This window comes from Paenibacillus glycanilyticus NBRC 16618 (assembly GCF_004000805.1).
Lineage (GTDB): Bacteria > Bacillota > Bacilli > Paenibacillales > Paenibacillaceae > Pristimantibacillus > Pristimantibacillus glycanilyticus.
Map to the genome: position 1 here is coordinate 57672 of NZ_BILY01000002.1, position 57671 is coordinate 115342.

A 57671-nucleotide genomic window follows, 5' to 3' on the forward strand; every position below is an offset into this window, starting at 1 on the left:
ATACCAGAATAATCGGCAGACTCGCAACAATCGTCATCGTCGCACGAATCGAGGTTGGCGTAACCGCTGTCACGCCGCTTTGTCCGGCTGCAAACTGATCGCCCGCATTGGTTGACGATGCCGCCGTATTGGAGGTTTGCAATATTTTCATCAACTCGTACTGCAGAGTGCTCAGGTTAAGATGCGAAGAGTTGTACAAAAATACGTCAAACCAGGAATTCCATTGATACACCGCTACGAAGAGCGATACGGTCGCAAGAGCAGGCACGGTCAGCGGCAGCACAATTCGCATAAAAGTAATGAATTCGCCCGCGCCGTCGATTTTTGCCGATTCCATAATGCCGTCCGGCAAGCCTTCGATAAAGGAACGGATTACGATCATATTAAAGACGCCGATGATGCCGGGGATAATATAAACCCAGAACGAGTTGATCATATGAAGCTCTTTGATCAGCAGGTACCCCGGAATGAGACCGCCGCTGAAATACATCGTGAAAATTGCGACCATCGTTACGAATTTGCGCAAAACAAACTCCTGGCGGCTGATCGTATAAGCCAGCATGGCCGTACAGAAGACGGAAGTTATCGTGCCAAGAATCGTACGCAAGGCGGAGATCAGCGTAGCGTGATAGATGGATGCTTCATTAAAGATGTAATTGTAGTTATCCCAGGTCCACGTGCGGGGCCAAGCATAAATACCGCCGCGGATCGAGTCATTCGCATCGTTGAAGGACAACGCGAACATATTAAGGAAAGGATATAGCGTAACCGTCACGACGAGCAACATAAAAACTATATTACTTATATCAAAAATCTTATCCGGTAAAGAGCTGTACCTGGCTTTGGCCGAACTCTCTTTCATGTCGATAGCCTCCTTGCTTCGTCCAACTTTCGGGTCAATCTAGAACAGTCTGCTCTCGCCAAGCCGCTTCGCAATCGAGTTGGCCGACAAGAGGAAGATAAAGCTAACGACCGTTTTGAACATGCCGGCTGCGGTAGCCAAGGAATAGTTGCCCATGTTCATGCCGTATTTCAACACAAATATATCAAGGTTCTCGGAATAGTCCACGGTCATGCCGTTGCCCAGCAAATATTGCGGCTCAAATCCCGATTCCAAAATATTTCCAAGATTCATGATCAACAGGATAACGATAACCGACTTCAAGCCCGGTAAAGTAATATGCAGAATCCGCTGGAATCGGTTCGCCCCGTCAATCTCGGCAGCTTCGTATTGGGAAGGATCAATGGTTGTAATGGCCGCCAAATAGATAATGGTGTTCCAGCCGACGTTTTTCCAAACTTCCGATGCGCCAAGGATGCCCCAGAAGTAATTCCCTTTACCCAGCCATAAGATAGGATGATCAATCAGATGCATTTTCGTTAACAAGATATTAACAATGCCTTCAGGCGCAAGCGCCGAAGAAATAATATTGGCCGCAACGACCCAGGAAATAAAATGCGGTAAGTAGCTGATCGTCTGTACGACCCGCTTAAACATAACTTGGCGAAGCTCGTTTAATAAAATCGCCAATACAATGGCGGTAACAAAACCTAATACGAGATTGATGGAGCTCATGACAATCGTATTTCTTAACACGCGATAGAAGGAGTCATCGCTGAACAGGAAGCGGAAATTTTTCCAGCCTACCCATTCCTGATCGAACAAATCCTTTGCCGGTCTGAACTTTTGAAAGGAGATGGTCCAGCCCCAGAGCGGTACGTACTTAAACAGGAACAGCCATAATACAAACGGCATCGACATAAATACGAGCACTTTTTGCTGCATTAACTTTTTGAAAAACAGTTGAAGCCGTGATTCGCTTGATTTTGGACTCCTGACAACAGACGGTGTAACTTCTTGTATGTTCTCCACTTGCTCTTCCCCTCTCTAGCATCCTGCATGAATCCAATAGATCGGAAGGCCGGAATCAGCTTTCCGGCCTTCCGTCTACTTTTATTTGCTTACCACTTGCCCGCGATACGGTCTTGAACCACTTTCGTCACGAAGGTTTCGTAGCCTTTCACGTCAAGCTTGCCCATTTGGCCCACATAGTCGTTCCAGATCGAGTCGAATTCGCTTGGCTTGGCAAGAACAAGCTTCGGAACGTATTTCTTTTGCAGGTCGCTGGCTTTTTGCTGGAAGATCTGCTCAGGCGTGCCTTGGCCTTTGTTGATACTCCATGCCGGGTACCAAGCACGCTCGTCAGGCTTCGAGAAATATTCGGAGAAGGTCTTCGCTCCGTAGGCGTCCAGCAGCGCTTTGTCGCCGTCCGTGTAACCCGCGTAAGCGACTTCAGGCTGGTTGCTTACGGCATACGAGTTGCCGTCCGCCAGCACGGAGTTGTTGCCGTAACGCGGCCAGCTGTATTCGAAGTACTGCCATCCGATGGAGCGTTTCTTCTCAGGGTCATTGCGATCAGCGATTTGCTGCGCGTCCATCACGTAACGGCCGTTAGCGTCCACGGTGTAGTTCTGATCTTTAACGCCCCATTGAACGAGAACTTGGTTCTCTTCCTTAAGCAGGTTGTCGAAGTACTTAATGATGCGGACCGGATCTTTTGCTTTTACCGAGATGCCGATACCGCGGTTGTTAACGAAGCTAGGCGGATCCACGTATTGGTCTTTCGTATTCTCGTCGAATACGATTGGCAGCGGAGCGTAACGCTTCTCGTCGATGCCGGCTTTCATCAGGTTGTTTGTCGCGTCGCCAACCTGCCATGCGTAGTTGAAGTAGCCAAGCACGCGGCCGGAAGTCAGCTTAGCCAGGAATTGGTCTTTGTTCGCCGTAAAGGTCTCCGGATCGAACAAGCCTTTCGCGTTTACTTCGTTCAGCTTTTGCAGCCATTTTTTCTCGATATCCGTAGCAGCGTAAGTTTTAGCCTCATGCGTGTTCATGTCGACGATAACGTCGCCGTCATTCGGGTAACCCGCAAGATGCATCGAAGGGTTGGTGATCGAGAAGAAGCTGTCGGCAGGGCCTGCAAGGGATGCAAAACCGATCGTGTCCTTGCCGTCTACTTGCGGATGCTTCTCTTGGTATTGCTTGATTAGATCAAAGTATTGGTCAAGCGTCTTGATCTTTGGATATCCCGCTTCCTTCAGAACGGAGCGTTGAATCCAGAATGCGCCTTGGCTGATCCCCGGATCGCCGATGTAACCTTGGTTCGCGCCAAACGGCAGGAAGTACATTTTGCCGTCTGCTTGTCTGAATTTATCGAAATAAGGACCGTATACGCGCTTGATGTTGGGACCGTATTTGTCGATCAGATCATCAAGAGGAATAAATGCGCCGGCGTCGAGCAGCTTGTCGATTTCGCCTTCCGGAACGATAACGTCCGGATAGTCGCCGCTTGCGATCATAACGCCGGATTTCGTTTGCGGGTCGCCAACGAGGAATTCCATTTTCCAATCTACACCGGTCTGGTTTTGCAGCTCTTTGCCGATAACGGTGTCGCTCGCAAGAGTGTCCTTCTGGCTGGTGAAGCTGTAGTACGAGAAAGTGACGGGCGTTTTGTCATCTGCTCCGGGAGAAGCGGAGTTGGAAGCTGCGTTGCCGTTATCGTTATTGCCGCCGCAAGCGGTTGCCGTAACAGCTAACATGGCAGCAGCCAGGCTGACAGTTAAAAGCTTTTTGTTAACCATTTCTGTTTAGACCCCTTTCGTCATTTCAACGTGTTTGTTGTAAGCACTTTCATCATAAAACGAATCCGAAAGCTTGATTACCCCTCAAACTTTAGTTCGTACTTTGAAAAGCATAGTTCAACTTTTTTTGTCGTTTATTGCCCATTCATGTCAAGAGGAAGACGCAGCTCAACGGTTGTTCCATGAGCTTCTTCGCTGACAATGTCGAATTCAAAGGAGTCTTTATAGCAGAGCTTCAGCCGGGTATAGACGTTTTTCATGCCGACATTGTCACCGATGGAATCATCCAGTCGCAGGTAACTAAGCAGCTCCGACAGCTTGGCTTCGGACATGCCAATCCCGTTATCGGACAGCCTGAATATCAGCTTGTTTCCGGCAATTCCGATATGAATCTGAATAAGGCCGATTCCCGGCGAGTTTTCAATGCCGTGTATGCTGGCGTTCTCGACAAACGGCAGGAAGGTCATCTTCGGAATCATCTGGTCGTATACGGTATCTTCGACGGTAATCTGGTATTGCAGTTTATCTCCAAACCTGTATTTTTGAATTTCAAGGAAGCATTCCGTCAGCTCAATCTCTTCCCGGATCGACACCCAGCTGCGTTTCCAGGAAATCGACTTTCGAAAAATCTTTGCCATATAGTGAATGGTCTTCGCAGTCTCGTTCTCCCCCTTCATCAGGCTTCGCATCCGAATCGTCTCGAGCGAATTAAACAGGAAGTGCGGATTGATCTGGCTGTGAAGGGCATGAAGCTGTGCCTGCCGCTGGCGGATCTCCAGATCCTTCTTCTGAATATCGGCCTGGTAGACATCGGTAATGAGGTTGTCGATCCGCTCGGTCATCCGGTTGAATTCTCCGGTCAATTGGCCGATCTCATCGCGCGCATCGTCAAGCGGGATCGTCTCGAAATGCTGATTTTTCACCTTTTTCATATGCTTTACAATCTTGACGAGACGTTTGTTTATGGATCTGGAGAGGGCCGCGATAATCAAAGAAGGCAGAACAAAGTTAATAAGCGCCAAATAGATGACAAAGGAACCGGATTTCCGCACGTCATGCAGAAAGCTCCCTTCGTTAATGACGCCATGCAGGGACCAGTCGTTCAAATAATTGTTGTTCGTATACACCTTGTCAAAGGAGAGAGAGTTTTTCGGCATCGGAAGCGCTTCGCTCTTCTGAGCCTTCGAGTGCCAGTCTACGCTGGAATCGTTGGAATAGAGGACGTCACCTTCCGGGTTCAAGAAGTAAATGCTGCCCTCAAAGCCGGATAACGCAAACAACTGCTTGACCGTTGCCATATTCAGATCAATCTTGATCAGATTGTTATAGCCGTTGCCTTTGACATAGTTCAGTCTCTGAACAAGGCTAAACGTGTCTCCATCCTGTATAAACAACGGATAAGATACATTCGTCTTTATAAAATCCCGGTACCAGTCGGCTTCCTTCTCCGTTTCGCTAAGGGGCATAATAGGTCCGGAGGACAACACGGTTGGATTATCGGTATAAATAACGGTAGCGCTGGTTGTTTTGTAAGCCTGCTCGGATTTGTTGAAGACGCTTCGGATATTGTTAAAGGCTTCAACGTATTCGATTTGAGAATCGTACTTTTTGTCCAGCAGCTGATACAGCATCGGATCGATATAATACAGATAGGAAATACCCGCGGCTTCATCGATGACAGCACGAAGCTCGCCCTGAAGCTTCTCCAGGGCGATGTCGGCGTCATGCGATTTTTGGTTTTTAATATTGTTGGTAGTCACGTTATAGAACACGATATTGGTCAATACGATCGGGATAAATACGCAAAAGACGTACATCAGCAAAAGCTTGTCCCGCAATTTAAGATGATTCCAATGAAATCTGCCCATCAAATCTCCACCCGTTTATTTTTTGCCCAGCAGCTTGTTGCGGTAGTCGGTCGGGGTCACTTTCTCCAGCTTCTCAAATTGGGTCACAAAATAATCGGCATTCTGAAAGCCCACTTTTTCCGCAATCTCGTACATCCGGAAATCGGTCTGGCGAAGCAGCTTTTTGGCTTCTCCGATCCGGATCTGCAGGAGAAAATCATTGAAATAGGTCCCATAGGTTTTGCGGAACAGCTGACCCAAATAAACGGAGTTCATATAAAATTTGCCCGCAATGCTCTTAAGGCTAATATTCTCGGTATAGTTCGCCTCGATGTATTTCTTGATGCGTTCAATCCCGCCCTTGGACTGCTCGTTCCGAAGCTCGGCCAAATAAGCGGCAGCCTCGCGGAGAAAATCCGTGAAGAGTCCCTTCAAGTCCTGCAGACGGCTATGGCTGCCCTGCCAGTCCATAATGAGCGGGAGCTTGTTAAGTCCCTTCTCGTCTCCTTCCATCTTCCGAATAATATTAATAATTCCGATCACAAACCGGGTAATCGTATTGGCAACCGCATTGGGAGCAAACCGCTTCTCGACGAATTGGCGGAATAACAGCTCGATATCCTGCTCATACAACTCCACGTTATTCTCCTCCAGTCTCTCGAGCAGTCTGCCGTACAGCTCCGAATCAACGTCGAAATAATACAGCGGGGTCCCCTGTACCTGATTCGCGTAAATAACGGAGCTGCCTTGCTCGGCGTATTTATAGGACATGGCTTCATTCGCCGAACGGTAGGAAGCGTACATTTCTTGCAGCCGTTCCACGGTCTTGCCGATATACAAGGTGGCCGGCCTGCCCGAAGTCTTCGTAACGGCTGCATGCAAGCTGTTATATGCGGAATCAAGACGTGTTTCCGGCGATAAAAACGACCTCTGGTCAATAAGCAGACCAAATAAACCGTTCGCCTGCTCATAGACCGGAATTTTGCTGCTTGGAGCAGCGCTCACCAATTGCGCGACGGCGGCCAGCTCCTTGGCCTGCCATTCGGTCCCATTGGATTGCGCGCTGGCATGAAGCTCAACCAGCACATAATCGAAGCTTGAGAACTCCGGCATTTGCAGCGCCGCGCATAAAGCCGCGTTATCGGCCTCCGAGAACTGGCCTTGAACCAGCGTTTCCACAATAGAGTCCGTGACCAGACTGTCGCTTGCGATCGTGGCCAGCTTTTTTAATCCCAACGTTCCGGAAAGCGCCTTCAACGTTGTCTCCAGTTCTTCCTCATCGATAGGCTTTAATATATAGTCATGAACTCCATAACGGAGAGCGCGCTGCGCATATTGGAAATCGTGATACCCGCTGACGATAATAAAGGTTGGGCTATATGCGCCTTCCTCGGTAACCTTTTGAATCAGCCCCAGTCCGTCCAGCACCGGCATCCGGATATCCGCGATAACAAGATCAGGCTTAAACTGCTGTATTTTCTCTAAAGCTTCCTGTCCGTTACCCGCTTCGTCGCAGATCTCATAGCCAAGCGATTCCCAGTCTATTAAATTTTTTAATCCTTTGCGCACAAAAATCTCATCATCCACCAATAACACTTTGTACATAGGCAAGGCCCCCTGACAGCTGAATCTTTAAACCGATACTTAATGACATTAATAATTATAAAAGCAATCCAATGATAAAACATCCTGCTCTGATTACCTGTTTTTCTCCTATTATTAGGACTTTTGAACAGTTAACTTTTTTTCTGTAAGCGATTTCAAATTATGGTTTATTACGTCCCGTCAAGCTTATAAAGAAAATTATAAAGCGGTTGTACGGTGTCCAATACCAAGAAACTATAGAACTTTCTTTGCGAATTAAAGAGAATCGAATTGGTTTAAAAAGAAAACAGCCAGCTATGACGGCTGAATTTCAGCCGTTCATAACTAGCTGTTTAATGAGAATGCCTTTAACCCTCGTTCTTCGTTACGAGTTCGACCAGCGTGCGAACCATTACCCCGGTTGCTCCTTTTGGCTCCAGCCCGCGGCTCTTATCGAGGAATGCCGTACCGGCAATGTCCAGATGAACCCAAGGAAGATCCTCCGCGAAAGCCCCGATAAACAAACCGCCTGTCGTTGCGCCGGCATACCGTCCGCCGCTGTTCTTCAGATCGGCTGCATCGCTTCGCAGCTGTCTCTTATACTCCGGATAAGCCGGAAGCTGCCAGATCCGTTCGCCGCTGCGCCCCGCAGCTTCGAGCACCTGTTGCATCAGCGGTTCGTTATTGGTAATGGCGCCTGTCGCTTCCGTGCCTAACGCGACCATCACCGCTCCGGTTAGCGTCGCTACGTCAACCAGCTGCGTTGCGCCTCTGCGGATCGCCGTTGTCAGGCCGTCCCCAAGAACAAGACGTCCTTCCGCATCGGTATTGACGATTTCAACCGTTAAGCCATTCATCATTTTAATGACATCGCCCGGTTTAAAGGCTTGGGCAGACGGCATATTTTCCGCTGTCGGTATAACCGCAATAACGTTTATGTCCGGCTTAAGCTCGCCAATAACGCGCATGGCGCCAAGCACCGCTGCCGCGCCGCCCATATCGGAGATCATTTCCTCCATGCCCGGCCCTTTCTTGAGCGAAATGCCGCCGGTATCAAAGGTAATTCCCTTGCCGATTAATCCCCATGCTTCTTCCTTGTCGGGAGCTCCTTTATAATGAATAACAATCATTCTTGGCGCATGGACGCTGCCCTGGCCTACCGCCAGCAAACCGCCCATTCCCTGCTCGATCGCTGCCCACTCATCCAGCACTTCGATATCCAGATCCCATTCGCGGGCAAGCTCTTCCGCATGAGCGGCAAGCGACTCCGGTACCAGCTGATTACCCGGAAGATTAGTCAAATCGCGCGCAACCTTCACGCCTTCCGCGTACAGCTGGCCGACCATCATGCCCTCATTCCACGTTTCCGCCATATCCACCGGTACCGCCGCACCCGCAGCGGGAACAAAGGATACATGGGAAAGCGCATACCGCTGCTTGGCTTGACGCAGTTCCGGAAGGCGGTCGTGCACCGCAAGCGTCAGCCCTTCAACCAAAGCCTGCGCGGCTTGCTGCACAGTGTAGTCTGCAGACGTCATAATCGCCTCAGGCAGGCGGATTTGCGCGGTTTGCGCTTTGATTTTCTTTAGGGCATTCGCGGCTGCTGCAGCCGCAAGACGAAGGCCGTGTACGCCGGTCTTATCGTCATAGCCCGCAAAAATAACATGGGAAGCCGAATGAAGCCCAAGCGTCGACAATGTCTCGGTTTGTTCCGGCTCCGCCTTGAATAATCCTTTGGCATACAGTCCGCGAACCGCCTCGTCGATTTGCGGCTGCACCCACTCCGCCATGCTGCCGGCCTTAAGCTCGGCACTGCTAATCAGTCTCACGATCGCATCCGCAGAACCTGCCGTTGCCGCCGGTTCATATGTAAAATGTGTACGCATTAAATAATTCCTCTCTTTCAATGACAAAATCGGGGACCGCATCCTAATAAGCGATCTATCCCCGATTCTAATCGTTTATTCAGCTAATGGCAAATAGATAACAAATGAAGTACCGCTGCCCTCGGTACTGTCCACCCGGATCGAGCCTCCATGATTCCGGATTATCCGGTAACTGACGGACAAGCCAAGACCGGTTCCCGCTTCCTTCGTCGTAAAGAAGGGATCGAACAAGCGGGCAAGCGTCGCTTTGTCCATGCCTTTACCGTTGTCTTTCAACGTAATCTCCGCAAATTGGCCATCGGATCTCACCACAAGATCAATCCGGCCTCTGCGTGCTTCCTGCAATGATTCAATGGCGTCGATGGAATTCTTGACGATATTCAGAATGACCTGCTTGATCTGCTTCACATCGATGGAGACCATCAAATCATCTTCATTCTCATAGGTTTCCAATTGGATGTCGCAGTTGCGCATCAACGCTTCGCTTTCCGTAAGCAGAATCACTTCCTGCACAAGCCGGTTGATCGATACCGACTTCTTCATTGGCGCGGAAGGCTTGGATGAATTCAGGAATTCGAAAATAATATCGTTCGCCCGGTCGATCTCCGTAAGAATAATCCGGGCGTATTCTTCCTTCCCAAGCTGCATGAGATAGGGCCGCAACAATTGAATAAACCCGCGAATGGACGTGAGCGGGTTACGGATCTCATGAGCAATCGCAGCCGCAATCCGGCCCAGCATCGCCAGCTTGTCATTTTGCAGGGCAGTCTGCTCGATTTGCTTATACTCGGAAACATCCTTTACGCTGATCAAAAAGTCGCCGTTCATCTGATCGCCGTAAGTAAAGGACACAAGCAAATGCTTGCCGTCCTTGTCCTGGAACTCGTAGTACACATTCCGCTTCAGAATCATTTCCTTATGTAAGCGGAGGATAACGCGTTTGGTAGAACGCTTCAGCAGCGGATGCAGCAGAATCTCCCGCAAATTGCAGCCGACTAATGTTTTACGTGGAATATCCAGAAGCTTAGCCATCCGAACGTTGATAAATGACAAAATCCGTCGCTGTCAAATAACGCAATGCCGCTGTCCATATGCTGGAGGACATTCTCATACTTATGTTTAACCATCTCGAAGGAGCGGTTGGAAAGAAAAAGCCTCTCGCGCATATCCGAAAACTTCTGTTCGACCGTCTCGGCCGGTACTTCATTCATTCTGTGGGCAACCATCACTTCTATAAGAAACATGAACGATTGATTATAAAGCTTTAACGCTTCTTCGGATTCCACATTGGCGGCCAAATACTGGATACTTTCCTCGTGAACAGCAATAATCTCCTCAGGGTTGAACCCCTTAATGTCTTTACCGAGTTCTGATGCTTTGTAGAGGGACTGCTCCTCGCCGCCACGAATATATTCGGCAAGCGCCGGGAAATAGCGCTTTCTAATGGAATGCATCATCAACCCTCCCCGGCCACAACGATTTACAACATTTAACAACCTTACATATCTCTATTATCATAGGATTTATTGCCAATAGCTGTCAATCGGAGACTTTGTCGAAAAATGGGCCTGTTTTCCAGCGAAAAACCGACTTTTTTCCCGTGCCCAACGTCCTATGATTCGAGTTTTTATTTATCCCGATCGTTGTGGTCCTCCCGGTCCTTGTCTTTCTTATTGTCTTTGTGGTTATTCTTGCGGCCATTTCCCTGGTCATCGTCATTCTCGTTATCATCGTTTTGCCAATTCCACTTCTCCAGCTTACTCGAGCCGTTCACCGCATTATTGTTTTTTTTATCGTCATTTTTGTCGTCATCGCCGTCTTTACCCGAATTTCCATGGTTAGACCAATTCCCGTTCTGCCATTTCTCCTTATCCGGGCCAGATGGCTTGTTTGGAGATACCGGCTTCGCGGGACGGGAAGGTTTATTCGAGTTGTTTTCTTTGGACCAAGACGGTTTTTCGGCATGAGACGGTCTCGTCGGATGCTTCAGCGGAGTCTCGGTTGGCTTAATAGGCGCCGTCTTATTGATGGTTGCGCCCACGCCTTGCGAGGATTGGGATTTATCCGCAGCCGGTGTAGCCGTTGCTTGCGATTTGTTTTGCTTTTCCTTGACGGCAAGCTCTTTCAGCTTCTCTTTGCTGGCGCCCTTTTCCACGATTTTCTTCACGCCGCCCGCTGCCTTTGTCGCTTCGGCAAGGGATTGTGCCTTGATTTGCTCAAGCTCAATATTGTAGCCTTCATCCTTGGCTATGAGATAAACGGCCATCTTACCCGAAGAAATGCCATTCTGGGATGCTTCCTCGCGTACTTCCGTAGGAACGGAGAGCACCGTTACGTTAGGCTCCTTAGCCGCGTTAATCTGCTTAATCGTCTCTTGAACCTTCTGATCGACAGCGTCGGTCACCGTCTTTTCCAGCTCTTTTCCGGAGCTTTTATCCTCCAGCATATAGCTTGTAATGACAATATCCTTATCCGGTTTATCCAAATAATGCTCTGCCGCAACCGTGCTCATAATGGAGGCGGCAACCTCTTCGATAGACTTGCCCTTATAGCTGATTTTGCTTACGATCGCTTGTCCGTCACGATTAAGTCCGCTAAGCTCCTGCACGCGCTGCTGTTTGTCCACGCCCAGCTCAATGCTTGGATTTATGTCAAGGCTCACATATGCAACGACGGGATGAGCTTCTGCCGTAGTCAAATAGAAGAAGGGGATAAAGAAAAGCAGGATAGCTGCCGCTGCCCCGGAATACCAGTAGACTCTCTTAGGGTTACGTCTTGGCATGGCGTCCGTCTCCGCCGGAATCGCTGCTTCCTCCCCGATTCGCATATGGGCTTGACGCGGGATTGAAATGAATTGGCCATCCGCCGTCATGACGACTGCCTTCTTGTTTTCTATGGAGAGAACAATCCCTCGTTTCATAATCCCGCCTCCTTCCCTGGCATTGGTACTGAAATGTTTAAGTAATCGGATAAATACGGATATGTACCGTTTAAAATAAGCGAGATGGCAATAATATATTTTCGGTTGCGTTCTACCGTTTTCCTCGATACGCCGCATAGCTCCGTCAGCTCTTTGACCGGAAGCTTGCCCGTTACATACAGCTGGGCAAACAGCTCCCGCTGACTCGCAAGCGTCTGCGCGATACCCTGCAGAAGCAGGCGGGAATCGGCATGCTTCGGCGAGCTGTCGGCGAGTTCCATGAAGGAAATCTGGAACTGCTGCAGTTCCTTCGTATATTCCTCTATTTCAAGCCGCCGGTCATCACCGTCTTGCTTCAGCTGGTAAGCATGCATAGCCATTTTGGTATCAATCGGGTTGTAAGTCTGTTCCTCTTCATCCTGCTGATCAAAGGCCGTATACGGCACCGTCTTGAGATGACGCTGCTCTTTGCGCACATAGTCAATAAGCCTGCGGCGCATGACCGTCTCTGCAAAGCTAAGGAAAGACCTGCCCGACTCCGGGGAAAACTGCGTGATCGCTTCATTAAATGCCGTTAAGGCTATGCTAAACTCATCATCGCGCGTGGGATCGACGAACCGCTTACAGAATCCGCTCGTCACCTTCGCTACATACGGCTTGTAATCGGAAATAAACTTTTCCCTCAATTGGTCATCGCCGTCATGAATTCGTTTAATAATCTGTTCGGGAGCTAATCTTTCGTCATTAGCAGCTTCAGCGGCTGATTTCCGCAAAAACCGTTTAAACATGAAGAGTATCCTCCTCTCTATATAAGTTTCGATACCTTGCTTTTGTTTTCAGGGGGTTCTGTCTTAGCAAATGTTAGAAATATGAGAATAAATATGAGAAATCTATGGTAAAGCCGTTATTATGCTTAGAAAAAAAAGCCCCCGACCCGGAGGCTTAACTTTGGTCGTGCAATAAAGTTAAACAGAAGTTCGTCGCTGCCGTAGTTTATTTCGTCTTCCGCTTAACATCCCAAGACGTGTCTTAAGCTCGTTTTCCCATGCCTCGTCGCCAATCTGCTTCGCAAAGGTGAGCAGATCAAGCGAAATATCGATTTGACTCAATACAACCTCCATGGGATCCTCATTCTCGTGATTAACGCAATTCTCATAAAGCGCTTTGCCTTCCTGCTCCACGTAATCCTGGAAGTCAACTTCGGCGGCTCCGTCCCCATGGGCATACTCAGCCAATATTTCATATTCATTCTCAATCAAATAATGTATCTCTACGCGATGGCATACAGGACAGAAAAGAATCGGTACATTATGAATGTGAGTTCGCATATGCTTCAATGTGCCTTTCGTTCCGATCATACTTGCTCCACAACAAAAGCTCATCGGGCGACAACCTCCTAAAAGAATTTCGCGGTTTCGGCGACAATTCTGCTTCGTAAGGATCAGCTAAGAATTTTCGCGGTTTCGGCGACAATTCTTATTTCGTAGGAATTAACTTAACCAGCGCATGCTTACTTCTCAAACTTATTCGCTTCTTCCTGCCGAAATTCCTGCTTTACAAGCATAATCCGGCTTCTTTCTACATGCAAACCAGGATTTACCTCCGCGCGGCCAAAAAACAAAAAAAGCCCGTACCACATTGTGGTACGGGCTTTTTCCAGCTTAGAAGAACTTATTTCGCAACCAGATGTTGTTGACCTGGTTTCCAGTTCATTGGGCACAGACCGCCGGATTGCAGAGCTTGCAATACGCGGAGCGTTTCGTCAACGCTGCGGCCTACGTCGTTATGGTTAACGACTTGGTATTTCACTTCGCCTTCAGGATCGATGATGTACAGGCCGCGCAATGCAACGCCTTCTTCTTCGATCAGGACGCCGTAGTCACGAGCAACGCTCTTAGTGATGTCGGCAGCCAGCGGGAAGTTCAACTCGCCAAGGCCATTGTCGTTAACTGGAGTGTTGATCCAAGCACGGTGGCTGTGCTTGCTGTCAACGGAAACGCCAAGAACTTCTGTATTCAGAGCTTTGAATTGCTCGAAAGCAAGACTCAAAGCTGTAATTTCAGTTGGGCATACAAATGTGAAGTCGAGTGGGTAGAAGAACAATACCAGCCATTTACCTTTGTAATCAGCAAGGGATGCTGTTCCGAAATCTTTACCGTCACCTGTTGCCGTATCCATTTTGAAATCTGGAGCCGGACGGCCAACCAAACGCTCTGCCATAATACAATTCCTCCTTAACCTATCCAACAATTTTTATAGTTAATGTCACTATTAAGCCGTGACTTACTTATAGAATAGTAACACTAGCCTAGAATAAAGTCAATATTGGAATCAATATTTATTTATAATTATTATAAATAAGGAATTGCTTATTTTTTCATTGCAGCAACGATCAGATCGCCCATTGCTGTTGTACCGATTGCGGAGCTCTTGTCCACGGCAATGTCGCCCGTACGGTGACCGGCGTCAAGAACGTTTTTAACCGCATCTTCAATGACTTGAGCTGCTTCATGATAGCCAAATGTCAGGCGGAACATAAGCGCAACGGAAAGAATCGTCGCAATCGGGTTCGAGATGCCTTGACCGGCAATGTCAGGAGCGGAGCCGTGTACCGGCTCGTACAGGCCAAAGCTGCCTTCGCCAAGGGAAGCGGAGGAGAGCATGCCGATCGAACCTGTCAGCATAGCAGCTTCGTCGCTCAAGATGTCGCCGAACATGTTTTCCGTTACGATAACGTCGAAGCTGGACGGACGGCGGAGCAATTGCATCGCGCAGTTGTCTACGAGAACATGCTCGAGTTCAACTTCCGGATATTCGGGAGCAATCCGGTTAACCACTTCGCGCCACAGACGGGAAGTTTCCAGAACGTTTGCTTTGTCTACGGAAGCTAGACGCTTGCTGCGTGTCATTGCGATGTCAAAGGCTTGGCGAACGATACGCTCAACTTCTTGCACATTGTATACGCAAGTATCCACGGCTTCTTCGCCGTTTGCGCCTTCGCGGCGGAATTTCTCGCCGAAGTAGATGCCGCCAGTCAGCTCGCGGACTACGATCAGGTCAGTGCCTTCGAGAACTTCAGGCTTCAGCGTCGATGCTTCTTTCAGACAGTCGAATACGTTAGCTGGACGGATGTTCGAGAACAAGCCCAGTGCTTTACGGATGCCGAGCAGACCTGTTTCCGGACGAAGCTCTTTCGAGTTGTTGTCCCATTTCGGACCGCCAACAGCGCCGAGCAATACAGCGTCAGCCTTTTTGCAAATATCAAGCGTTTCTTGAGGCAGCGGAGTGCCTTTCTCGTCGATTGCGATACCGCCGAACAGACCATGCTCGAATTCGAATTGGTAACCGAAAAGTTCTTCGGTTTTTTTCATAACTTTAAGCGCCTCGCCAACTACCTCTGGGCCGATACCGTCGCCGGCGATGACAGCGATTTTTTTTACTTCTGACATAATTAAACACTCCTCGTATTCGCTCTATTAAGCTATTCTCATACTGTTATCATTTGTACCACATTTCTAGCATGAAAACCAAGATATAAAATCTATCATCTTTATAGGTGCTGCTTATAAAGGCAGTTAACCTGCTTTACCCTTCAATAAGTTTGAGATGAAAATGGCGGGTTCGCGGCCCGTCAAACTCGCAGAAATAAATGCCCTGCCACGTGCCAAGCACCAGTTTGCCGCCGTTAATGATAACCGTCTGGCTTGTCCCGGTCGTCAGCGCCTTCAGATGGGAGGCCGTATTCCCTTCCGCATGGCGGTATTTCGGGTGCTCCCAGGGATATACCTCGTTCAGCCTCATCAGGATATCATGCTTCACATCCGGATCGGCATTCTCCTGAATCGTAATCCCGGCCGTCGTATGCGGACAATACACAATAGCAAGTCCATTCTGGATACCTTCGCGGGCAACAATAGAGGCCACCTTGCGCGTAATGTCGATCATTTCGTCTCTTCTTGATGTCTGCAGCGTCTCGGTAATCATTTATTCCGCTCCTTTCATCGCAAAAGCCAAACGGAGAAAGTCTGAATAGACCTTTTCGGTTTGGCTTTTGTCGGTACTATGGCTTCTTAGATCAAGCTCATCTTGTCGCGGCGTCCCGGGGACTTGCGCTTCTCGATAAGTCGGTTAAGAGCGTCGATATAAGCGCGTGCGCTTGCTTCAAGGATGTCCGTGCTGAGACCGCGGCCTTGGGCGGAAATATCGTCCTGCTTCAGCACCACGTGCACCTCGCCTTGCGCATCCTTGCCTTGCGATACGGACTTGATGGAGTAATCCTCAAGCTCAACCGCTTCAGCCGTTACTTTATCAATCGCGTTGTAGATCGCGTCTACGGAGCCGTTGCCGATAGCGACTTCTTCGCGAGTCTCGCTCTCCGCTGTACGGATGCGAACCGAAGCGCTAGGCGTCGATTGGTTGCCGTAGCTGACTTGAATCGCTTCAAGCGTATAAACCTCCGGCGTATCGACCAGCTTCTCTTCCAAGAAGGCACGAATATCTTCATCCGTAACATGCTTCTTGCGGTCAGCCAAATCCTTGAACTTCGCGAAAGCAACGTTAACCGCTTCTTCGTCCAGCTCGTAGCCGAGGTCGATCAGCTTCTCGCGGAACGCATGGCGTCCGGAGTGCTTGCCAAGAACAAGCTTCGAATCACGAAGACCGATCGTTTCCGGGGAAATAATCTCGTAAGTCGTTTTCTCCTTCAGCATGCCGTCCTGGTGAATGCCGGACTCGTGAGCAAACGCGTTGGCGCCAACAATCGCTTTGTTGCCAGGGATGACCATACCGGTCAGCTTGCTGACAAGGCGGCTTGTTCTCGCGATTTCCTGCAGGTTCAGACCCGTTTTTGCGCCAAAATAATCGAAACGCGTCTCGAGCGCCAGAGCCACTTCCTCAAGTGCCGTGTTACCCGCACGTTCGCCGATACCGTTGATCGTACCTTCGATCTGGTCGGCACCGTTCAGGATAGCCGCAAGAGCGTTAGCCGTTGCCATGCCGAGATCGTCATGACAGTGAGCGCTGAGCTGGATTTTTTCGATGTTTGGCACATTTTCCTTCACCGTCTTGAAGATATTGCCGTATTCAAGCGGATTCAAATAACCAACCGTATCCGGAAGATTCACGACGGAAGCTCCCGCGCGAATCGCCATATCCGTCATTTGGCACACGAAATCCAATTCGGTACGTCCTGCATCCTCAAGCGAGAATTCGATTTTGCTGAAATACTTCTTCGCGTAAGTGATCGCACGTTCAGCCGTTTCCAGCACCTGCTCCTTCTCCATCCGAAGCTTATGCTTGCGGTGGATTGGGCTTGTTGCAAGGAAAACGTGAATGGATGGATCCTGCGCGCCTTTCAGCGCTTCACGTACCGCGTCGATATCCTGTTCGCGGGAGCGTGACAAGCCAATAATCGTAGCATTCTTAACTGCGCTCGCAACCGCGTTTACCGCCGCGAGGTCTCCAGGGGAAGCCGCAGGGAAGCCTGCTTCAATCCGGTCAACGCCAAGCTTCTCAAGCTGAAGCGCGATCTCAACCTTTTCCTTCGTGTTCAGGTTAACACCGGGAGATTGCTCTCCATCGCGAAGCGTCGTGTCAAAAATATAAATTTTTCGCATTTGTGCCTTACACCTCCGGGAACAGAATCATCCCGGCCGCACAGAGCGCGTGACAGGCAGGTTGACCCTAACCTACGCGCACTCCGGCGAACCGGGATAATTTATCTGCGGGTTATGATTTTATTACTTCTTGATCCAGTGCATCAGTTCGCGCAGCTGTTTACCAGTTTGCTCGATTGGATGAGCAGCCTCGTTGCGGCGAGTAGCTGTCAGCATAGCACGGTTCGATTGGTTTTCAAGGATGAAGTCGCGTGCGAAGCGGCCGGATTGGATGTCTTCCAGAACGCGTTTCATTTCTTTTTTCGTTTCTTCCGTAACGATACGAGGACCAGTTACATAGTCGCCGTATTCAGCCGTGTTGGAGATCGAGTCGCGCATTGTAGCCAGACCGCCTTCATACATCAGGTCAACGATCAGCTTCAGCTCGTGCAAGCACTCGAAGTAAGCCATTTCCGGAGCGTAGCCAGCTTCAACCAGAGTTTCGAAGCCTGCTTTAACGAGCGCGGAAGCGCCGCCGCACAATACGGCTTGCTCACCGAACAAGTCTGTTTCTGTTTCTTCTTTGAAGGAAGTTTCGATAACGCCTGCACGGGTACAGCCGATACCTTTTGCGTAAGCAAGACCAATTGCTTTCGCGTTGCCGGAAGCATCTTGGTGGATTGCGATCAGACCAGGAACGCCGAAGCCCTCTTGGTATGTACGGCGAACCATATGACCAGGGGATTTAGGAGCTACCAGGAATACGTCTGTATCTTTGCTTGGCACGATTTGGCCGTAGTGAATGTTGAAGCCGTGGGAGAACATCAGAGCCGCGCCTTTTTTCAGGTTTGGTTCGATTTCTTCCGCGTATACTTTCGCTTGGGTTTCGTCAGGGAGCAAAATTTGAACAACGTCAGCAACTTTAGTCGCTTCAGCTACAGTCAATACTTCGAAACCGTCTTTTGCTGCAACGTCTGCGGATTTACCCGGACGAAGGCCGATAACGACTTTCAGGCCGCTGTCGCGAAGGTTTTGCGCTTGCGCGTGGCCTTGGCTGCCGTAACCGATAACTGCGATTGTCTTACCTTGAAGTACGCCTTGATCCGCGTCTTTTTCATAATACAATGTAACTGCCATTTTAATGATTGCCTCCTTTAATTTAACCCTTTTGAACGGGTGTTTAAGCAGAGAATGGACCCTATAAATTCTCCCCTTAAACCCCCGTTCAAAACGGGACATTGCTCATTTTTTTGTAAAACCTGCTATTAACGCACGTTACCGCGGTTAAGCGCTGTTACGCCAGTACGGGAAAGCTCGCGGATGCCATAAGGCTTCAGCAGCTCTACCATGGCATCGATTTTTTCGGTATCGCCAATAACTTGTACGATAAGCGAATGAGTGCCGATATCCACTACCGCTGCGCGGAAAGTGTCTACTACGCCCAGAATTTCGGGACGGGCCGAAGGCTCCGCGCTTACTTTGATAAGCGCAAGCTCGCGGGAAACCATCGGATTGGAGCTCAAATCGATAACTTTGATGACATCAATCAGCTTGTACAGCTGTTTTGTGATTTGCTCGAGCGTATGGTCATCGCCTGTTGTGACGATAACCATACGGGACAAGCCCTGCTCTTCGCTTGCGCCTACGGTAATGCTCTCAATATTGAAGCCGCGGCGTCCGAACAAGCCGGATACGCGCTGCAGAACGCCGGGCTGATCGTTGACAATAACTGCGATCGTGTGCTTTTTCATTCTGCATCCCCCATGATCATCTGATCGATCGTGCTACCCTGCGCTACCATCGGGTATACATTCTCGTCTCTGCGAACAACAAACTCGACAACTGCAGGGCCCGGATGGCGAAGCGCCTCTTCCCATACAGCTTTCGCCTCTTCCTTGTTCGAAGCGCGGAAGCCTTTCACGCCGTAAGCTTCTGCCAGCTTAACGAAGTCGGGGCTGCCTGCCAGATCGATATGGCTGAAACGGTTCTCGTGGATCAGCTCCTGCCATTGACGAACCATGCCCAGCACCTGGTTGTTCAGGATAACAACCTTAACCGGAATGTTGTTGATGGCACAAATCGCAAGCTCTTGCGCGCACATTTGCATGCCGCCGTCACCGTTGATCGATACAACGGTACGATCCGGATTCGCCATTTGGGCGCCAATCGCGGACGGGAAGCCGAAGCCCATTGTGCCGAGACCGCCGGAGGTTACCCACGAGCGTGGTTTGTTGAATTTATAGTATTGCGCAGCCCACATCTGATGCTGGCCTACGTCCGTTGTTACGATAGCGTCGCCGCCCGTTGTTTCGTGGATCAGCTCCACAACCCATTGCGGCTTCAGTTCAACATCCGAATCCTTGTAGCTGAACGGATATTGCGCTTTCGATTCTTGAATCTGCTGGCGCCAAGCATCTGCCTTGTCCGCCCGTTTCGCAAGCTGGTTAACCTGCTGCAGAACCGTTTTTACGTCGCCTACGATTGGAATATCGGTCGGAACGTTCTTGCCGATCTCCGCCGGATCGATATCGATGTGAACGATTTTCGCGAGTGGCGCGAAGCCCGCGAGCTTGCCCGTTACGCGGTCATCGAAGCGAGCCCCGATATTAATGAGGAGATCCGCAGCTTGAATCGATTTGTTCGCCGTGTACGTACCATGCATACCCGGCATGCCGAGCCACAGATCATTGCCGCTTGGGAAGCCCCCGAGACCAAGCAAAGTTGTCGTGATCGGAATATCGGTTTTCGTTACGAACTCCAGCAGCTCTTCATGCGCTCCGGAGTACACTACGCCGCCGCCTGCAAGAATGAGCGGACGCTCGGACGCTTCGATCGCTTTGATCAATTTGTCGACTTGCAGCTTGTTAGGCGAGATCGTTGGGTTATAACCGCGGATGTTCACTTCCGTTACCGGTTTGAACAACGTTTTTGCCGCCGATACATCCTTCGGAATATCGATCAGTACCGGACCTTTACGGCCAGTGTTCGCGATATGGAAGGCTTCATGGATGATGCGCGGAAGATCCTCAACGTCGCGGACCATGTAGCTGTGCTTCGTGATTGGCATTGTAATGCCCGTAATGTCCGCTTCTTGGAATGCGTCCGTGCCGATCAGGGACGAAATAACATTACCCGTAATGACAACGAGCGGTACAGAGTCCATATAGGCTGTCGCAATCCCCGTTACGAGGTTGGTTGCGCCCGGACCGGATGTTGCGATACATACGCCGACATTGCCGCTTGCGCGCGCATAACCGTCCGCTGCGTGAATCGCGCCTTGTTCATGTCTTGTGAGAACGTGGTTGAAATCGGAGAACCCGTGCATCGCATCGTAAATGTACAATACGGCGCCGCCCGGATAACCAAACACGCAATCGACGCCTTCCAGCACCAAACTGCGGAGTAATATTTCAGAACCGGAAATTACTTCAGGCTTTCTCATCCGTTCCATAACTTCTTCTTTTGACTTCAGCGTTGCACTTTGCGTGACCATTAGTCATCCTCCTCTCGAAAACAACAAAAAAACCTTTCGTTCCTCCAGCTTCATATAGCGAAGCCTGAGGGACGAAAGGTTATATCTTCCGTGGTACCACCCAAATTCGTTATACATCTTGCGATGTACAACCTCCATAGGTAATGAACGTGTGCGCACAAAACGCCCATACCTTTGACACAATAACGCGTGTCTTGCGATTTTCCCTAATAGCCAACATTGACAGTGTTGCTTTTCAGGAAAACAGCTCCGAGGTGAGCTCGTAGAAAAGGGTTTTTGGCGATGGTTGCAGCTGATCCATCCGCTCTCTGAGCAAAAGAGCCCTTAACACTTCGTCCTCATCATTGCCGATAACATATGCTTGGATAAGATTTTCTTTATTATATGCCTTGCACATCTGTTCGTCAAGCTAATGTGCCTAACAATTTGAAAAATTGTGTGAGGCATATTTCGCCAGCCGATCATACAATAACATAGCCCATTTTCGGCAATTTCATTCGGTCAGGAAGGGATCGCTGATGATACGAGCACGTAATCCCAAAACAGACGATAAAGAAATATTCCGTCTCATACAAGCTGAGCTTATACCGATGTCGCATACCGCGCATCCTCTGGACGCCCAGACGATACGGGATCTTCCCGTACGCTTCCGCCGGGGTGTCACCTATGTAGCCTCAGAAGGAAAAACAAGTAAGCCTTACGGCTTTATCCGCTTCGAAATCACGGGGGAAATTCTGTATTTGGATATGCTTGTTGTCCATCCGGATCACCGTAACCGGCAATGGGGCCGTAAGCTGCTGCTGGCCGCCGAAGCTTACGGCTTAACCCAAAACTGCAGAGCGTCCAGACTTTTCGTGGACGACATTAATGCCAGGGCCAAAAATCTGTACACCCGCCTTGGCTATCAGGCCATCCAGTACCATCCGGAGCTCCGCTGCTATGAGATGATTAAGCCGCTTGCTTCCTCATCTTATCCTTACTATTAAAAGAATCCGCCGCCACCGTACGGGCCGCCGCCGTATCCGCTGCCATAGCCGCCGCCGTAGCCACCGCCGTATCCGCCGCCATAGCCACCGCCATAGCCGCCACCGTATCCGCCGCCGTAGCCACCGCCACCGCATCCGCCGCAGCCAGCGTTGCCGCATCCGCAACCGCCGCCGCCGCCCCAGAATCCAAGCGTACCGATCGCCAGCAGATCAAACAATACAAGCGGCAAAATCGCTTTCGTCCGAACGACTTTCCCCTTTTCTTTTTTCAGAGGTGCTAATACGAGCTTGTTGTGCCGCAGTTCCACAAGCTTGCCCGTAACGACAGATCCGTCTTTGCGAACCGCATAAATGGGTTTGCCGACCAGCTTCTTTACTTGTGCTTTAGAAACTTTGCTCACTTTGCTCATGAGTATCCCTCCCTTCTGTTATTCTACAGATTATTCAGGCAGCATCGCTTCTGCCTGTTTATTTGTCCTTGCTTTAGCGGATTCAAGCACAAATCTATTTCATCTATAATTCGGGAATAGATATCATCCAGGGATGAAGAACACCCCGATTTCGGCACTCGTGCACGTGCCGTGATCGGGGTGTTCTATTTTCCGGGAAGGAAGGTTGCGATAGAGAGGAGACAAGCTGCATCAGACAGCGGGCAGCAACAAAATAAAGCGGTGCAGGATATCCCCTGCACCGCCTCTTCTATTAAATATAGAACAGCAGCTTCGACTCGGCCGGCTCCAGCTCAACCGTATGCTCGGAGGTGCCCGGCTTCAGGCTGTACGATTCCCCGCTCCACAAATCGCGGACCGTCAAGCCCTTGGCGCCGTCGATGCCGACGCGGGATAGATCGATTGCTTTCGACTTCCCGTTCTCCCCGTCGAAGTTGAAGACGGCCACCCATGTACCGCCATCGCCGGCGAGGGAATACAGATCCTCGCCGCCCATGCCGCTTCGGCCTTCGGCCGGACGGAAGGACTCGCCGCGTCTTGCCAGCGCCATGACTTCCCGGTTGGTCATCCAGGCTTTAGCGCGTTCCGCCGCTTCCTCCATCCGGTAATCGTCGCCAAGGAGCAGCGAAGTACCTGAGATAACGCCGGAGTTCAGGCGGCTGCGCCCTTCATGCTCCGTCGTCGCCCGCTGATTGTCGCTCTTGAACAGAACGATATGGTCCGGATCGTTAAAGCGGTACAGATTGTCGCTGATCCACCAGCCGTACGTCAGCGCGTTAAGCATATATTCCGTGTCTCCGATCATGCCGAAGGCATCGCAGGATACGCGTCTGCTATGCGCGTAACCGTGCGGGAACAGCGGAGCGATCGACAAATTGATCAGGAAAGGACGGCCAAGCTTCTCCGGACTTAACGCTTCTGCGATAGCCGCCATGCCGTAATTATACGCCTGGATGCCCGTGCGAATGGAAGGATCGTGATGGACGCCTTCCATTGCGCCATGCGCCAGGAAGTCCATTTTCAAATACTCGAAGCCGGCAGCCGTAACCTGATCAAGCTTGCGCATAATGCGCGCAATCGCTTCAGGATGCGAAGGATCGATCGGAAAGGCCCCGTCCAGCTTCGGCAGCGGATTGCCGGACTCGTCCTTCAGCAAAATTTCCCGGTACAGAACCGTACCGTTCGTGCCTTCCACCGGCGTATCCGGGTTGCTGCCCCAGAACGCAAACGGCGTGTAGTACGTTCCCGGCTTTTGTCCGTTCGCCTTCACGCGGCGTACCGCATCCTCAAGCTCGCCTTCCTTCAGATTGTCGGAGAAGGCGTCGAAGTTGACGTACAAGCTACCCTCCTGATCGGCGAATCCGTTTTGCTGCAGCTCTTTCGCAAAGAAGTCGGAAGTATGCGTATACACGTCGTAGTCCAGCTTCGTCATAACAGCCGACCAGCTGTTCCAGCCCATCGGAACGCCGCCGTTCCAGGAAAGAGCAGGCTGAATGACCGCATTGGCTTTGCCGTAAGCCTCCATGCCTTCGCGGTAATCGTCGTAAGCGCCTACAAGAATCGTCGGCGATACAATGGAGGTGCCGCGGAGCGAACCGTGCGGAACCGTGTCGCGAGTCTGCAGATCCGATACGCCAGAAATTACCCGCAGGCGGCCAATGGCTTCGGTGAAGGTGCCTTCCACGTCAATAGCCGTTTTCCATGTATCATGGGTAACCGAACCGATCACGAAGCCGCGGCGCGATTCCGCGCGGTAGATTGCCGTTACTTCATAGCTGCGGACGCTGGACGGATTGGCGTGGGAACCAAAACGCACCCATTTGTCATTATCAAACGGAATAAACAGCGAGCGGATTTCTTCCTTCGAGCCGTCGCCGAAATCAAGCACGCCGTTGTCATTCAAGTACGAGGCTAGAGGCGTCAACTCATTGGTTTCCCATTCCTGCGAGTCTGCCGCCTCAAGCTCAATCAAGGCGTAAGGCAGACCTTGATACAAGCGGATGTGCTGCTTCAGCGACGGCTTGCCCGGCTCCGTATGCTCAAAGCTGAAGCGAATCCCTTTGCCAAAGCCGTCCTCAATCTCTTGAACCAAGCTCTCCTGAACCGCATGCCCACCGTACCAGGAAGAACGGACAACGGCGCTGCCAACGCGCGCTTCCGCGTAAAAACCCGTCATCGTCTGCCCGCTCTTCCAGGCAAGCGCAAGCGTGCCGTCTTCCGTATTTGCCGTTACCTTCAGCAGCCCGTTATCCGCCGCAAACATTCCTGCAGCCTGCTCCAGCTTGAATTGCCCCATCTCCGTCGTCATCATTTCTTCGCTCCCATTCGTCCATAGATTCATAGCCTGATGATGGAAGGAAAAAGGCCAGCACGGCTGGCCTTCTCCTTCTACTGCTTATTTAAATAGATCATCCTAATTAGTTCCAAAGTTGTTTGCGGGATTCATAATTCGTTGTATAGACCGCTTCCACTTTTTCGTCGCCAGCAGCTTTCATATCCGACAGCATTTTGTCAAAAATCGAGCTTGCTTCGTCTGCCGTAGGCGCCATAATCGCTTTTGTGATCGCCTGCTTCGTAATATCGCTGATTTTTTGCTCGGACAGAGCTTCCGGCGTGCCGCCTTGCGGGCTTATGCCGTCATAAATCGCGGTATCGAATACGCTGTCCGACAGGTTTTTGATTGCCATTTGGTCGATCGGTGAACGCTCATAACGGCCTGGAAGGTCATAAGGCGTACCGTCTTTGCCAGGACCGTTCTTGATGAACCAAGTCCATTTGCGGATACCCGTTTCTTTCGTATAAGCAGCCCAGTCGTCTTTGAATGCTTGCAGGGTTTCCGGACGCGGCACATGCTTGCCGTCCTTCATATCCCAGTGCGTGCCTTCAATCCCCCACATGAGCAGGTATTGGCCTTCTTCGCTTGCGAGGAAGTTAATGAATTGCATCGTGCGTTCCGGATTTTTGTTCTTCTTCGTGATCGCAATGGCATCCCAGCCAAGCGAGCTGCGGCCGCCGTAAGTTGTTTTCGAAGGATCTACGCCGTCTGCAACCACTTTGTACGCGAACAGCTGCGATTCATCGCCCTTATCCTTTTTGAGGATGGTGTTGGAGTTGCCAAGATCCCAGTAAGCGCCTGTCGAGGAGAAAATAGTGCCCGTAGCGATCTTTTGCTCCCACACTTGGCGTTTGTTGATTGCCCATTCCTTATCCATCAAGCCGGAACGGTACAGATCATTCATGTACAGAATCATATCCTTGTACTTCGGATCCTTCACGTCGTATTGCAGCTTGCCGTCATGCTCGTAGTAAGGCATCAGGCCAAACATCCCTTTGAACGTGCCCAGCGTTCCGCCCCAGTTCTCGCCGTCCATCGTCAGAGCGATGGTATCCTTGCCGTCCATTTGCGGATATTTCGCTTTGAAGTCGGTCAGAAGCTGCTTGAATTCGCTTTGCGTAAACGGCACGCCGCCATCCGCTTTGTCCGGAGCAAGCTCCTTCACGATGTCTTTGCGCATGTTGAAGCCGAACACCGGCTCATGCTCAAGACCGTACCAGTTGGACAGGTAGTAGTTCTTGCCGTCCTTGTAACGCGTCTTGTTCAGAACGTCGCCGTACATTTCTTTGACATCCGGACCGTATTTCTCGATAAGATCGTCGAGCGGGATAATCGAGCCCGCTTCCGTATATTTCGCTACCAGGTCGCTGGAGCGGTCGAACATGATCATGTCGGGCAAATCGTCGCTCGCCAGCATCAGGTTCAGCTTTTCCGTCGGGTTGCCCGTCGGCTGTTGAATCTCGATTGTTACGCCGGTACGCTTTGTAATCTCTTTGGCAATGGCGTTGTCAAACTTGTCGCCTGTATTTTTATCAAAGAAGGTAATCGTAATCGGGTCCGTGCTTGGATCCTTTGTCGCGCTGTCATTGGTGCCGGTATTCGCCGATCCCGTGTTCGAGTTGCTGCTTGGTTTATCCGATGAATTCGAAGAACAAGCGGAAATCAAGGAAACCGACATAACCGCCGTAAGCAAAGACAGCATCCATTTTTTCGAGTTCATACTGTAATCCCCCTATGATTGATCTTGGACTTATAATAGCATTGGCAAGCTGCCAGGGCATCCCCGGCCGGAACGCACCCCCTCATCCTTAATCTGGCCTTGCTAAGCCGGGCGGATTAGCTTTTAACCGCGCCCAGCGTCATGCCTTTAACGAAATATTTTTGCAGGAACGGATACACCATAATAATAGGAAGCGTTGCAACCATGGTCGCCGCCATCCGGATTGTATCCGGGGATACTTGCATGCGTTTCGCCGAATTCGCCATCGCCTGCGCATCGCCAACCATGGAACCGGTCTGGTACTGGTTAAGGATTTTGACAAGCACGGCCTGCAGCGTTTTCAAATCCGGGTTGTACGTAAACACGTACGAGTCAAACCAGGAATTCCAGTGGCTGATCGCCGTGAACAGGCCAATCGTCGCGAGTACCGGCGTTGTCAGCGGCAAAATGATGCGGAAGAAAATCTGGAGATAATTCGCTCCGTCCATCTTGGCCGACTCGTCCAGCTCCTGCGGCAGCCCTTGCATAAACGTCCGGACGATGATCATATAGAACACGTTCATTAAGCCCGGCACGATAAACACCATAAAGTTGTCGATCAGATGATAGCTTTTGAGTACCATGTAGTACGGAATAAGTCCGCCGCCAAAATACATCGTAAAGACGAAGTATAACGTCCAGAATCGGTTGGCAACAAGCTCCTTCTTGCTGAGCGCAAACGCCAGCATGCTGATCGTGAGAACCGCAAGCGGCGTTCCGATGACGGTCCTGAGCAAGGTAACCCGAATGGCCGTCCAGATCTCGCTGTCGCCAAGGATCTGCTCATAACTTTTGAGACTGAACTCTCTCGGCCACAGATACAAATGTCCTCTTAGAGTATCCTCCGCACTGTTTAACGAAATAATGAAAATGTTCCAGAAAGGATAGAAGGTAATCACAAATATCGCAACGATAAAGGCGTAAACGGCAGCCATAAACAGAAAATCTTTTTTGTCTTTCACCATAGCGTGTTCTCCTCTTTGCGTTATTGTTCTAGAACAGCGACTGCTGTTCCATTCTTTTAGCCATCTGATTCACGCTGATGACAAGGATGAAAGCCACAAGCGATTTGAACAATCCGACGGCTGCCCCGTAGGAGAACATCCCGTTTTGCAGGCCGTACTTGTACGTGTAGGTATCGATAACTTCCGAGTATTCCATAACCGTATTGTTCTGGAGCAGGTACTGCTGGTCAAAGCCTGCGTTCAAAATACCGCCAATCGCGAGGATCGCGAGAATGATAATGGTCGGACGTATGGACGGCAGCGTGATATGGAGCATCTGCTTCAGACGGCTTGCGCCGTCGACCTTCGCCACCTCATACAGTTCAGGGTTAATCGCCGAAATCGCTGCCAGATACATAATGGCGTTAAAGCCCATGTCCTTCCAGGCATTCGAGAAAGCGATAATCCACCAGAACAGGTGACCCTTCTGCATGAACTGAATCGGCTCGTTCACGATATGAAGGCCGGTCAGAATGTTGTTGATTACGCCGCCCGACGAGAGCATCGTAATAATAATGTTTGCCGCGATAACCCAGGAAATAAAATGCGGCATGTAGGAGACGGTCTGGAACGTGCGTTTGAACCAGCCGTTTCGCAGCTCATTGATCATAAGCGCCAAAATGATTGGCATCGGGAATCCAAAGAGCAGCGACAGGAAGCTTTGCGCCAGCGTGTTTCGCATAATCCGTACGAAATCGCCGTTGGTGAAGAAGTAATTAAACCACTGCCAGCCTACAAACTCTGTCGTGAAAAATTGCTTGAAGAACGTTCCCCCGCCCGGCTGATAATTGATGAAGGCCATATACAACCCGAACATCGGCACATAGGAGAACATCAGAGTCAGGATAATGGCGGGCAGCATCAGTACATAAAGCAGCCGCTGTTCCTTGAGCCTCGCCAGCAGACCGCCTTTGTTTCTCTTGACGGCAAGCGCTCCGGTGCTTTGTGGATGCGCTTTCGTTTGCATGTTCATCGTGTTGCCCTCCCGTGAATATAGTTTCCGTTTGCATCGCTTTATGGACTTAATTATAGCCCGGCATTGGAGCCGTTCTATATTAAGATCTACCGATTCATGCTCCAATCCCACACACTTCCGTTTGCTCCATTGTTGAATAACGGCATACCCGTTAAACTAGAATCATCGTACATCATGAGGTTTTATTTCTATCGAAAAAGGCGGTGCCGACATGTATACAGTACTTCTGGTTGACGATGAAGCGCTCGAGCTGGAAACCATGGAGCATTACGTTCCTTGGGAGCAGGCCGGCATTCAGGTCGTTGGGACAGCACGCAACGGGAAGGAAGCGCTGGCTAAGCTTACCGAGCTGAAACCGGATATCATCGTTACGGATGTGCGCATGCCCATCATGGACGGGCTGGAATTCGGAAGGCGCGCGAAGCAAATCGACAAAAGCGTCAAAATCATCTATCTAAGCGGACATAACGAATTCCAATATATCAAGTCCGCTCTTAATATCGAAGCAGCCGGCTATTTGCTGAAGCCGATCGATATGGAGGAGCTGCTTCTGCTCCTTGCGAAAGTGAAAAAGAAATTCGAGGAGGAGCAGCTGGCGAGCGAAGGCGGCGGCTGGCAGCTCGAGAGGCTGCTGCTGCGCATCGTCCGCGAACCTTCCCCGGAGCGCCGGATGGAGTGGATCCGGCAATGGGAGAACGGAGCTTCCGGCTTTCTCTCGCACCAGGCTTTTGGTGCCGCTTACATGACGGTGGAGTCTCCCGCTTTCTCAACTAGCGGATTATACGAAGAACAGGCTCAGCCATCCTCTTCCTCCATCTTGACCGCGGATGCCGCGGAAGCAGCCCGCGCTTTGCTGCGGCGGAGATTGGATGCCGCTATTGTGCTTGAGACCGGACCAAGCACGCTGTTTGTCCTCTTCCAAGGAAAACCCCAGCAGTGGGAGACGGCTTATTGGGAGCTGCTGCGGGAAGAACTGCTGGCCGCTACTTCGGAAGGAGAAGCCTTCGCAACCATCGGCCTGTCAGGCCCATACAAAGGATTTCATCTGTTGAAAGAGGCGTTCGAAGAATCGCAGCGACTTAATGAAGAGAAGCTATACCGGCAAGCCGGCTCCGTTATACGCGGCGGTACCGGCGAAAATGTGAAGCAGACCGATATCTCGGTCGACGCGACTTCGGCTTCGCTTATTGCGGCCGTGCAAGCCGGCGATGCCGAACGCGCCGGACAATTGCTGGACGATTGGTTCTCCGGCATGCGCCAGGAACGGATCGAGCGGAACTATGCCGTCCGGGCGGTTATTCAGCTGTTGTCCGTGCTGGAGCAGCATTTTGCCTCTCTTATGGTAGGGCCGCTTCGCGACCAGCTGCTGGCCGACCATTGGAAGGAGCTGTCGTCGCTCCCGTCAATCGCCCATTATCACGCCTACGCGCTGAGGTTCTGCAGGGAGCTGCTGAAAGCCGCAGCCGAGCGCGATCTTGACCGCCATCAGTCGGTCGCGGAGCAGATTATGAAGCTGATTGCCGAGCGTTATCATCTGCCTCTTACGGTAGAGGATATCGCCAAGGAAGTTTATTTGTCGCCCAATTACGTGCGGACCATCTTTAAAGAGAAGACAGGCGAGACGATCCTGGATTACTTGACCCGAATCCGCATGAATCACGCGGCGGAGCTGCTGAAGGACCGGTCGCTGAAGGTACGGGATATCGCGCACCGGGTCAGCTACGAGAATGTCTCCTATTTCTGCTCGGTATTCCAGAAGCACAAAGGCAGCACGCCTAACGAATACCGCAAACTGCAACTTTAGGCTGGGTGGTCTTAAATCATGAGGAAGCTGGCCGGATGGCTGATTAATCCTTTATACAATTGGCGGCTTCGCGAGAAGCTGTTCGTCATGTTTTTGCTCGGGGGCATTCTCCCCCTGCTCTTTTTCGTTCAATATTCGTACGAGACGATTCGCAGCGAGCTTTCTTCGCAGATGATCGCCAATACGAACTCTACGGTCGCGCAAATCAATTCCAACCTTGAAAACAAGCTGGACACGTACACGAAGCTGTCCGCAACGCTCTATCTGGACTCCAATATGCGCGCCTATCTGACCAACGATTATTCGAAGGATCCGTCGCTGTTCGTTGATGCTTACAAATACATCAATAACTCGTTCGTCAACATGCTGACGACAAACCCGGACATCGAATCCATGAGCATCTATATTAACAATGAGACGTTGCCCACGGACGGCATGTACATCAAATCCATGGATCAGAAATTCCGCAGCTCGCTGGCTTACAAATCGCTTAGCGGCAGCTTTGGGGACGTAAGGTTTGTCACCTCCCCTCCCGAGCCTGACAAGCCTCCGATGTTCACGCTGACGCGGCTGCTCAACATCAGCAGCATGAATAATCCGTACGGCGTTTTAACGATCAATATTCTAGAGTCCGATATTTTCCGGCTGATGGAGAAGGAAGCGAGCGACAAGGCGGTGCTGATCATTAATGAAGAAGGCATCGTGATGTCCGCCAAGGACAAAAGCCTTCTTAACCAGCCGATCGACCTGCCCGAACCATTCCCCGCCGAAAATAACGGGCGGTTCGACAGCACCTATAAAGGCCAGAAGGTGCTGGTCGTCTACAACACGACCAAATACGGCTGGAAGAGCGTTTCGCTTATTCCCTACAGCAGCTTCTTGTCCAAGGCTCATTTGACGGCAAAAAGAATACTGACTTACGCGTTGGTCAGCCTTGGCCTTATGGCTATCCTGATTTACGTCACCGCACGGCTGTTCACCAAACGGATGGAAAAGCTTGTTGGCATGATCCGCCGCATCGAACGGGAGGACTTCGAGCTTATCGACATCCGGCCGCTTGGAAGGGACGAGATCGGTCAAATCGGCAATGCGCTGCGAAAAATGAGCCAGCGCCTAAGCTCGCTGATCTCGGATGTCTACATGAAGGAAATCGACAAGCGGGAGGCGGAGCTTAACGTGCTGCAAGCTCAGATCAATCCGCATTTCCTGTATAATTCGCTTGCTTCGATCTCTTCGCTAGCCATCCGCAACGATGACCCGCGAATGAACAAGATGGTGACCGATCTGGCCAAGTTTTACCGGATCTCGCTGAACAAAGGCAAAAACACGCTGTCCATCCACGAGGAGATTCAATTGACCCGTTATTACGTATCGATCCAGCAGGTGCGGTTCGCCAATCTGCTTCGGGTTCACTACGATATCGAGGAATCGGTCTTGCCTTGCCGGATTCTTAAGCTGACTCTTCAGCCATTCGTGGAAAATTGCATCAATCATGCGATCTGGGATCATGAATGCGGCATTAACATCATTATCCGGGCTTACCGCGAGGGACAAGACATCATCCTGAAGGTCATCGATGACGGCATGGGGATGAAGATGCCAAGCGGCGATCTGCCGCAAAGCGAGGATACGTTGTCCGGCTACGGCGTCCGCAACGTCGATAATCGGATTAAGCTATTGTTTGGCGATTCGTATGGGGTGTCGATATTTAGTCGACTTGGAATCGGGACGTCGGTGACGATTCGGATTCCTGGGAAGTAAGAACATCGCTCCGCGGGTAGGTTAAAGGGCATGCTGCGCAATTAAATGTTCTTCCGATCGCCATTGCTCGGGGATTCCTTGAACAATCCTAGCGGATTGGAATCCCCAGAGCAAAAGCGAACGTTACACTTCAACAGAACCATTCAATTGCTCCGCCTGCACTTAACCTGCAGGTTAAGTTCTTACACTGCCAAGGAAAAGGATCGTCACCACTTTGGGGTGACGCGAAAAAACGGCTGTGCTGGATTTACCCGGCACAGCCGTTTTTGGAATTCAAGTGCAAGTGCGGGGTCAACCTCTACCGCATTGGAAAGAAGATTCGGCAACAGCTACATTGGATATAGTCCAACGTTTTTCATGCATTAGAGCTCTGGAGCTAACCTTCATTGGAGTTCATCCAACGAAATTAGCCGTTTTGGGCGTCTAAGTCCACTTTTGGACGTTTACGCTGGATAGAATCCAACGTACACGCCAATTTCGGGCATTGCGGCATCATTCTAGTGGACGAAATCCAACGTAGAGAAATTAAGGTCGGTGCATTGGGGCATCGCGTGTAGTGGGGAGGAAAACAAAAGACTCCATATAACAAAAGGCTGTGCCGGGATTTACCCGGCACAGCCTTTTAGCTTATTTCTTGATTTTCACTTTGTAGAGCTTGGATTGAGCGCCGTCGAGGTTTACCTGGAGATTATCGTTCGCTTCGACTTTGGAGTTGGTCCAAGCGTCCGTAAGCTCAACCTTTGTTGTTGCCGATACGCCAAAAGCACGCTTCAGATCGACGGTTTTCGTTACCGCGTCATTCGTGTAGTTAAACACGGCAAGGTAATAGTCCTTCTTGTCCTGGAGGACAAAGATATCCGCCGCGGCGTTGCCCGTATTGCCTTCAACCGGGCGGAATGCTTCGCCGATCAGGGCAATATCGTTGACGTTTTTGTTCGTGAGCAGCGATTTCATCAGCTTTTGCGTCTCCACGTTGCTGACGTCGTCGGAGTTCATGTAGATGGTGCCGGAAATAGCCGCGGCATTAACCCGCGTCTGAGCCGCGTTAAACGAGCCGCCTTTTGCAAGCGTCATGTAATCCGGATCGGTGTAAGAATAAATCGTGCCGTTCTGCCACCAGCCGTAAGTCAGGTTGTTCAACTGGTATTCCGTACGGCCAAGCGAGCCGTCGACATCGCAGGAAATCCGTCTTGCGTGCGCGTATTGGCTAGGGAACATCGGCGCGATCGACGCGCTGATGAACATTTTGCCGCCCAGCGTCTTGTTGATATGAGCCATTCCCTGGTTGTAGGCCTGAATGCCGGTCTGCACGTTAGGATCGTAATGCTTGCCCTCGAAGGAGCCATGGGACAGGAAGTCGATCTTGATATATTCAAAGCCATAGTCCAGGAACTTGTTGAAAATATACTCGATACGCTGCTTCGAGCCCGGATGCGTCGGATCAATCGCATACGCGCCGTCTACCTTCGGAAGAATGTTGCCATTCGCGTCGCGGAGTACGATATCGCCGTACGTATACTTGCCGTTTGTTCCTTCCACCGGCTGCGACATGTTGTCACCCCAGTATACGAACGGACCATAGTAAATGCCGGCTTTTTGCCCGTTTTTCTTAATAACCTTTACCGCGTCGCGAAGCTGCTGCTCAGACAGGTTATCCCAATAGGAATCCATATTGATATAGACCGTGCCTTTGTTCGTAAACGACTTTTGCAGATTATCCTTGAAGAAGTTCGATACCTCTACGACTTTGTCGTAGCTGAGCGAGTTTTCGTAAGCGCCCCAGCTGTTCCAGCCAACCGGCACGCCGGAAGGCACGCCCTTCTCGAATTTAAGCGGCGGCGCTACTGCCGCATTAGCTTCCCCGTAGTTCTCCAGTCCATCGCGGTAATCCGCATAGTAACCAACCGCAATTTGAGGGGAAGTGATCGTTGTGCCCGACACTTTGCCATGACCGATGCTGTCATGAGTGGATGTGAGCGAAGTGAAGCCGCCGTACACCTTCAATTTGTTCAGCTTGTCATTCGAGCCGCTCCAGAAAATACCGGTCTTCCATACGTCATGCGTTACCGAACCGATAACAAGTCCTGCGCGGCTCGTATTGTCATAGATCGCCGTCATTTCCGAGCTAATGTAGTTATTGTTGTTCAGAGCCGTATTGATCGTACGAGCCTGATAACGGGACCAGGCATCGTTATCATAAGGCGTGATCAGGACGCGGTTGTCGCCGCTAGTTCCGAGATCCACGCCGCCGCTCGCATTCACGACAAGCGGAGCCATGTCGTTCGAGCTGATGGCGGAGCTGCCCGTTACCTGCTGGGATACAAGGAAGTAAGACTGATCTTCGTACAGCTGATAAATCTGTTTCATAACCGGAAGGCCTTCACTTTTGTTCTCAACGGTGATGCGGATGCCCTTGCCGTGCCCGTCCTTGATTTTCTCCACGCTGCTAAGCTTGAAGCTATGCTCGCTGTATTTGCGGCTGTCCAGCAGCTGATCTTCCAGCTGAGCGCTTGCGTAAGCGCCTTTTACAAGCGTTTTGCCGTTCCAGGCGTACGCAGAAAGCCCCGACTCCGTGTTGTAAGTGATGCTGTAGCTGCCGGATACGAAGGTTGCCCCTTTTTCGTACGCGGTTACCTTGATCGAGCCGTATTTCTTGGAATCGAGCGCTTTCCCGATCTGGCCGATGTTGTCCACCGGACCCGGATCCTCGCCCGGACCTTCCGTGGAAGCAATCTCGATCTTGTCGATATCCGGCGACCAGCCGCCGTCATCGTTAAACGTGATCGTATTTGCCCCCGCCTTCAACTCAACCTCCAGCTTGAATACGCCAAGCGTGTCCCAGTTCTCGGTTTTAGGCAAAGCGTAGTTATCCGACGGACCGTCGTTAACGGCAATCGATACCGGACGCGGGTCTCCGGATATGTAAGAAACGCTAAGCGTGTACACGCCTGCTTTCTCCGCCATTACGTCACGGAATTGCAGGGTCGAGCCGCCCCACAGATTGCCAACCTTTTTGCCGCCCGAGCAGCCGGTTGCCGCGCTGCAGCCGCTTACGGAAGCATTGCCCGTCAGAACGTTATTCGCCGCTTCCGCCTCGTAAGCCGTGCCCGTGCCAGGCTCGCCAGAACCTCCATCAGACAAGCGAAGCTCAATGCGGTCGATGTCCGGGGAATAGCCGCCCTCATCGTCCAGGCGGATCGTGTTGCTTCCCGCCTTCAGCTCAAGCTCCAGCTCGTAGACGCCAAGCGTGTTCCAATCGGCGGTCTTCGGCAAATCGTAATGATCAATCGAACCGCCGTTTACGCTGACTCCAACCGATCTCGGATCGCCCGAAATATAATGGATCGTCATCGTATAAACGCCGGCTGTATCTACCGTTGCTTCGTTAAAGGTGAGCGACGAGCCGCCCCACAGTCCTCCAACGATTTGGCTGCCCGAGCAGCCGGTTGCTTCCGCGCATGCCTTGATCTCCGCTTTGCCCGACAATGTGTTGACAGCGGATTCAGCCTCAAGGGAATAGCTGCCGGCAGATGCTGCATCGGCAACGGCGGTTACCTCCGCTCCTGCCGCCTCAACCTCCCGCCCGTTGGAGCTTACAGCTAATTGAAAGACCAGGACCGCTGCCAGCAGCAAAAACCATCCTTTGCCGGACCATGCCCCAAATTTCCTCTTCATTACATCAAGCCTCCTGTTCGCATCATAAAATGGTGAAGCGCTTTCAGTTTGCCTTTTCAATGTAAAATAGAGACAGGGCCCGAACAATCCAAATATTTAACGAACCATACGACAAACCGCCAAAGTTTGGAGAAAAGACCTTCAAGGCCCTTTCCTCTTTGGCGGTTTGTTAAGGATCTATTAAGCCGTTACAGCCTCAAGCAGCTTAAGCTTGCCGTCAAGCCGGTAGCGCTTGCCCGCTTCCATCCGCAGCTGAATCTGGCTGCCGCCGCATTTCACAACGGTCTCCAGATCCGAATAAGCGGTAATAACGGCTTCCGTCAATTGCCCGTTCTCCCAGCTGACGGCTGCTTCCGCATTCCCCTTTGCCCGAAGCCCCCGGTACGAGCCGGTTGCCCAATCCGCCGGCAAAGCGGGCAGGAGATGAATGGAACCCGCATGGCTTTGAAGCAGCATGTCCGCGATGGCGGCCGTACCGCCGAAATTGCCGTCAATGACGAAAATATTCGTCTCCGCGCCAGCCACGCCAGGCTTCGAGTAAGACAACAGATTATCGAAGCAAAGCTCCCCGATCAAATGACGGACATGCTTAACCGCCTGGTTGCCGTCATGAAGCCTGGAGAAGCCGAGGGCAAACAACGCTGCCGTAAACTCGATATCCTCCAGCTCATCGACCAGCATCCGTCCAAGCAGCGTCTGCCGCATAGCCTGACCAAGCTCGGGCGTCTCCTCGGGCGTAATCTGGTTGCCCGGATAAACGCCGTACATATGGGAGAAATGCCGGTGCTGCGGCTGCGCTTCCTCGTAATCCTCCAGCCACTCCTGCAGCTGTCCGCGTCTGCCGATTTGCAGCGGAGGCAGCAGCTCCATGGCTTCCTTCAGCCTCTCTTGCAGCTCTTCATCCACGGCAAGCAGCTCCGCCGACTCCAGCACAAAGCCGAACAAATCGTGTACCAGCATCTGATCCATCGTGGAGCCCATGGAAAGCTGCTGCTCGCCTTGCTCCTCCGGTCCCGGATAGAAGCTGTTCTCCGGCGAGGTCGACGGGCCGGTCACCAGCCAGCCGTATTTCGGATGAACGGTCATATAATCCAGAAAGAAAAGCGCCGCTTCCTTCATAACCGGGTAAGCCTGACGAGTCAAAAACCCGCGGTCTCGGCTATATTCGTAATGCTCTTTCAAATGGGTTGCGATCCAGAGCCCGCCTGTTACGTTCAGCCCCCATGAGCGCCCCCAGCCAGGCGAGGCGAATCCCCAAGCGTTCGAGAACACATGCGCCACCCAGCCTTCGCAGCCGTAGAAATCTTCCGCGGCCGCACGCCCCGCATAAGAAAGCTGCTCGATGTAATTCATAAGCGGAATATGGCATTCCGCAAGGTTGCTGATCTCCGTCGGATAATAGTTCATCTCCGTATTGACGTCCAGATGATAGTCGCAGCTCCAGGCCATGGCGTTAGCCTCGCCGTCATTCCAAAGTCCCTGCAGATGAAGGGGCAGACGGGAATCCGCCCGCGTACCGGCAATCGTCAAATATCGCCCATACTGGTAAAACAACGCGATAAGTCCGTTATCCGCTGACTCCCCGGCTCTCAGCTTGCGGATGCGCTCGTCTGTAGGCAGCAAATCAAACGACTTGGATTCGCCAAGATCGAGATCAACGCGGCCGTAGAGCGACCGGTAATCCGCGATATGATCCCTGAGCAGCCGCTCGAAGCCTTTTGCCTCCGTCGCTTCAATCCGTTCTGAAGGCTCCGCCTTCCATGCCTCATCGCTTCGTCCATAGTCGGTTGCTACGGCAAAATACAGAACAACCTCATCGGCTTGCTCGATTGTTACCGAACCGCCTTCTCCTAATACACGCCCGCCCGTAACGACTGCTTTTAAAGCGCCTTCGCTCCATACCCCGCAGGTGCCGTCGCTATGGATGTCCTCCGTCGCCTGCGTGCGGAAAACAAGCTTATCCGGTCCATCGAGCCGGGCTTCAAACGTAGTTGTCCTGCCCTCCATACTCAGCGTTAGAGACACGGAGCCTGCCTGATCCCCTTTAATCCGGGAGACAAGCACGCCATCCGGGTGGGACACAAATGTTTCCCTTCGCATGACCGCTCCGGAACCGCTTCGGTAAGAAACCGCGGCAACCGCTTTCTCGAGGTCCAGCTCTCGCACAAGCTGACTGCCCTCATCCTTGTAGGAAATGAGAATATCGCATAAGGACAGATTGGTTCCAAAGTTGCCTTTCTCCGGTTCAAGCTGCTCGGCAGCCAGTTTATCTCCAAGCACATAGTTGCCGTTGAAAAAAGCCTCGCGCATCGTCTTCAGCTTTTCCTTGGCATCCGGCGATCCGCCGAACCGCTCCGGCTTGCCTGACCAGAAGGTGATCTCCGTCATATTCCAGGTCTCGCTGTTGATGCCGCCATGCAGCACCGCGCCAAGCTGTCCGTTCCCTAGCGGAAGACCCTGCTTCCAGCCCGAGGCCGGCTCGGTATATACCATTTTCATCCTGCTCATCCTCTCAAGTTTTAGCTAAATGTCCGTTCTTCAAGTGAAAGCCCTTTCGCAAATCATGGCATTATTGTAACATTGAACGGAAAGAGCGTATTTGTCCGACAGTCCTATTATTTAACGATTAATCCGCTAATTTTTGCTCGAGAGCAGGGAACCGAATGAAAACGATAAATGAAATAAAGCCCTATGTCGGCGATTCCATGCGTTATCTATACGTGGGGGGCTGGAACGAAAAGCTGCGCATCAGCAACGTCTACGCGTTCCATCTGTTTGTTGACGGACCCGGGGAAATGGAAGTGAACGGAAAGCTTTATCCGATTGAACGCGGGACGCTTATCTTTCTGCGCCCCGGCGAGCCTCATGCCTTCCATATCCGGAAAGGACAGCCGTTATCTTCGTATAATCTCTACTGCAATCTGTGGGAAGGGACTTCCGAAGCCTATAACCGGGTATTCATCCATGCCCCGGAGCCGTTTGAGCTGGAGCCCGGCTCGCGCGAGGAGCCATGCCCGGAGCTGGATTCGCTGCCCAGCTTCTTCTCGCTTCAGCCTTATCCATGGCTGTACGATGCTTTCGTTACGCTCTCCAGGCAGTTCGATAACAGCCAGCATTACCGCGCGGAGCTGGTGAACAGCATGCTGTATGCCTGGATGCTCAGCTGGTACAACGTTGTTCACACCCACCAGCCCAGCGATTTCCGAATCGTCAAGCTGCTCGCCTATTTGAACGAGCATCCCGAGACGCGCTCCCAAGTCGAAGATTGGGCGGCCATGTGCGGCCTTAAGCGCTCCTACTTCCATTCCTTGTTCCAACGCGAGACCGGGTTTACGCCGCAGGTATACCGCCATAGGCTTCTTATGAAGCAGGCTGCCCAGCTGCTCGTCGAAACGGATTATTCCGTAACGGCTATCGCAGAACGGCTCGGGTATACGTCGATTCATCCATTCACCCGCCATTTCAGTGCTTATTACGGCGTTAGTCCCCGCGCTTACCGGCTTCAGCCCTCTTCCGAGCGGGAGATGTAGCTTGAACGAAAAAAAAGAGGTTGTCCCCCTCAGGGACAACCTCTTCTCTATATCACGCTTAAAACTAAGCGTTGATTTTCGCTTTTGCAACGCCAGCAAGGGAGTTGAACGAGTTGATGTCGTTAACAGCCAGGTCAGCCAGCATTTTGCGGTTTACTTCGATGCCAGCCAGTTTCAGGCCGTACATGAATTTGTTGTAGGAAAGACCGTTTTGACGAGCAGCCGCGTTGATACGAACGATCCACAGTCTGCGGAATTCACGTTTGTTTTGACGACGGTCGCGGTATGCGTAAAGAAGCGACTTACCAACTTGCTCCTTTGCTGTTTTAAACAGACGGTGTTTCGAACCGAAATAACCTTTTGCCAGTTTAAGAATTCTTTTACGACGACGAGCGCGGACAAAACCGCCTTTAACTCTTGCCATGAGTGGAAACCTCCCGTAGGTTGAATTTGATTAAGCTATCTGAACGATTGCTACTATTTAAGGTTAGCGAGACCTTGTTGAATACGACGAACGTCGCCAGCTGCCATCAGTGGTTGGCCAGCAAGAACACGTTTTTGACGACCGGATTTGTGGGAAAGCAAGTGGTTTCTGTACGCTTTGTAGCGTTTCACTTTACCAGTACCAGTAATTTTGAAGCGGTCTTTCAGACTGCTGTGTGTTTTCATTTTAGGCATGTCGATTATCCTCCCTTTATTTAACTGTTGCTTTTTGGTGCCAAAATCATAATCATGCTCCGGCCTTCCAGCTTCGGTGCACGTTCTACGCTGCATATTTCGGCAACCTCTTGCGCCAGACGGTCCAGAATTTTCTGGCCGATGGCGGCATGAGCGATTTCCCGTCCGCGGAAGCGTACGGAGGCTTTAACTTTATCGCCTTCGCCCAAGAACTTCACAACGTTGCGGTATTTCGTTTGATAGTCATGCTCGTCGATGTTGGCACGGAACCAAACTTCCTTCAGGTCGACGATTTTTTGATTTTTGCGTGCTTCTTTTTCTTTCTTCTGCTGCTCGTAACGGAACTTACCGTAGTCCATAATCCGGCAAACCGGCGGTTTAGCCGTTGGTGCTACATTCACCAGATCCAAGCTCAGGTCAATTGCCATCTGCATAGCGTCACGGATCGATTTGATACCGATTTGCTCGCCGTCCGCGCCTACAAGTCGTACTTCTCTGGCCCGGATCTCATCGTTGATTTGATGTTCTCTGCTAATAACGTGCCACCTCCAAGATAGGATGTTTATGTGTTGTGGTGCAAAATAAAAAATGCGGGTTCGCACGAACCCGCATTGTTATAACCGTTGATTGTGGCCGCCCTCGTTACCTCGCAGGGAAGCAACTCGTTAAGCTAGTCAGTTATCGCAAACCAGTCGGCGTGACCGAAAGGTGAGAAGCGGGTGCTTCTGCTTGTGCAAATATGTTTTGTCAAAAACGTTACCGACATACTATAACACAATGGATTTCTATGTGTCAACCCATTATGTCATGCCTTATTACAGCTGTTTGCTTTGCACGTCCTCCAGACGGATAACGCGCGTATGCTGCGTATGGCTCCATTTCTTGTTGTTTTGCGTGAAGAACGCGTGAACCGTAATCGGCCACCACGACACGGTAAAGAGCAGGAATGTCGGAATCCGCAAGTAAAGCTTCCACGGCACCTTCGCCATGTACATCGACAAAGGAATCTGGATAAACACGTAAGCCATATACGGAATGCTCAGCCAGATTGGCAGCAGGTTGTATACCGATTCCACATTGTTGCCGCCAAACAGAAGCATGTCGCCCCAGATGATCGCTGCAATGAAAAAGCCGGCCAAATAGTTATATGCGTTAAATACGTACAGCGAAGCATCGATTTTCGTCATGCTGCGTTCTTTAATGCCCTGCCACAAAAGCGGCAGCATGTACTTGCGCGTAACGTCGAAATGTCCTTGCATCCAGCGCAGGCGCTGACGTGCCGATGCCTGGAACGTAATTGGCTTCTCGTCGAACACTTTCGCTTCGAAATTAAACTTCGGATAAATACCCCGTTGGATGCAACGCACCGTAAATTCCAAGTCTTCTACGAGGCTTGTTGCGCCCCAGCCCATTTCCTGAAGCAGCTTGGCATCAAAGCACATGCCCGTGCCTCCGAGGAAGTTAGCCAGACCCAGATTCGTGCGCGGCAGCTGCCACAGGCGGTTACAGAACCAGTAGTTGATCGCGTTCGCCGAGCTGATCCACGAGTCGTTCGGGTTTTTCGTATCCAGGTAGCCCTGAATAACGCGGTGTCCGTTAATCAAATCATTGTTCATGTACTGCAGGAAATCGGTCGCTACCAGATTGTCGGCATCAAAGATCGCAACGCCGTCGTAGCTTTTCGGCATCTTCCACAGTTCCTTGAGCATCCATTCCACGGCGTAGCCTTTGCCCCGCTGGTTCTTGTTATTGCGCACGCAGGCATAAACGCCTTCGTAGCTGTTCACAATATCGACCGTGCCGTCCGTGCAGTTGTCGCAGATGACAAAAATGTCAAACAGCTCGCGAGGATACTTCAGCTTCAGCAGATTTTCGATAAGCGCTCCTACAACCTGCTCCTCGTTATGCGCCGCAATCAAAAGCGCGAAAGTTTTTTGCGGCGGATGGGATAAATCTTCTTTTTTGCGGTGCCAGCCAAAACATGTCAAAAACAGTTGGTACAAGCCCAGCAATGCGAATACGATCTGGAATACAAGCATAATCGTGTTGAACATTTTTCGGTACTGCCCCCTTGAGACCCCTTTTTAATTGCCCGTTCTAATCGACCTGCTATCAGGCGCCGACAGGCTCTTTATCATAATTCTCTCTTGTGTCCGGTCCGTTTTTTTTGTTTGTGTAAACGAATCGCGGGACATTTTGATTTTCCACAGATTGATTATCTTTGTCAAAAGCTCTAATTCCCGCCATTATCCGTTATCCAGCCATTAAAACGCTTGCATGGCAGTCAGATGGTTCCATTACCTCCTTTTGCGCCCTATCGCCCTTATTTTCATCCATTTCCTAATTTTTTAGCCCTTACGTCCAATACATACGTAAAGAGTTGATACAATGTTCCCGGTCCGTCACTTCGCTTTGTGACGAATATGTGGCTGTACCGGAATCGAATACCGTTCAAAGCTGGCGGCCAGCTTGTCGAAAATAGCGTTCCAGGACTGTTTCTGGCTGTAGATGCGTCCTTGCTCGGCAATCGCCGCGCGCAGCTCCGGATTGCTGTACAGAAGCCCCATCGCGTTCGTAAATGAACGGGGATCCTCCGGATTGCACTGCAGTCCCGTTACGCCATGCTGAACGGAATCCGTTACGCCTCCCTTGTCGGCGCAAATGACCGGCGTCCCGCAGGACATCGCCTCCAGCACCACGTTGCCAAATGTTTCCGTTGCCGAAGGGAACAGGAACAAATCGGCGGAAGCATACCATTTTTGCAAATCCGGCATAGCCGTAAACCCTATGAAACGGGCGTCGATTCCTTCGCGGCGGCACCGTTCCTTCAGCGCATCGGAAGAAGGTCCGTCGCCCGCGATGACAAAAACCGCTTCCTCGCTTATATTTTGCCGAAATTCCGCAAAAGCATCTAATGCGATATCGACATTTTTTTCGGGAGCTAATCTTCCCACGTACAGAACGACAAATCGATCGTTGTCGATTCCGTGCCGGAGAAGCCACTCCTCCCGGTTGACAGACGGATGAAAGGCTTCCGTATCAATGCCGCGGCTCCATACTTCAAGCCGGCCGTCATCCCAGCCCTTCTCCTTCAAATCCTCGTACGTGGAACGGGAAGGGACGTAGATGGAGCGGCAGTCATGGTGAAACCATTCCATATATCTCCATAACAGCTTTGCCATCCATTGCAAATTGTAAAACGGCAAATATTGATCAAAATGGGTATGGTAGGACGCAACGAGAGGAATCCGGAGCTTGCGGGCATAATGAATGCCGCAAAGTCCAAGGTTAAACGGAGTAGCTACGTGGATAATCGTTGGATTGAATTCTTTTAACGCCCTGCGGATATGAATGGGATTGGGAAGTGCCAGGCGGCACTCGGGGTATAGGAAGAAAGGTAGGCTGGCGAAGCGCTCAACGGAAGTGGATGCTTTGCCGCTTTGCTTGCCTGCAGCCGGATCCGGAGCCAGAACAAGCACTTCCGCACCCTGCCGCTTCAAATAGTCGGTCCAGCGGCCAAGCGTGCGTGCCACGCCATTCACATCAGGTTCAAACGTGTCGGTAAAAAGCGCAACTCTCATGAAGAACGCCTCCTAAAATGAATTAACACCTACAAAAGGCAAAGGTTCAGCCGTTGTGGTGATTCATGCCTCGAAAGCATAAGCTTCGGAATGAAACCTTGATCGGCTCCATTCTACAGGAGGTCTGTTAGCGAATAATCAACCTCATTTTAAAGATTGGTTAATCTTTTGAAATTCGGCTTCTTCGTATAAACTTAAAACTTGTACAACCTTATTTATTGAACCATAATAGACAAATATCGATTATAATGTGTGGGAGTTAAGAATTGCTCTTTAATCTTTTTAGGAGGAAACGGATGAGAAGAATGATAGGGTGGTTACGAACCCGGGAATTGCAAATGATCCTATGGGCGAATCAACGCCGATCACAAAGCAGGCTTCACCGGTTGCTTGGGGTTTATTTAAGCACGGTGACGCATGTTGGAGGAGCGTCCTTTACACTCATCAGCTCTTTCCTCGTTGCCATGTTTGCACCTAATCCCTGGAGCACGACAGGCTGGCAATGCTTTACTGCCGTATTTATCAGTCATCTACCGGTCTATGTCGTGAAACGGAAACTAAAAAGGCTTCGCCCTTATCAGGCGTTAAACGGAGTAAACACGGGGAAAAATCCGCTTGTCGACTCCTCCTTCCCTTCCGGACATACAACCGCTATCTTCGCCTATGTCGTTCCGATTATCGGAGCAGGCGGAGTATGGTTCCCGATTATCCTGCCCGTTGCGGCCGTACTCGCTCTGTCGGTTGCGTGGTCACGCATGTATCTCGGCCTTCATTACCCGTCCGACGTGGCAGCCGGCGCGCTTGTCGGCACGTTGACGGCAATAACCGTTCAATACAGCTGGACTCTTACTTTATTTTGAAAGCAAGGGGAACGGCTTGGCGGAGCTATGCTGATGAGAAGAAACTTATAAAAATCTTAGAATTGAAAAAGGCTGTTCCCCGCGGGAACAGCCTTTTTATTATTCTGCCGAATCGTCTTCGTCTTCACCGGCGTTCTCGGCTTCCGCTTCTTCGCGGCGCGAGTTCTCCAGCTTGCTTTCGCGGTATTCGCGCAGCACGGTTTCGCCAATTACCGCTTCCAAGCGGTAGATCGGCTGGCCCTTCTCCATAAACTTCATCTCGTATTCGGTAAATACCAGATCCTCGCGCGGACCGTTCTTATGAAGATTAAGCGAGATATTGCGGAGCTGGAATTCCACCTCGGCAAAGCTATTAAGGGAGAATTCGAACAGAGATTCCGAATCGGTCTTGAAATGGATCTCTCCGCGTTCGTTCAGCAGCTGGGCATACTTGCGCAAAAAGCGCGGATGGGTCAGCCGGCGGCGGGCATGCTTGCTTTTTGGCCATGGATCGCTGAAGTTCAGGTAAATCCGCTCGATCTCGCCAGGCTCGAACATTTCTTCGATATGCTCGATGTTCGCGCGAAGCAGCGCCAGATTAGGCGGCTCTTCCACTCCGCTTTCCTCCCAAATGCTGCGAGCCTTGTCGCTTGCGCGACGGATCAGCTCGTCGTACATATCAACGCCGATATAGTTATTGTCCGGGTTGCGGAAGCTCATATTGCTGATGAAACGGCCTTTCCCCATGCCAAGCTCTACATGGATCGGCTTATCGTTGCCGAAAAACTCGCGCCATTTCCCCTTGTGCGGCTTCGCATCCAATACGACTAATTCCGGCTGCGCTTCCAGCGACTCGCGGATTCCTTTTCTTCCTCTTAAACGCATCTTGTACAGGTCCTCCTACAAATTAAGCTAGTCCCTATTGTGCCCAAGTTCGGCCGCCTTGTAAAGATGCCAGCGGGAATGACGCAAAAGAAAAAGCCTTTAACGATTTTTCAATCGCCAAGGCTTTAGGTTTGTATGGATATTGGCATAATCATTAAACGAGCATTTGGTAATCAATCGGACCTTCGGATTGAATGTCGCGGTACGTGTTCTCGATAATCTCGTTCAACTTCTTGCGTGCGGATATTTCGATATGATGGTTGTTGTGGAAACGAACTCCTGTAAGCGCCATCAATTCTTTGACTGTTAATTCAACCGTTACTTTCTCATCACCATGCGGAATTCTTGTTTGTTGACTCATTAGGATCACCTCATCGATTTTTTTATTACAGCATTTCCAGTTTATCGACGTTTTATGACGATCATTACGAATTAAGCATGTAAGGTTTTTTCATTGATTTGTCGCACTTTTAATATAACAGATCATGTAAGGTATAGCAAGCCTATTTCGCTCCCGTTTTAAAATAATTTCCAGCTTGTTCTACGGTTCAAAATGTCTCTTCGGATGTCTGGCCATCCGCCTAATCCGGCATGGCATTTCCCCCTTCTTTCCGATAAAATGGAGAATGCCATTCTTATCCGTATAAAGGAGAACCGCATGAAAGCAAATTCAACATCCTTGACGCCAGGACAGCCGATGCTGTGGGGCGACAAGCGATTTCATACATGGAACTACGAGATGCGCGAGCAGCTAGGCGGCAAAGTGTTCAAGGTGACCCTTGATGCCGGCTTTACCTGTCCCAACCGGGACGGCTCGATTGCCAAAGGCGGCTGCACGTTCTGCAGCGCCCGCGGGTCCGGCGATTTTGCCGGCAGCCGGCGTGATGATCTCGTTACGCAATTCAATAAAATCCGCGACCGCCAGCATCAAAAATGGCCGGAGGCCAATTATATCGGCTACTTCCAGGCGTATACGAATACGTACGCACCCGCCCTGGAGCTTCGGGAGTATTACGAGGTGATTTTGCAGCAGCCGGGTGTGGTGGGGTTATCGATCGCAACGCGGCCAGACTGCCTGCCTGACGATGTCGTCGATTATTTGGCCGAATTGAACGAACGGACCTACCTATGGGTGGAAATGGGCTTGCAGACGATCCATGAATCAACCTCGGAGCTCATCAACCGCGCCCATGATACCGCCTGCTATCTCGATGCGGTACGCCGCCTGCGCGAACGTGGCATCCGCGTATGCACGCATATTATTTACGGTCTGCCGCAGGAGTCGCACGAAATGATGCTGGAGACGGGCCGGGCGGTTGCCGCGATGGACGTGCAGGGCATCAAAATCCACCTGCTCCATCTCATGCGCAAAACGCCGATGGTTAAGCAATACGAAGCCGGACTGCTCCGCTTCCTGGAGCTGGACGAATACGTCAAGCTGATCGTCGACACGCTTGAATTCCTGCCGCCGGAGATGATCATCCATCGCCTTACCGGCGATGCGCCAAAGGAGCTTCTCATCGGGCCGATGTGGAGCATGCAGAAATGGGTGGTGCTGAATGCGATCGACGCGGAACTGAAACGCCGCGGCACATGGCAGGGCAAGCTATGGGGGGCGGTGTAAAATGGGGTTTCTGTCTATTCTCAGCATGGCGCATCAATGGATCGCCGAACGCGTGCAGCCGGGCGACATTGTCATCGACGCTACCGCTGGAGGGGGCGTCGACACGCTGAAGCTCGCCGAGCTGGTCGGAGCGCGCGGCACGGTGCACGCGTTCGACATCCAACAGGATGCGCTGGACCGCACGCTCGAGCGGCTCCGCCCGCTGGAGGAGCGCGGCAAGCTGCCGCAGGTGCGGCTTCACCTGCGCAATCATGCACTTATGGCGGAGGCCATTGGCCCGTCCGCCGAAGGAAACGTTGCAGCCGTGATGTTCAATCTCGGCTATTTGCCGGGCGGCGACGAGTCGGTCATTACGGTACCGACGACAACGATCGCCGCCCTGGACGCGGCGATTGCGCTGCTGCGCCGCGGCGGCATTGTCACTGTCGCGCTGTACCCGGGGCATCCGGGCGGCGCGGAGGAGGCGGCGATTGTCGCCGACTGGGCAGCGAAGCTGCCCGGGGCTTTGTACGCGGCTGTGCTGTACCGCCAGCCGCAAAGAGACACCGCGCCGTATTTGGTCGCGGTGGAGAAGAGGTAAGCTGCCTGAGGCTTGCCTGGCAGCTTCAAAAAGCGCCCCCGAAAGGTCGGACTGACCTTTCGAGGGCGTTTTTTATACCACGGGCATTGCGCTCGCTGCCCTCGCTCCCCTCCGCCCAGCCCTTAACGATGCCCTGCATCGTTAAGCACACACAAACCAGCTACTTTTCTCTCCTTTGCGATATCCCACATCGTTAAACTGCCGCAATTCCGCTCAATTCTGCCGCCTCCCGCCTCCGTTCGCCTCCTTAACGATGTGCCGCATCGTTAAGGACTCACAAACCAGCTGCTTTTCTCTCCTTAACGATGCGCCGCATCGTTAAGCCTAGCAAACACTCTCATTTCCACCGGTTTCCCGCCTCCGTTCGCCACCTTAACGATGCGCGGCATCGTTAAGCACACACAAACTAACTGCTTTTCTCTCCTTAGCGATGTGCCACATTGTTAAGCTCTGCAAATTCACTCATTTCTGCCGCTTCCCCGCCTCCGTTCGCTTCCTTAACGATGTGCCACATCGTTAAGGACACACAAACCAGCTACTTTTCTCTCCTTAGCGATGTGCCACATTGTTAAGCCCTGCAAATTCGCTCATTTCTGCCGCTTCCCCGCCTTCGCTCGCCTCCTTAACGATGCCCCGCATCGTTAAGCCCGCTAAACGCCAATCTCCTCCCAATTCCCGTTCCCTCCGGCACTATGCCTGCCAACGTAAAACATTTTCTCACGACTCTCCTCTTGCTCTCCGGAATCATTTTTGATACGATCAAACCAACTTATTAAAGACGTTTAATAAGTCTGTACAGAGGAGCTGTAGTTAACCGTGACTGATTTCCCGGCAACACCCAAAGAGATGAAAAACGTAATTCTATACGGCCTGCGTTCCGCCCTGCTGACGCTGGGGAGCGCGACCAAAGCGGAGCTTAGCCAAAAGCTTGGCCTTAGCTTCCCGACGATCAGCAAGTTTCTGACCCAAATGGAAGAGGCCGGCGAGCTGATGACCGTAGGGCTGGACGATTCGAGCGGCGGAAGAAGAGCTCAACGATACGCGTACAATACGGAGTTTATGCTGGGGCTGGCTATCTTTTTCGAGAAGTCGGAGATCAGCTATACGATCTTTAACTGTGCGGGAGAAACGAAGGAGCAAGGCACGACGTCAAGCGCGTTAATGAACGATCTTCCCAGCCTGACCTTGTACATCGAACAGCTTCTGCTGAGTCATCCCACTATCAAGTCCATAGCAATCGGAGTACCGGGCGCGGTCAATAACGGTCGGGTCATCCATATCCCGGATTACTCCAACTTTCAGAACATTAACCTGAAGCAATACCTGGAGGAGCAATTCTCCCTGCCCGTCGTGGTGGAGAACGACATGAATGCCGCCGTGCTGGGCTATTACAAAACAGGTAGCCACGAGAACAATCCTTCCCTTGTCTATTTGTACTTTGGGCAATTCGGCCCGGGCGCTGGCATTATGATCAACGGAGATGTCGTAAGAGGAAGCACCTTCTTCTCCGGAGAGGTCTCCTTCGTGCCCCAGTACAATGAACTGAACTTCCAGCAAGCGATACAAAAAAAAGACGGGGCCAGCAGGCTGGATGCCATCAGCCGGCTTATCGCATCGATTACGGCGATTATCAACCCGCATACGATTGTTTTTAACAACGCCGAGGTAACGGAGGCCATCCTGGGACGAATCTTGGAGCGAAGCGCCGATTATATCCCGAAGGAGCATCTCCCTCTTCTGAAGGCGAGCGATATGAAGAAGGATTATCTGGACGGCCTGCAAAGCCTCGGGCTGGAACTGATGATCTCCATTTGAATAAAAGAAACAGGTGAACGAGCATGGCAACTTTTTTTCTGATCATTATTTATTTGGCTTTTATCAGTCTCGGATTGCCGGACTCCCTGCTCGGAACGGCGTGGCCGGTCATGCGGCCGGAGCTGAACGCTCCCCTTGGAGCGGCAGGCGTGCTGTATATGACCATTGCCGCCGGAACGATCGTATCCAGCCTCGCCAGCGGTACGATTCTTAATCGCTTCGGCACCGGAAGAGTAACCTTGGTCAGCTGCATTATGACCGCTGGCGCCCTGCTTGGTTACGCCACCTCCCCGTCCCTCGTCTGGCTGCTTGTTTGCGCGATCCCGTTAGGTCTTGGAGCCGGGGCGGTTGACGCCGGCCTGAATAACTACGTGGCCGCCCATTACAAAGCGCATCATATGAGCTGGCTTCATTGCTTCTGGGGCGTAGGCGCTACGCTTGGACCTGTCATTATGGCTCAATTCATTACCAATAACGCCTGGAGGTACGGCTATCTGACCGTGGCGGCTATCCAATGCGCGCTTGTCGTCATCCTGTTCTTCTCCCTCCCCTTATGGGACCGGGTTGCCAAGATTCATAGCAGAGTCTCACACCTCGCCGCGCAGGAAGAAGCCGTAAATGAGCCCGAGGAGAAGACTGCGGCAGGTCATCCGTTAAAAATCAGAGGCGTGAAGCTTGCTCTCGTTTCCTTCATGCTGTACTGCGGGATTGAAGCGGCGGTAGGCCTGTGGGGCAGCAGCTATCTTGTAAACATGAAAAACGTATCCGCTTCTACCGCCGCGCAGTGGGTGTCGCTCTACTATGCAGGCATTACGGCAGGCCGGTTTATTACCGGCTTCATCACCTTCAAGGTCAGCAACCGCAATCTGATCCGCGGGGGCCAATTAATCGCCTTAATCGGCGCCCTGCTGCTTTTCCTTCCGCTGCCCGAAGGCTTTGCGCTTGCCGGCTTCATCATTGTGGGCTTTGGCCTTGCCCCCATCTACCCGTGCATGCTGCATGAAACGCCGGTACGGTTCGGGAAAAAGAAATCGCAGTCCATTATGGGGTACCAGATGGCCGTGGCTTACACGGGCAGCACGCTTATGCCGCCGCTTCTCGGTTTATTGGCTTCCTCGATTACCATCGGCATTTTCCCGTTCTATATCGTCCTGTGCACGGCAGCCATGTTCCTGTTTACGGAACGGCTGAATATTTTCCTTAAACCAAAAACCAACCTGGCGCATGCAAGCATAGGTTCAGGTTCGGACCCATCCGTATAAACACGCAAAAACTGCCGGGATGCCCCGGCAGTTTTATTTTATCCCTATTCGCTTGCGGCAGCCGCCTGCGCCTTTGCCAACCGCGACGCTCCGATTACGCTGCTAATTTGCGCGATAATTCCGTCCAGCGATGCCGGCTCGTGAACATCGTATTCGTCAATGTTCAGCCTAAGCACCGGACAAGCGTTAAACTCGCCGATCCAGGCTGCGTAACGCTCATGCATCCGCTCCCAATAAGCGCGTTCCGTCTGAATTTCCATCTCCCGCCCGCGCGCCGCAATCCGGTTCAGAATGGACGGCAGGCTGCCTTCCAAATAAATCAGAACATCCGGATGCGGAAAATACGGCGTCATGACCATCGCTTCGAACAAGCTGGTATACGTCGCGTAATCCGTAGCGGTCATCGTTCCCTGATCCGCATGCATTTTCGCAAAGATGCCGGTATCCTCGTAAATGGAACGGTCCTGCACGAAACCTCCGCCTGCCTCAAAAATCGCCTTCTGCTCTTTAAAGCGCTCGGCTAAAAAATAGATTTGCAGATGGAAGCTCCACCGCTCAAAATCATGGTAAAACTTTTCCAGATACGGGTTATGCTCGACCTGCTCCAGCGAAGTCCGGAAGCCAAGACGCTGTGCGAGGGCAGACGTTAACGTCGATTTGCCGACTCCGACCGTACCGGCTATCGTAATAAGCGCATTAGAAGGAATGCCATGTTCCATGTATAATAACTCCTTTTATTCAACGTTCCGCATAGCTTCCTATTGTATCATATGAGCGGCCGCGGGCAATGGTTTTATATGGACGCATGCAAAATAAAAGCCGCCTCTCGGGGCGGCCTTGATTCTTTTAGAAACCTACGGACATGGCATCGGAGTTTACCCTCATAATGACCGGCTTAGGCGTCGGCTTCGCCTGACGTTCTCCTCCGCCAAGGGCATACAGGACGGCAAGCAGCGTATGGCTGCTCTTGACAACCTCGCCCGTCGCCAGATAATGCTCCAGGTCAAACGGAAGCAGCTCGATTACCGTATGCTTGTAAAGCTCCTTCTCGTTCAGCTGCAGATCGGCAAATTCACGGGATACTTCCTCCGGTCGCTCGGCAAGGCGGCGCATCCAGCCGCTCCATTCCGATTTGTCCATCGTGAATTCCCACCATGTTTTCCGCGGCTTGTAGTTATGGTTCAGGAAATAATCGTACTTCATGAGGCCAAGCACGACATCCAGATCCAGCTTAGCCGCTTCTTCGGATGCCGCACTCGCTTTGTACTCGGACAGGAATGCCCAGAGCCTTGAGAACAGATCCTCAAGCTGATGACCGATCTTCTGCCAGCCTCTTTCCTCCCAGAAGTCGCCAAAGTACTGGAAGAAATCAAACGGAGAAGGAAAGACCTCGTTGACCAGGTAGCCCAAAGTACGGTCCATCCTGTGCGCGTTCCAGTACTTCTCCAGCACATCCTCAACCCGCTTGATCCGCACGATATCGGCAAACGGCATCAGCTCGTTGCCAAGCATCTCGTACGGCGCATGGTCCATGTAAATATAGCCCCACTTATCGGCGTCCCGCCGCAAGCCCGTGCCGCGCAGCATCTTCAGGAAACCAAGCTGCAGCTCCTCCGGACCCAGCTCGAACACATCGTTAAACGTTCCGCGGAACGTGTCGTAATTCTCCAGCGGCAAGCCCGCGATCAAGTCCAAATGCTGGTCGATCTTGCCGGACTCCTTCACCTTCGTAACGGTCCGCACGAGCTTCTTCCAGTTCTGGCGGCGCTGTACCGCCTCATTGGTCGGATCATTGGTCGATTGAACGCCAATCTCGAAGCGGAAAACGCCCGGCGGTGCATGCTCGGCCAAATAATCGAGCACTTCCGGCCGCATGATATCAGCGGTAATCTCGAACTGGAATACGCAGCCGCGGTGGTTCTCGATCAGGAATTTGAACATTTCGAGCGCATAGTCCCTCTTGATGTTAAAGGTGCGGTCCACGAACTTGATCAGCTTCGCGCCGGAATCGATCAAATAAGTAATATCGGCCTTCGTCCGCTCCATATCGAAATACCTGACCCCAACCTCGATACTAGACAAGCAGAATTGGCAGCTGAACGGACAGCCGCGGCTTGTCTCGAAATAAACAACCCGGCTGCCCAGATGAGGAATATCCTCCTCGAAGCGGTGCGGAGACGGCAGCGTCGCCAGATCCAGCTTCGGACGGCCCGGATTGAGAAGAATCTCTACCCGGTCCTCGCGCTGCTTGCGGTAAGCAATGCCGAACACCATATGGTATTTGCCCGCTCCCTCAATCTCCGTCAGCAAATGATGGAAGGTCTCTTCCCCTTCGCCCACAACGATAAAATCAACCTCCGGAATTCGCTCCATCCAATATTCCGTGTCGTAGCTCACTTCCGGTCCGCCAAGGACAATCTTGATCTCCGGCATGATTTTGCGCAGCATATTGATGACGGTAATCGTCTCTTCAATATTCCAGATGTAGCAGGAGAAGCCTACAACATCCGGTCTGCGCGAGAAAATATCCGAAACGATGTTCATCACGGGATCTTTGATCGTATACTCTGCGATTTCCATATCGAAATGCTCGCCGCTGTAAGCCTTCAGGCAGCGCAGGGCAAGCGAAGTATGAATATATTTGGCATTTAGCGTTGATAACACAACTTTCATCACGGTACCTCTTTCTGCTCTCATGCAAGCTTACCCTATTGTACCGAAAACACGGCCAAAAAAGAAGAGGCCCGCCGCAGGGAGCATCCATGCTGCCCCAACGGTAAGCCTCTTTTCGTATAATGGAGAATTAGTCCTTCATGTTAATATAAAGCTGATCTTTAAACTGCATATCCAGAATCGGGAAGCGAACCTCCCATTTGTCATTGCCGAGTGCTTTCACTTCGCTTGCGTCAAAGCCGCGCGGTTCGAAGCCGAAAATACGGTCGTAATAAATCTGGAATTGAATCTTTTCGTCCGGCAGCATGCGATGAAGCTCGGTTGCTAAGTTGATAGCCCAGGTGCGAAGACCCTCTTTATTCTGCCCGCCGTAATACGTGTAAAAGACGGGATCCATATCCGTCGTAATGACAAGCCAGCCTTGGGAATCCCGCGTAACCTTCCAGTTGCTCAGCTTCGCTTCCCCTTGTTCCGTCGAGAAAACGCCGAATTGCTCTTTCAATAAAGCCGCAATCTTGTCCTCCGATTGACCAACAAGCGTGTCCGGAAGCGTTGGATCGAGGAATTTCACTTTGGCGGAAGGCACTTTCGGGAGATCCTCCATCAGCATCGCCGCATAAACCGTCGAGACCGCGAAATTCAAATCCGCTTGCGACGTGTAACCCGCGGAGGTGATGCCGATCAGCTCGCCGTATTCGTCAAACAAAGCGCCGCCGGAGCTGCCATGGTCGATTGGGGCACTCGTCTGGATGTAACGCGTGCTTCCCTCATAAATGATATTGCTGACCAGACCGTCGGAAACCGTATTTTGAAGACCAAGCGGACTTCCGATCGCGACAACCTTATCGCCTTTTTTCACGTTCAGGCTGCTGTAGCCCACTTCGACCGGCGTCGAGCCAATCGACTGGTCGGTCTGGATAATCGCCAAATCATTGTTTTGGCTGTATGTAACAACGCCGGATACCTTGATTTGCTTATTGTTCACGGTAATAACCGTTGCCGAGGAAGCATCCTGCATCACATGGTAATTCGTCAGAACGTAACGGTCGCCAATAACAACGCCGCTGCCCAGACCCAGATTGGTCGTAATGGTTACCACGCTGTCGTCGTACATGTCGACTATCTGCTGCGGCGTATATTTCGGACGGTTTTTCAGCTCTTCCTGAAGCTGCTCGAATTCCTTTTCGTATTCGTATTCTTCTGTCGTGATTCGCACGGCCTGCTTGGCATTATCCCATTTCACCGTGCCTCCAAGCGATTCCGCTACGAAACGGGCCGGAACAAAGGTCGTATTGTTCTTGATTTCCGGTGCGGCGTCCAGCTTCACCGACTTGCCGTTAATGAGAGCTACTTTGTTGCCGATCGTAAGCGTAATGGATGTGTAATCCTTGCGGATGATAATCGTCTGCGCCTTCTCTTCCCAGGTTACGGAGGCATTCAAGGCTTTGAACAGCTCGCGCATCGGAACGAAGGTAACGCCATTTTTCGTATAGGGAGCTTTCGAGACCGAGAGCTTCTTATCGTCGACGTAAACGCTGATAGCGGAAGCTTTGGCCGTAGCGGCGAATTTAACGGGAGACGTTGCTGCTGCGGCATGCTGCGGAGCTCCGAGAGGAGAAAGCAGAAGGCCTGCTGCAAGCAGCGGAGTTAACAAGGTATATGATAATTTCTTTTTCACGATTACTTTTTCCTCCAAATTTTTACTGTATTACCAGCTAAAATGATAGATTAATCTATCGTACCACTATCTGCCTTCGTTTGTCTATGAAAATGGTTTCATAGGTTAATAATGCCAATGCTTATTATATCGGCTCAACATGAACGGAGTGTGAAGGGCTCTATGTAGAATTTGCAAAGCCGATCATGGTATAGTGATTGCAGTCAAGCTTGAGCAACTCAAGCGCAGGAGGAACTTAAAGTCATGTCAAAGAAACCCCATAGCCCCGGCCCGGCTAAAAGCGCTTCATCCAAAAACGGTACGGCCGCGCCAAACAAGTCGTTCCCCGTTACCGAGGCGTCCGAGCTGCTCGCTTTTTTGCTGGCTCATCTGAACCAGGGCCGCAATTCGGTCAAATCGCTGCTGGCGCATGGTCAGGTATACGTCAATGACCGCGCCGAAACGAAATATAACTACCCGCTTCAGCCCGGGCAAACGGTTGTCATCCGCAAGGAACGGGAAAAAGAAAAGTTTCCCCTCGTCGGGCTTACGATTCTGCACGAGGACGAGCATGTCATTGTGGCCAGCAAAGAGGCCGGCCTTCTTACGATAGCTTCGGACAAAGAAACCGAGATGACCGCGTACCGCCAGTTAATGGCTTATGTTCGCGATTCCGATCCGAAGAACCGGATCTTTATCGTTCACCGCCTCGACCGGGATACGTCCGGGGTGCTGATGTTCGCCAAAAGCGAAGCCGTGCAGCAAAAGCTGCAGGAAGAGTGGCAGACGATCGTGAAGGAGCGCTCTTACGTTGCGCTTGTGGAAGGCGAAGTGAAACGGCAAGAGGGCACGATCTCCTCCTGGCTGAAGGAAAGCAAAACGCTTCGAATGTATTCCAGTCCGCATCCGAATGACGGTCAACACGCGGTTACCCACTACAAGCTGCTGCAGGCGGGAAAAGCCTTTTCGCTCGTTGAGGTTCATCTGGAGACCGGCCGTAAAAATCAAATCCGCGTTCATATGCAGGATATCGGGCATCCTATCGCGGGAGATAAAAAATACGGCGCGCACACTAAGCCGATTGGCCGCCTTGGCCTTCACGCGCGGGTTCTTGCCTTCGAGCACCCGGTAACGGGGAAGCTCCTGAAGTTCGATACCGGAATACCGAAGCTGTTCTACAATCCGCTCCGGAATGCGGCAGCCCAGGCAGACAACAGAAGAAGCAAAGGATGATCATATGCTAGAGATTACAAGCTACAGCGTAGAATTTATTAAAGATCCGTTTGGCATCTTATCCGGACGCCGTTACGAGTTCCTGGTCGATATCGATCTGGATGAAGAAGACGAATTGTATTCAAGTAACGGCATCTATATCCGCGCCGTATACAGCGAAGAGGAAGGCGGCGGGCGTCTGATCAAGCATGAGCTGATCGAGCGGGTGACGGACAAGCTGCTCGACTTCGAATTGGAGGAAGACGAGGAGCAAGAGCTGCTTGCTTTCTGCAAGGAGCATTACAAGGAAGCGGATGAATAATGACGAAGAGGCTGACCGGTCGTTAGACGGGTCAGCCTCTTTTTTTCGAACCTATACCGGGATGCGGTAAGACGAATACTCCTCGATAATATGCTCGCCGTTGTTGTATACCCATTGGAAGCAGAAGCGGTTGCCTTCGTAACGGGTACGTTTCCGGATATCCGGCAAAATAACCGATTCGAAATGGTCCGTAATCGCCTGCTGCATGCCGCGCAGCCTTTCTTCGTTCGCTTGCTGCTGCGCTGCTGCCTCCTCATCCGACTGGGCCGTCTGACGGAAATACAGGATGGCTACCTCCGTGTCGCTTACATTTCCCGGAATCGGATGGCCCGAGCCGCGAAAAACTTCCTTTACCGTATCAATCCAGTTTCTATACAAATCTATCGTAATGTCATGCATCTAATCCGAATCTCCTTTCCTGATATGACGCTTGAAATTGCAAGGCTTCTTCTTTTCCCCGCTTGCTCCCGCATATACATAACAAGCAGCAATATCATCGCAGCAAAGGAATGAATGCGGTCTATGGATATGAATCGAATCCGCGCGAGGATCGAGCAAATGCGGGGTGAGCTCTTGCAGCTTCAATCGGCAGACGGGTCATGGCGTCTTTGCTTTGATTCCGGCACGATGCCGGACAGTTATTTTATCATTATTCTCCGGATGCTTGGCTACGGCCAGAATGAAGCCCTTATCCGCCAAATAGCTAGCCGGATCTTGAGCAGACAGCTTCCTAACGGCACTTGGAAAATATACCCCGATGAAGAAGACGGCAATCTGGATGCGACGGCCGAAGCTTATTTCGCGCTGCTTTACTCCGGTTTTTTGAATAGGCTGGATCCCCGCATGCAGCAGGCGAAGCAGTTTATTTTAAGCAAAGGCGGCTTGTCCAAAATCCGCTCTCTCCTGACGCAGGCCATCTTCGCCGCGGCAGGCCAGGCTTCATGGCCAAAGTCGATGCGCATTCCCCTCGAGGTCTTTTTCTCCGACAGCGGGATTGGCATCGATCTCTTTTCCTTATCCGGGCATGCCCGCGTACATATCGTGCCGATCATTATGCTGGCTAACGCCCAGTTCGTCCAGCATAGCGCTTCCATGCCCGATTTGTCCGATCTGTTCGCCGGCAGCTCCAAGCGATTCGAGAACGATTCGCCGTGGATTGCAGCCCTGGCCACCTTGGTTGGCTCCTTGTCGCTGTCGGAGCTGCTTCCCTTCGAATCGCCAACCCCGCAGGAAAAAGCGGTTCAATTTCTGTTCGACCGGCTGGAACCGGACGGTACGCTGCTCACTTATACAACGGC

At 51.5% G+C, this 57671-nt stretch carries 49 protein-coding genes and 1 other annotated feature (2 of these 50 cut by a window edge); of the genes, 12 read left to right on the forward strand and 37 right to left on the reverse strand.

What is annotated here, in order from left to right; all coding sequences use genetic code 11:
- The 18 genes from PGL01S_RS01545 to ilvB form a co-directional block, all read right to left on the reverse strand.
- On the reverse strand, positions 1–862 hold the 5' portion of the coding sequence (locus PGL01S_RS01545) for a carbohydrate ABC transporter permease (RefSeq protein ID WP_127490811.1). Its footprint begins 59 nt before the window's first position; only the first 862 of its 921 coding nucleotides appear in the window; the start codon lies at positions 860–862; its stop codon lies off the left edge, out of view.
- Positions 863–901: 39 nt separating this feature from the next.
- Positions 902–1804 carry an ABC transporter permease gene (locus PGL01S_RS01550; RefSeq protein WP_236013399.1) on the reverse strand — a complete coding sequence of 301 codons (903 nt, stop codon included), beginning with the start codon at positions 1802–1804 and terminating at the stop codon, positions 902–904.
- Between the two features lie 158 nt (positions 1805–1962).
- The gene (locus tag PGL01S_RS01555) at positions 1963–3642 is read right to left on the reverse strand and encodes an ABC transporter substrate-binding protein (RefSeq protein ID WP_127490813.1); all 1680 of its coding nucleotides are present in this window, start codon (positions 3640–3642) and stop codon (positions 1963–1965) included.
- Positions 3643–3776: 134 nt separating this feature from the next.
- Positions 3777–5510: a sensor histidine kinase gene (locus tag PGL01S_RS01560; RefSeq protein ID WP_127490814.1), complete on the reverse strand. Its 1734-nt coding sequence runs from the start codon at positions 5508–5510 to the stop codon at positions 3777–3779.
- Positions 5511–5525: 15 nt separating this feature from the next.
- Positions 5526–7094: a response regulator transcription factor gene (locus PGL01S_RS01565; RefSeq protein ID WP_127490815.1), complete on the reverse strand. Its 1569-nt coding sequence runs from the start codon at positions 7092–7094 to the stop codon at positions 5526–5528.
- A gap of 347 nt (positions 7095–7441) precedes the next feature.
- Complete coding sequence (locus PGL01S_RS01570) at positions 7442–8959, reverse strand: leucyl aminopeptidase (protein ID WP_127490816.1); 1518 nt, start codon at positions 8957–8959, stop codon at positions 7442–7444.
- Positions 8960–9034: 75 nt separating this feature from the next.
- Entirely contained in the window at positions 9035–10012 is a 978-nt protein-coding gene (locus PGL01S_RS01575; RefSeq protein ID WP_373864143.1) for an ATP-binding protein, read from the reverse strand.
- A complete protein-coding gene (locus PGL01S_RS31565) occupies positions 9955–10455 on the reverse strand; it encodes a phosphatase RsbU N-terminal domain-containing protein (RefSeq protein ID WP_373864144.1) in 501 nt (166 codons plus the stop codon). Before PGL01S_RS31565 ends, PGL01S_RS01575 begins: the two co-directional genes overlap by 58 nt.
- A gap of 131 nt (positions 10456–10586) precedes the next feature.
- On the reverse strand, positions 10587–11879 hold the full coding sequence (locus PGL01S_RS01580) for an anti-sigma factor domain-containing protein (protein WP_127490817.1): 1293 nt from the start codon (positions 11877–11879) through the stop codon (positions 10587–10589).
- Positions 11876–12667, reverse strand: coding sequence for an RNA polymerase sigma factor SigI (gene sigI / locus PGL01S_RS01585; RefSeq protein WP_127490818.1), 792 nt, complete (start codon positions 12665–12667; stop codon positions 11876–11878). Before sigI ends, PGL01S_RS01580 begins: the two co-directional genes overlap by 4 nt.
- A gap of 177 nt (positions 12668–12844) precedes the next feature.
- Complete coding sequence (locus tag PGL01S_RS01590) at positions 12845–13261, reverse strand: hypothetical protein (RefSeq protein ID WP_116393950.1); 417 nt, start codon at positions 13259–13261, stop codon at positions 12845–12847.
- Between the two features lie 289 nt (positions 13262–13550).
- Positions 13551–14099, reverse strand: a complete 549-nt coding sequence (locus PGL01S_RS01595; RefSeq protein ID WP_116393951.1) for a peroxiredoxin — start codon at positions 14097–14099, stop codon at positions 13551–13553.
- A gap of 149 nt (positions 14100–14248) precedes the next feature.
- Positions 14249–15328 carry a 3-isopropylmalate dehydrogenase gene (leuB, locus tag PGL01S_RS01600; protein ID WP_127490819.1) on the reverse strand — a complete coding sequence of 360 codons (1080 nt, stop codon included), beginning with the start codon at positions 15326–15328 and terminating at the stop codon, positions 14249–14251.
- Positions 15329–15464: 136 nt separating this feature from the next.
- Positions 15465–15863 (reverse strand): secondary thiamine-phosphate synthase enzyme YjbQ, encoded by a 399-nt coding sequence (locus tag PGL01S_RS01605; RefSeq protein ID WP_116393953.1) that lies wholly within the window; start codon positions 15861–15863, stop codon positions 15465–15467.
- A gap of 86 nt (positions 15864–15949) precedes the next feature.
- Positions 15950–17494: a 2-isopropylmalate synthase gene (locus PGL01S_RS01610; protein ID WP_116393954.1), complete on the reverse strand. Its 1545-nt coding sequence runs from the start codon at positions 17492–17494 to the stop codon at positions 15950–15952.
- A gap of 123 nt (positions 17495–17617) precedes the next feature.
- Positions 17618–18610 (reverse strand): ketol-acid reductoisomerase, encoded by a 993-nt coding sequence (gene ilvC / locus PGL01S_RS01615; protein WP_015842927.1) that lies wholly within the window; start codon positions 18608–18610, stop codon positions 17618–17620.
- Positions 18611–18738: 128 nt separating this feature from the next.
- A complete protein-coding gene (gene ilvN / locus PGL01S_RS01620) occupies positions 18739–19224 on the reverse strand; it encodes an acetolactate synthase small subunit (RefSeq protein WP_015842926.1) in 486 nt (161 codons plus the stop codon).
- Entirely contained in the window at positions 19221–20966 is a 1746-nt protein-coding gene (ilvB, locus tag PGL01S_RS01625; protein WP_127490820.1) for a biosynthetic-type acetolactate synthase large subunit, read from the reverse strand. The genes ilvN and ilvB overlap by 4 nt, the downstream gene beginning before the upstream one ends.
- A 518-nt stretch (positions 20967–21484) precedes the next feature.
- Here ilvB and PGL01S_RS01630 point away from each other — a divergent pair.
- Positions 21485–21952 (forward strand): GNAT family N-acetyltransferase, encoded by a 468-nt coding sequence (locus PGL01S_RS01630; RefSeq protein WP_116393956.1) that lies wholly within the window; start codon positions 21485–21487, stop codon positions 21950–21952.
- Here the strand turns inward: PGL01S_RS01630 and PGL01S_RS31175 are convergent.
- The 5 genes from PGL01S_RS31175 to PGL01S_RS01655 form a co-directional block, all read right to left on the reverse strand.
- The gene (locus PGL01S_RS31175) at positions 21949–22362 is read right to left on the reverse strand and encodes a hypothetical protein (RefSeq protein WP_127490821.1); all 414 of its coding nucleotides are present in this window, start codon (positions 22360–22362) and stop codon (positions 21949–21951) included. The two genes, PGL01S_RS01630 and PGL01S_RS31175, sit on opposite strands and share 4 nt — an antisense overlap.
- Positions 22363–22654: 292 nt before the next feature.
- Complete coding sequence (locus PGL01S_RS01640; RefSeq protein WP_127490822.1) at positions 22655–24712, reverse strand: alpha-galactosidase; 2058 nt, start codon at positions 24710–24712, stop codon at positions 22655–22657.
- 106 nt (positions 24713–24818) lie between these two features.
- Complete coding sequence (locus PGL01S_RS01645) at positions 24819–26456, reverse strand: ABC transporter substrate-binding protein (protein WP_127490823.1); 1638 nt, start codon at positions 26454–26456, stop codon at positions 24819–24821.
- A gap of 116 nt (positions 26457–26572) precedes the next feature.
- Positions 26573–27460: a carbohydrate ABC transporter permease gene (locus PGL01S_RS01650; protein WP_116393960.1), complete on the reverse strand. Its 888-nt coding sequence runs from the start codon at positions 27458–27460 to the stop codon at positions 26573–26575.
- A gap of 28 nt (positions 27461–27488) precedes the next feature.
- Entirely contained in the window at positions 27489–28472 is a 984-nt protein-coding gene (locus PGL01S_RS01655; protein WP_116393961.1) for an ABC transporter permease, read from the reverse strand.
- Between the two features lie 214 nt (positions 28473–28686).
- Here PGL01S_RS01655 and PGL01S_RS01660 point away from each other — a divergent pair, with 214 nt between their 5' ends.
- Together PGL01S_RS01660 and PGL01S_RS01665 are read left to right on the forward strand one after the other, a co-directional pair.
- Positions 28687–30279, forward strand: coding sequence for a response regulator transcription factor (locus tag PGL01S_RS01660; protein ID WP_127490824.1), 1593 nt, complete (start codon positions 28687–28689; stop codon positions 30277–30279).
- A gap of 18 nt (positions 30280–30297) precedes the next feature.
- Positions 30298–32040, forward strand: coding sequence for a sensor histidine kinase (locus PGL01S_RS01665; protein WP_127490825.1), 1743 nt, complete (start codon positions 30298–30300; stop codon positions 32038–32040).
- A 627-nt stretch (positions 32041–32667) separates the two neighbouring features.
- Here the strand turns inward: PGL01S_RS01665 and PGL01S_RS01670 are convergent.
- Together PGL01S_RS01670 and PGL01S_RS01675 are read right to left on the reverse strand one after the other, a co-directional pair.
- A complete protein-coding gene (locus PGL01S_RS01670) occupies positions 32668–35715 on the reverse strand; it encodes a carbohydrate-binding protein (RefSeq protein WP_127490826.1) in 3048 nt (1015 codons plus the stop codon).
- Positions 35716–35895: 180 nt separating this feature from the next.
- Entirely contained in the window at positions 35896–38214 is a 2319-nt protein-coding gene (locus PGL01S_RS01675; RefSeq protein WP_307719623.1) for a glycoside hydrolase family 95 protein, read from the reverse strand.
- A gap of 164 nt (positions 38215–38378) precedes the next feature.
- On the opposite strand from PGL01S_RS01675, the gene PGL01S_RS01680 reads away from it, so the two are divergent.
- The gene (locus PGL01S_RS01680) at positions 38379–39245 is read left to right on the forward strand and encodes a helix-turn-helix transcriptional regulator (RefSeq protein ID WP_127490828.1); all 867 of its coding nucleotides are present in this window, start codon (positions 38379–38381) and stop codon (positions 39243–39245) included.
- Positions 39246–39309: 64 nt separating this feature from the next.
- On the opposite strand, the gene rplT is transcribed toward PGL01S_RS01680, so the two are convergent.
- The 5 genes from rplT to PGL01S_RS01705 form a co-directional block, all read right to left on the reverse strand.
- The gene (gene rplT, locus PGL01S_RS01685) at positions 39310–39669 is read right to left on the reverse strand and encodes a 50S ribosomal protein L20 (protein ID WP_127490829.1); all 360 of its coding nucleotides are present in this window, start codon (positions 39667–39669) and stop codon (positions 39310–39312) included.
- 53 nt (positions 39670–39722) lie between these two features.
- Positions 39723–39923, reverse strand: a complete 201-nt coding sequence (rpmI, locus tag PGL01S_RS01690; RefSeq protein WP_015842912.1) for a 50S ribosomal protein L35 — start codon at positions 39921–39923, stop codon at positions 39723–39725.
- 20 nt (positions 39924–39943) lie between these two features.
- Entirely contained in the window at positions 39944–40483 is a 540-nt protein-coding gene (gene infC, locus PGL01S_RS01695; RefSeq protein ID WP_174806518.1) for a translation initiation factor IF-3, read from the reverse strand.
- Between the two features lie 16 nt (positions 40484–40499).
- Positions 40500–40660: a sequence feature (ribosomal protein L20 leader region), on the reverse strand.
- 78 nt (positions 40661–40738) lie between these two features.
- Positions 40739–41977: a glycosyltransferase family 2 protein gene (locus PGL01S_RS01700; protein WP_127490830.1), complete on the reverse strand. Its 1239-nt coding sequence runs from the start codon at positions 41975–41977 to the stop codon at positions 40739–40741.
- A gap of 348 nt (positions 41978–42325) precedes the next feature.
- Complete coding sequence (locus tag PGL01S_RS01705) at positions 42326–43504, reverse strand: glycosyltransferase family 4 protein (RefSeq protein WP_127490831.1); 1179 nt, start codon at positions 43502–43504, stop codon at positions 42326–42328.
- A 296-nt stretch (positions 43505–43800) separates the two neighbouring features.
- Here PGL01S_RS01705 and PGL01S_RS01710 point away from each other — a divergent pair, with 296 nt between their 5' ends.
- Positions 43801–44364: a phosphatase PAP2 family protein gene (locus PGL01S_RS01710; RefSeq protein WP_127490832.1), complete on the forward strand. Its 564-nt coding sequence runs from the start codon at positions 43801–43803 to the stop codon at positions 44362–44364.
- A gap of 99 nt (positions 44365–44463) precedes the next feature.
- Here the strand turns inward: PGL01S_RS01710 and trmB are convergent, their stop codons facing one another.
- A complete protein-coding gene (gene trmB / locus PGL01S_RS01715) occupies positions 44464–45228 on the reverse strand; it encodes a tRNA (guanosine(46)-N7)-methyltransferase TrmB (protein ID WP_127490833.1) in 765 nt (254 codons plus the stop codon).
- A gap of 154 nt (positions 45229–45382) precedes the next feature.
- The gene (locus PGL01S_RS01720) at positions 45383–45589 is read right to left on the reverse strand and encodes a hypothetical protein (protein WP_015842906.1); all 207 of its coding nucleotides are present in this window, start codon (positions 45587–45589) and stop codon (positions 45383–45385) included.
- 297 nt (positions 45590–45886) lie between these two features.
- Here PGL01S_RS01720 and mnmL point away from each other — a divergent pair, with 297 nt between their 5' ends.
- Together mnmL and mnmM are read left to right on the forward strand one after the other, a co-directional pair.
- Entirely contained in the window at positions 45887–46852 is a 966-nt protein-coding gene (gene mnmL / locus PGL01S_RS01725) for a tRNA modification radical SAM protein MnmL/YtqA (protein WP_127490834.1), read from the forward strand.
- A gap of 1 nt (position 46853) precedes the next feature.
- Complete coding sequence (mnmM, locus tag PGL01S_RS01730) at positions 46854–47432, forward strand: tRNA 5-(aminomethyl)-2-thiouridylate-methyltransferase MnmM (RefSeq protein ID WP_127490835.1); 579 nt, start codon at positions 46854–46856, stop codon at positions 47430–47432.
- Between the two features lie 549 nt (positions 47433–47981).
- Here the strand turns inward: mnmM and PGL01S_RS31420 are convergent.
- Positions 47982–48104, reverse strand: a complete 123-nt coding sequence (locus PGL01S_RS31420) for a hypothetical protein (RefSeq protein WP_280525697.1) — start codon at positions 48102–48104, stop codon at positions 47982–47984.
- Positions 48105–48248: 144 nt separating this feature from the next.
- On the opposite strand from PGL01S_RS31420, the gene PGL01S_RS01735 reads away from it, so the two are divergent.
- Together PGL01S_RS01735 and PGL01S_RS01740 are read left to right on the forward strand one after the other, a co-directional pair.
- Positions 48249–49247, forward strand: coding sequence for an ROK family transcriptional regulator (locus tag PGL01S_RS01735; RefSeq protein WP_127490836.1), 999 nt, complete (start codon positions 48249–48251; stop codon positions 49245–49247).
- A gap of 23 nt (positions 49248–49270) precedes the next feature.
- Positions 49271–50509: an MFS transporter gene (locus PGL01S_RS01740; RefSeq protein WP_127490837.1), complete on the forward strand. Its 1239-nt coding sequence runs from the start codon at positions 49271–49273 to the stop codon at positions 50507–50509.
- A gap of 44 nt (positions 50510–50553) precedes the next feature.
- Here PGL01S_RS01740 and PGL01S_RS01745 read toward each other — a convergent pair whose 3' ends face one another.
- From PGL01S_RS01745 to PGL01S_RS01755, 3 genes are all read right to left on the reverse strand, one after another.
- Positions 50554–51228, reverse strand: a complete 675-nt coding sequence (locus PGL01S_RS01745) for a deoxynucleoside kinase (RefSeq protein ID WP_127490838.1) — start codon at positions 51226–51228, stop codon at positions 50554–50556.
- Positions 51229–51355: 127 nt separating this feature from the next.
- Entirely contained in the window at positions 51356–53182 is a 1827-nt protein-coding gene (locus tag PGL01S_RS01750; protein ID WP_127490839.1) for a B12-binding domain-containing radical SAM protein, read from the reverse strand.
- A 130-nt stretch (positions 53183–53312) separates the two neighbouring features.
- The gene (locus PGL01S_RS01755; protein ID WP_164775343.1) at positions 53313–54860 is read right to left on the reverse strand and encodes a stalk domain-containing protein; all 1548 of its coding nucleotides are present in this window, start codon (positions 54858–54860) and stop codon (positions 53313–53315) included.
- 243 nt (positions 54861–55103) lie between these two features.
- Between PGL01S_RS01755 and PGL01S_RS01760 the strand changes: the two genes are divergently transcribed.
- On the forward strand, positions 55104–56072 hold the full coding sequence (locus tag PGL01S_RS01760) for an RluA family pseudouridine synthase (RefSeq protein WP_127490841.1): 969 nt from the start codon (positions 55104–55106) through the stop codon (positions 56070–56072).
- Positions 56073–56076: 4 nt separating this feature from the next.
- Complete coding sequence (locus PGL01S_RS01765; protein ID WP_127490842.1) at positions 56077–56373, forward strand: DUF6509 family protein; 297 nt, start codon at positions 56077–56079, stop codon at positions 56371–56373.
- A gap of 51 nt (positions 56374–56424) precedes the next feature.
- On the opposite strand, the gene PGL01S_RS01770 is transcribed toward PGL01S_RS01765, so the two are convergent.
- Positions 56425–56772 carry a hypothetical protein gene (locus PGL01S_RS01770; protein ID WP_127490843.1) on the reverse strand — a complete coding sequence of 116 codons (348 nt, stop codon included), beginning with the start codon at positions 56770–56772 and terminating at the stop codon, positions 56425–56427.
- Positions 56773–56895: 123 nt separating this feature from the next.
- Between PGL01S_RS01770 and PGL01S_RS01775 the strand changes: the two genes are divergently transcribed.
- On the forward strand, positions 56896–57671 hold the beginning of the coding sequence (locus PGL01S_RS01775; protein WP_244935481.1) for a squalene/oxidosqualene cyclase. Its footprint extends 1090 nt past the window's final position; the window shows 776 of its 1866 coding nt (coding positions 1–776); its start codon is at positions 56896–56898; its stop codon lies off the right edge, out of view.

Excerpts from the sequence above, each read along its gene's own strand:
- PGL01S_RS01630 (WP_116393956.1), top strand. The coding sequence starts at position 21,485 with ATGATACGAGCACGTAATCCCAAAACAGACGATAAAGAAATATTCCGT.
- ilvB (WP_127490820.1), bottom strand. The coding sequence starts at position 20,966 with ATGGTCACGCAAAGTGCAACGCTGAAGTCAAAAGAAGAAGTTATGGAA.
- PGL01S_RS31175 (WP_127490821.1), bottom strand. The coding sequence starts at position 22,362 with ATGAGCAAAGTGAGCAAAGTTTCTAAAGCACAAGTAAAGAAGCTGGTC.
- PGL01S_RS01645 (WP_127490823.1), bottom strand. The coding sequence starts at position 26,456 with ATGAACTCGAAAAAATGGATGCTGTCTTTGCTTACGGCGGTTATGTCG.
- PGL01S_RS01605 (WP_116393953.1), bottom strand. The coding sequence starts at position 15,863 with ATGATTACCGAGACGCTGCAGACATCAAGAAGAGACGAAATGATCGAC.
- PGL01S_RS01765 (WP_127490842.1), top strand. The coding sequence starts at position 56,077 with ATGCTAGAGATTACAAGCTACAGCGTAGAATTTATTAAAGATCCGTTT.
- PGL01S_RS01740 (WP_127490837.1), top strand. The coding sequence starts at position 49,271 with ATGGCAACTTTTTTTCTGATCATTATTTATTTGGCTTTTATCAGTCTC.
- PGL01S_RS01670 (WP_127490826.1), bottom strand. The coding sequence starts at position 35,715 with ATGAAGAGGAAATTTGGGGCATGGTCCGGCAAAGGATGGTTTTTGCTG.
- PGL01S_RS01745 (WP_127490838.1), bottom strand. The coding sequence starts at position 51,228 with ATGGAACATGGCATTCCTTCTAATGCGCTTATTACGATAGCCGGTACG.
- trmB (WP_127490833.1), bottom strand. The coding sequence starts at position 45,228 with ATGCGTTTAAGAGGAAGAAAAGGAATCCGCGAGTCGCTGGAAGCGCAG.
- PGL01S_RS01580 (WP_127490817.1), bottom strand. The coding sequence starts at position 11,879 with ATGAAACGAGGGATTGTTCTCTCCATAGAAAACAAGAAGGCAGTCGTC.
- PGL01S_RS01750 (WP_127490839.1), bottom strand. The coding sequence starts at position 53,182 with ATGAAAGTTGTGTTATCAACGCTAAATGCCAAATATATTCATACTTCG.
- rplT (WP_127490829.1), bottom strand. The coding sequence starts at position 39,669 with ATGGCAAGAGTTAAAGGCGGTTTTGTCCGCGCTCGTCGTCGTAAAAGA.
- ilvC (WP_015842927.1), bottom strand. The coding sequence starts at position 18,610 with ATGGCAGTTACATTGTATTATGAAAAAGACGCGGATCAAGGCGTACTT.
- mnmL (WP_127490834.1), top strand. The coding sequence starts at position 45,887 with ATGAAAGCAAATTCAACATCCTTGACGCCAGGACAGCCGATGCTGTGG.
- PGL01S_RS01710 (WP_127490832.1), top strand. The coding sequence starts at position 43,801 with ATGAGAAGAATGATAGGGTGGTTACGAACCCGGGAATTGCAAATGATC.
- PGL01S_RS01675 (WP_307719623.1), bottom strand. The coding sequence starts at position 38,214 with ATGAAAATGGTATATACCGAGCCGGCCTCGGGCTGGAAGCAGGGTCTT.
- rpmI (WP_015842912.1), bottom strand. The coding sequence starts at position 39,923 with ATGCCTAAAATGAAAACACACAGCAGTCTGAAAGACCGCTTCAAAATT.
- PGL01S_RS01610 (WP_116393954.1), bottom strand. The coding sequence starts at position 17,494 with ATGCGAAAAATTTATATTTTTGACACGACGCTTCGCGATGGAGAGCAA.
- PGL01S_RS01640 (WP_127490822.1), bottom strand. The coding sequence starts at position 24,712 with ATGATGACGACGGAGATGGGGCAATTCAAGCTGGAGCAGGCTGCAGGA.
- PGL01S_RS01590 (WP_116393950.1), bottom strand. The coding sequence starts at position 13,261 with ATGAGCTTTTGTTGTGGAGCAAGTATGATCGGAACGAAAGGCACATTG.
- PGL01S_RS01660 (WP_127490824.1), top strand. The coding sequence starts at position 28,687 with ATGTATACAGTACTTCTGGTTGACGATGAAGCGCTCGAGCTGGAAACC.
- PGL01S_RS01700 (WP_127490830.1), bottom strand. The coding sequence starts at position 41,977 with ATGTTCAACACGATTATGCTTGTATTCCAGATCGTATTCGCATTGCTG.
- sigI (WP_127490818.1), bottom strand. The coding sequence starts at position 12,667 with ATGTTTAAACGGTTTTTGCGGAAATCAGCCGCTGAAGCTGCTAATGAC.
- PGL01S_RS01680 (WP_127490828.1), top strand. The coding sequence starts at position 38,379 with ATGAAAACGATAAATGAAATAAAGCCCTATGTCGGCGATTCCATGCGT.
- PGL01S_RS01570 (WP_127490816.1), bottom strand. The coding sequence starts at position 8,959 with ATGCGTACACATTTTACATATGAACCGGCGGCAACGGCAGGTTCTGCG.
- PGL01S_RS01650 (WP_116393960.1), bottom strand. The coding sequence starts at position 27,460 with ATGGTGAAAGACAAAAAAGATTTTCTGTTTATGGCTGCCGTTTACGCC.
- mnmM (WP_127490835.1), top strand. The coding sequence starts at position 46,854 with ATGGGGTTTCTGTCTATTCTCAGCATGGCGCATCAATGGATCGCCGAA.
- PGL01S_RS01555 (WP_127490813.1), bottom strand. The coding sequence starts at position 3,642 with ATGGTTAACAAAAAGCTTTTAACTGTCAGCCTGGCTGCTGCCATGTTA.
- PGL01S_RS01565 (WP_127490815.1), bottom strand. The coding sequence starts at position 7,094 with ATGTACAAAGTGTTATTGGTGGATGATGAGATTTTTGTGCGCAAAGGA.
- PGL01S_RS01770 (WP_127490843.1), bottom strand. The coding sequence starts at position 56,772 with ATGCATGACATTACGATAGATTTGTATAGAAACTGGATTGATACGGTA.
- PGL01S_RS01665 (WP_127490825.1), top strand. The coding sequence starts at position 30,298 with ATGAGGAAGCTGGCCGGATGGCTGATTAATCCTTTATACAATTGGCGG.
- PGL01S_RS01760 (WP_127490841.1), top strand. The coding sequence starts at position 55,104 with ATGTCAAAGAAACCCCATAGCCCCGGCCCGGCTAAAAGCGCTTCATCC.
- PGL01S_RS01595 (WP_116393951.1), bottom strand. The coding sequence starts at position 14,099 with ATGGCAGAGCGTTTGGTTGGCCGTCCGGCTCCAGATTTCAAAATGGAT.
- PGL01S_RS01655 (WP_116393961.1), bottom strand. The coding sequence starts at position 28,472 with ATGAACATGCAAACGAAAGCGCATCCACAAAGCACCGGAGCGCTTGCC.
- leuB (WP_127490819.1), bottom strand. The coding sequence starts at position 15,328 with ATGTCAGAAGTAAAAAAAATCGCTGTCATCGCCGGCGACGGTATCGGC.
- ilvN (WP_015842926.1), bottom strand. The coding sequence starts at position 19,224 with ATGAAAAAGCACACGATCGCAGTTATTGTCAACGATCAGCCCGGCGTT.
- PGL01S_RS01720 (WP_015842906.1), bottom strand. The coding sequence starts at position 45,589 with ATGAGTCAACAAACAAGAATTCCGCATGGTGATGAGAAAGTAACGGTT.
- PGL01S_RS01560 (WP_127490814.1), bottom strand. The coding sequence starts at position 5,510 with ATGGGCAGATTTCATTGGAATCATCTTAAATTGCGGGACAAGCTTTTG.
- PGL01S_RS01705 (WP_127490831.1), bottom strand. The coding sequence starts at position 43,504 with ATGAGAGTTGCGCTTTTTACCGACACGTTTGAACCTGATGTGAATGGC.